Genomic DNA, 47,706 nt, shown 5'->3' with positions numbered 1-47,706 from the left:
CAATACATCTACCTTAATACAACCTACCTTTGTCAAAATTAGCTTCCAATTTTCCTAAAAAAATATATTAAACAAAATAAAAAGTCCTCAAACGAGGACTTTTTATTTATTATCTTCCAAAAACTGAAATAGTTCTTGTAAGTGAAGAGCATCTTCTCCGTAGCTAACAGATACATAACATACTCCATCAATTTCAGCATGCATATAAAGGTCAATACCTTCCCGATCATACTTTAAAGCTAAATAAAATTCCATTTCTTCTAACATCTTCTTTGATGTTCGAATCACGTAATGGCCGCTTTCATCACGTCCATATTCAAATGTTGGCTCAAAATCATACTTTTGTTTAAATGCTGCTTGTTGCTTATCATTGATTGGCATACAAGTCGCACGCTGTACAACATCGATCATCCCGTCAAACTTTTCTAAATTCATCACATTACCCCCTTATATATTTCTTATACAACACCTGTGTGCCACTATCCTCTTCTCCCTCTTCTATTAATTCATCATATAGCTCTTTTGCTAGAGCTAACCCAGGTACAGGTAACTTTAACTTTTCAGCTTCATCTAACGCAATTTTTATATCCTTCATAAAATGTTTCACATAAAATCCTGGTGCAAAGTCCTCTTTTAACATACGTGGAGCTAAATTACTTAATGACCAACTACCGGCTGCTCCAGTTGAAATACTTTGTAGTACTTTCTCTGGATCTAAACCTGCCTTCTTTGCATACGCTACCGCTTCACAAACACCTATCATATTCGATGCAATTGCAATTTGATTACACATCTTTGTATGCTGTCCACTTCCCGCTGGCCCTTGTAACTGAACGTTCTCTCCTAGTTTTTCAAACAAAGGGAGACATACTTCATATACTTCTTGCTCTCCACCAATCATAATAGCAAGTCTGCCTTCTTTTGCTCCAATATCCCCTCCTGATACCGGAGCATCTAGCGTATGTACACTCTTTTTCTTTCCAGCTTCATATATACGTTTTGCTAACGTCGGTGTAGAGGTTGTAAAATCAATTGCAATTGTCCCTTCATTTGCATGTTCCAGAATTCCCTCTGTTCCAAAATAGATTTCTTCTACATCATGCGGATATCCTACCATCGTCATAACAACATCTACATTCTCCACCAATTCTTTTGGTGAATCACACCAATGTGCCCCTTCTTTTAATAAGGAAGTTGCTTTTTCTTTCGTACGGTTATACACATATACTGTATAACCACCTTGTAATAAATGATGTACCATACTTTTCCCCATAACACCTGTACCGATAAAACCAATTGATGAAATTACTTGTTTCATCTACTCATCCCCTTTGTTCTAATAAATTGCTTACCATCTTCCGGAATTCCTTATTAAAATCATCATTTATGCCATTTTTCACATTTGAGAATAAAATAACAAATGTTCCCTTATCTTTATTAAAGTTATTAAATGTATTCCACCCAGCAACTACACCATGGTTATGAAAATAATCGGGATATATATAGAAACTAAATGCATATTTCTTTTCTGATGATGGTGTAAACATCACTTGTATACTTTTCTCTGAAAGAAGTTTTCCGTTTATAATTGCTTCATCTAACTTCTTCATATCCCCAACTGTAGTATACATCTCACCACAGCCATATAGCCAGTTCATTGCTAATTTGGGCGCTGGTACAAGTACATTGTCTTTCTTTTGATACCCTTGCGTGAAATGTTGCTCTCCTGGCACCATATTTCCCATACCTGATTCATGCATGTCCGCTCGTGCAAATATATTTTCCTTTACATATTCTCCCAAAGACTTTTTAGATATATTTTCTATAATATAAGCAAGCACCATATAATTATAGTCACTGTATTTCCAACCAGTTCCTGGCGGAAAAGCTACTTGTTGCTTTCCAATCCAAGTAACCAAATTCAAACGTGATGCAGCATTCACTTTTCCCTTTCCCTTCTCTGGTAAACCAGAAGTATGTGTTAGAAGATGGTATAATGTGATATTTTTATCTGCTGGAAATAAAGGTATATATTTATTCACATTGTCCTGAATATTTAACTTTCCATGCTCTTGCAACTGTAAAATCGATGTTGCCACAACAGTCTTAGTAATGGAACCGATGCGATATTTTGTTTGTGGTGTATTTTCAATTTTACTTTGAACATCTGCATATCCATACCCTTTATTCAGCACAACACGATCTTTATCTGTGACAAGAACCGTTCCATTAAAATCTTTATCTTTTAAATATTGATCTAACTTTTGTGCCACACTAGCATAATCAATTGGCGGTTCCTTTTTTTCTTCTAAATTATCCTGTAACTCAGACTCGACAGAAGAAGTTGCCTTCGAAGTTAATGCTTCTTGCTTCTTGGGTATATAAAAAAAGTAATACACACTTCCACATGCTATAAAGCAAATCAAGACCATAATAATCAATTTTTTTATCATTCAAAAACCTCCGCAGTTACTTCCTTATAAATGGCCCCCTCTTTCTATTATCGGGTAACAGAAAAAAATCGCAACACTTTGTTGCGAAAAAATCACATTTTTTCTTTTCTATATAAACGTACTTGGTTTTTTCCATTTTTTTTCGCTTCATATAAAGCAATATCTGCTCGCTGCATCAATTCTTCTTTTGTCATTCCTTGCTCATATAAGGCAACTCCAAAACTTGCGGTTAATTTTGAAATGCTAGAGAATTGCTTTGTTTCAATAAAAAAACGTAGCGATTCAGCAACTTGGAAAGCCTCTTTTTCCGTTGTATTTATTACTAATATAATAAATTTCTCTCCACCCCACCGCGCGAAAATATGTTGGGGTGCTATTTTAGATTTCATAAGTTCGGCTAACTGAATTAATGCTAAATCACCAAAATCATGTCCATATATGTCGTTCACTTTTTTAAAATCGTCTATATCAAAAAGAATAAGCGCCATTGTTTGATTTACTCGTTTCTCACTTTTCCATTTTTCTTCCAATAATTGTTGAAACTTCAAACGGTTGTATATTTCTGTTAAAGAATCAATTGCAGCAAGTTGTTCTTGCTCTTGATATAATTCATCTAATTCAGTAATATCTGTACACTTAACAATAAACCTAGACAAATCTTCTGGTACAGGTGCAGCACGTAATAAAAAAACAAACGCTTCGCCTTCATGACTATACATTTTTATTTTTCTTGCTTGCGCTAAAGAATCATCAAGCCAAGTTATATCGTGATTTGTTGCGTAATATCCATGTTCTTGAATGAAATGTTCCGCAAATACCATATGATTCTCATGATATGAAAATAAATTTTCATATCCAAAAAAACTCAAAAAGTTCGTATTACAGTCGACGATCTCATCATCTTCTACAATGAATAATAAATCATTTTGAAAATCAAACATCATTTGAAGAAGCTCTTGCTGAATAGTCACTTGTTGCAATAGTGATAATTGATAGAGACTTTTGTTTACCTCTTCCAGCACAACCTGTGGTGTAACAGGAGCTATAACAATATTTCGTACTCCTATTGTAAGCAACTCTACAAATTTTGAAGTCACCGGCTGATCCCAGATAACAATAAAAGAACTCATCGAATTATATATGTGTTTTATACACTCTACTTGTGCACCATTCGACACATAAATGATCACAATTTGTGGTCGCACTTTTTCAAATAACATTTCCCCTTCTTCAAAACTATTTGCTATAAACATACATTTTGGATGTATATTATCAATCGTATACTGGTGATTACATCCTTCTTCTATATAAAGTACATTTACATGGAGATCCTGTAATACATTTTGAAAAACCGTATTCTCTAATAAAAAATGTAGTATGTTCACCACTGGTCTTCACTCACTTCATATATCCTGTTCTACTGAATTCTTCACTTTCCTTTTCTATAAGAGGGCCGTTATCAAAAGAACTCGATTGGTGAGGGCTGAGCATCAGCAGGAACAAAGAACTCTCCCACTGACAGGAGCTTCACTTTACATATTTCTTCTTGATCTGTGAATCATCTTTTTATTGTATGACTACATGCATGACAGCGATTGTACGAATGTCCCCTTTTTCTTCTATTCTCAACAACTTGACAATTAAAATAAAGATATTATATTCTTTTACAGTGATAACTTACAAAATGTAAGTACAAAATTGTTACATATGGTATTTTTTATAAATCCGCATAAAACTTAGGAGGCATATTATGACACAGCAAGATTTCTTTACTGTTCTATATGAACGAACATCTAATCGTGCATTCAATTCTGAAAAAGAAATTTCAAAAGAGGAATTACAAGAAATTTTGAAAGCAGCTGGTCAAGCACCATCAGCTTGGAACTTACAACATTGGAAGTTTCTTGTTTTCCAAGGTAAAGATGTACAAAGCCGTTTACATCCAATCGCTTATAATCAACAACAAATTCTTGATGCTTCTGCAGTAGTCGCTATTTTAGGTGATCTAGAAGCAAATAAAAACATCGATTCTGTATATGGACCTATCGTAGAGCAAGGGTTTATGAGAGAAGAAGCTAAAGAGCGTTTAGCACAAAATATTGAATCTGCATATAAACGTGAACAATATCCACGAGATGCAGCCTTCTCTAATGCATCCTTAGCCACAATGCAACTTATGCTTGCAGCTAAGGCAACTGGCTGGGACACTTGTGCAATCGGTGGATTTAACCCACAAGCACTAATGGAAGAATTTAATGTTTCTTCTCGTTATGTACCTATCATGCTAATTACAATTGGTGAATCTACATTAAAAGGACATCCAGCACCACGTATGAATGTCRAACAAATAACGGAATGGGCAAAGTAAACAGCCCCACAATAACATAAAAAAACGAAGGGTATCTCCCTTCGTTTTTTTATGTTATTTCTTTGTAATATTCCAACATATATGAACAGTAGTATTTCTCTATCCCCTTTAAAATCACAGTATTTTGTCGAATTTTGTTATACAATGAAATATAAAGGGTGTATTTTTATTACAATTATGATACAATAGTAACAAATAGATAACAAGAGAGGGATTTTCATTGAATTCATATGGAAGCTTTATTGCATTTTTAAGCTATGCCGTAACTGTACTGCTTCTATACTTTATTGGAGATGCCACAAATATTACAGTGCTACAATTCCCAAAAGAAAAAGCACTCCAGCTAGAAGAAGGATTACATATCTCACAGTCTATCGTACCATTACTGTTGGCTCTTCCCGTATATGCAATCGTTTTATATAAAAGTAAAAAAGTGTAAAGGATACCTCGTTATAAATAAAGGTATCCTTTTCTATATATCCAGTTATGCGTGGATAGTAAGACTCACCTAAAGATTTTTATTGATTCAAATATGATCATAACCAGTGGGGGGTCTTACTGTCCTCAAATAGCGGGATAAATAAGGAAAAACTACCCGTGAATTTCAGATCCTTGAATAAAGAAAAAAACAATAATAAAAGTTTCGACCTCCCTCCCCCTGTCATTTATCCTTATCCAAATACCATTAAGTAACAAATACCCATCTAGTCATTTAAAATAAGAAAATATCCCAGTAAAAATTCCACGTTCTGTCCAGTCACTACATATACAACTTACATACATTATAAGTGTGAAGGGGGTGATGAGAATTATGTTTGGATCTTTTGGATGTCGTGACGACTTTAGAGATTGTCATCGTGACTGTCATCGTAATCGTGACTGTGATCGTGACAGAGAAAGAGAAAGAGAAAGAGAAAGAGAAAAAGAAAGAGAAAGAGAAAAACACGCAGTATGTAATGTCCTTAGACACGTTGCAATCGGAACAGAAATTTCTCTTTTAACTATTAGAGGCGACGTTACTTTCAGAAATGTTATTTTTGAAGGATTTTGTAACGGCGTTGCTCTTTTCTCCGCTTTAGCTACGGGAGATGATAAAGATAATAACAATAAAAATAACCAAAACGCAACCAGATTTACAGGTATTTTACGTGTTTGCCCAAATGATATCATATCAATCGCTATCTAATTCTAGTTCGTATCCTCAAAATCACAAAATCAAATCTAAATTTAGTATAGAAAAAAACCTGAGACCGATTTCAAATCGGCTCAGGTTTTCTTTTGTTATTAGATGCTTTTAACTAATTCAACAACTTCTTCAGCAGTTGACATCGTTAATGCTTTTTGCGCTAACTCTTCCATCTCTGCTTTTGACAACTTGCTTAGTTGTGTTCTTGCAGGAAGGATAGATGTTGCACTCATGCTGAATTCATCTAATCCTAATCCAAGTAGTAATGGGATTGCAAGTGAATCTCCTGCCATCTCACCACACATACCAGCCCATTTTCCTTCTTTATGAGCAGCATCGATAACCATTTTTACAAGACGTAAAATAGATGGGTTATACGGTTGGTATAAGTAGGATACACGTTCATTCATACGGTCTGCAGCCATTGTGTACTGGATTAAGTCGTTTGTTCCGATAGAGAAGAAATCAACTTCCTTTGCAAACTGATCTGCTAATACTGCAGAAGCAGGGATTTCTACCATCATACCTACTTCAATAGCGTCAGAAACAGTTACACCAGCTTGAACAAGTCTTTCTTTCTCTTCTAATAAAATTGCTTTTGCTTGACGGAATTCATCAAGAGTTGCAATCATTGGGAACATAATTTTCAAATTACCATATACGCTTGCACGAAGTAATGCACGAAGTTGTGTACGGAACACATCTTGTTCTTCAAGGCATAAGCGAATTGCACGGTAACCTAAGAATGGATTCATTTCTTTTGGTAAATGTAAGTATGGAAGCTCTTTATCTCCACCGATGTCAAGTGTACGAACAACAACTGGTTGATCTGCTTTTACACCTTCAAGAACTGCTTTATATGCTTCGAACTGCTCTTCTTCTGTTGGAAGATTGTCACGACCCATGTATAAGAATTCTGTACGGTATAAACCAACACCTTCTCCACCATTGTCGATGATACCTTGTACATCATTTGGTGTTCCGATGTTTGCAACAAGCTCAACATGTTGTCCATCACTTGTTACAGTTGCTTGATCTTTTAATTTCGCCCATTCAACTTTTTGTTCTTCGAATTTTGCTTTCTTTTCTTCGAAAGTACGAAGCGTTTCTTCAGATGGGTTTACAATTACTTCTCCATCTAGACCGTCGATAATTACGATATCGCCGTTTTGGATTTTCTCCATAACAACTTTCGTACCAACAACAGCTGGAATTTCCATAGAACGAGCCATAATCGCAGAGTGAGATGTACGTCCACCAATATCAGTCGTGAAACCTTTTGCATAGTTACGGTTTAATTGTGCTGTATCAGATGGTGTTAAATCTTCAGCAATAATAATTACTTCTTCAGAAATCGTACTTGGATTTGAGAAGTTAATTCCTAGTAAATGTGCAAGAACGCGTTTTGTTACGTCGCGAATATCCGCTGCACGCTCTTTCATATATTCATTATCCATGTTTTCAAACATAGTAATGAACATTGTTGCAACTTCGTCCATTGCAAATTCAGCATTTACTTTTTCATTATTTACTTTATCTTTTACTGGATTTACTAGTTCTGGATCATTCAATACTAGTAAATGTGCTTCAAAGATAGCAGCTTTATCAGCACCAAGCTCAGCAAAAGCATGGTCTTTAATTGCTTCTAGTTCAGATTTAGCTTTCTCAAGCGCAGCGTCTAAGCGTGCAATTTCTGCAGCTTCGTTCGTAATCGTTTTCTTTTCAATGTTAAATTCAGGATTTTCAAGTCTGAAAGCCTTCGCAATAGCAATCCCACTTGATGCAGCGATCCCTTGAATGTTAAGAGTCATTATTCTCCTAACCCTTCGTTTTTCATAGTTTCTTCGATAGCTGCTAGTGCTTGAGCTGCATCATCACCATTTGCAGTGATTTTAATTTCTGCGCCTTGTTGAATACCTAAAGACATAACACCCATGATTGATTTTAAGTTAACGTTTTTACCGTTATACTCTAAGTTAATATCAGCACCGAATTTGCTTGCAGTGTTTACAAGTAGAGTTGCTGGACGAGCATGAATTCCTGAGTCGCTAGTTACTTTAAAGATTTTTTCCATAATAATCTATCTCCTTTAAATGCAGTATTTTTTCAGTTGTATAGACGTGAGTACCACATCATCTATTGTATATAACAGGCGATGTTCGGTCAACCACATCGCCCACTATAATTATAAACATTTTGCGTCAATTTCTTACTGAATGTCAATAATATCGGCTTCGCCTTTCTTGACATTGCCTTCTTTTTTCAATTCAACTTGTTGTCCTTGCCCTAAATTCGTAAAAATAATTGGTGTAATAATAGATGGTGCATTTTCTTTTACAAATGCGATATCTACTTTCAATAATGGTTGTCCTTGTTTCACTTTATCACCTTGCGTGACAAGTGCTTCAAAACCTTCACCATTTAATTTTACAGTATCAATACCGAAGTGAATTAAAATTTCTTTTCCACCTTCAGATTGAATACCAATTGCATGTTTTGTTGGAAAGACATTGACAATCTCACCGTCAACTGGAGAAACGACTGTTCCTTCTGCTGGCTCAATTGCGAATCCATCCCCCATCATTTTCCCTGAAAATACTTGATCAGGAACTTCTGTAATCGGTAGAATTTTACCTTCAATCGGAGATACAATTGTTTCATTTGTATCCGCTTTTTGTACAGTTTCTTCTACTTTTACAGGTTTTTCTTTTTCAACATGAGGTGTACGACCTGACATAATATCATGAATTTGTGATTTTAATGTGTCAGATTTCGGTCCGAAAATAGCTTGAATGTTATTTCCTACTTCAAGCACTCCCGCTGCCCCAAGTTCTTTCAAACGATCTTTGTTTACATTTTTTTGTTCGTTAACTTGAACACGTAAACGTGTAATACAAGCATCTAAAGAAGCAATATTCTCTTTACCACCAAGCGCCACTAATACTTCACGTGGAAGTTCACCTGCTTCTGTTTTCCCTGCGCCATCAGTATCTGTTGTTACTTCACGACCAGGTGTTTTTAGATCCCATTTGCGGATTGCAAATCGGAATCCGAAGTAGTAAATTACTGCAAGTGCAAGACCAACAACAATTACCCACCACCATGCTGTACGGCCTGGTAAGACACCAAATAGCATAAAGTCAATTAAACCACCAGAGAATGTCATACCAATTTTAACACCTAAAATATGCATTGTCATAAACGATAAACCAGCAAATACAGCATGTATTCCGAACAATACTGGTGCTACGAATAAGAATGAAAATTCAAGTGGTTCTGTAATACCTGTTAGGAAAGATGTTAACGCAGCAGATCCTAAAATACCAGCTGCTAATTTTTTATTTTCTGGACGTGCTTCATGATACATTGCTAAGGCTGCTGCTGGAAGACCGAACATCATGAACGGATATTTACCTGTTGTAAACGTACCAGCTGTTAACTCAACACCATCTTTTAATTGTGCCATAAAGATCTTTTGGTCACCGTGGATAATGTCACCCGCTGCACTTGTATATTGACCAAACTCAAACCAGAATGGTGCATAGAAAATATGATGTAATCCAAATGGAATTAAAGAACGCTCAATTAAACCAAACACAAATGCCGCTAACGTTTTATTCGCATCGATCATTTGATGTGAGAATGCATTCAAACCACCTTGAATTGTCGGCCAAATAAAGCACATTACAATCCCTAAAAGTAAAGAGAATGTTGCTGTTGCGATCGGTACGAAACGCTTACCTGCAAAGAATCCTAAGTATGATGGTAATTCAATATTGAAATATTTATTATAGCAATATGCTGCTAATATCCCTACAAGAATACCCCCAAACACTCCCGTTTGAAGTGTCGGAATACCTAATACATTTGCATATGCTTGATCTGTAAAACCAGTTTTAACTGGAACTTTGTCACTTACAATTGTAACAAATTTTTCTACTCCTAAGAATACGCTCATCGTTTTGTTCATAATTAAGTATCCAACGAAGGCTGCTAACCCAGCTACTCCGTCTCCACCTGCTAATCCGATGGCAACCCCTACTGCGAATAATAATGCAAGGTTTGCGAAAATAATATCACCAGATTGTTCCATAATTTTTGCAACTAGAACAAACCAATCTGCCTTTAAGGCAGGAACTAGATTTGTTAACTGTGGATTTTGAAATGCATTACCAAATCCAAGTAAAATACCTGCAGCCGGTAAAATTGCTACTGGAAGCATAAGCGCTTTTCCGACTTTTTGAAGAACACCAAAGATMTTCTTAAACATGGAAACCCTTCCTCTCTTATATATATTGTGCTTTTCGACAAACGCCAAAAAGGCATGAGGAAAAAAAGATAGAACGATAGCTATACAAAGGGTAGTATGTCCCTTTCTCTAGCTTACATTCCTGACTTTTCTCCACTCATGCCTGATCGAATCAGTAACACGTGTCAAAAATAGGTTTACGTATAAGTTCACTACTTTAAAGCAAACGTTTTCGTTGTTTGCCTTAACTTGTTTGTCGAATTTTGTATAACTTTGCATGACTTATTATACAAAACAATTGTAAGCGATTCAATCATTTTTTTTAACGTTTTCATTTTAGACAAAAATATATGTCTTTTATACGTGTTCTACTTTTACTAATCTTTGCAAATGCATCGTTAAATAAATACTCTCCGCTTCATATACAGGGAGCTGTAATTCTTTCTGCATCACCTTCACAAGCTTCCAAGCTAGATTATAACAAACTGGATACTCTGCTTTTAATAACTCAGCAAACCCTTGTGCTTCTTCTACCTTCTCTCCCTTTTTCACTCGTTCAATTGCATATTGCAAATGAYGAATAAGACGTAAATAATGAATACTTTCTGGATCTAATGTAAGATGTAGATTTGTTTCAATTAATGAAACAAGCTTTGCAATAAGACGGGAGTTTTGATTAACAGCAGATACATCAGAATTTGTGAGTGAACTATAAATATGAAGTGCAATAAAGCCAACTTCCCCTTCTGGCAATGTAATTTGCAAACGGGAATTTATAAGTTGTACAACTCCTTCAGCAATTTTGTACTCTTCTGGATACAGCATTTTTGTTTCAACTAAAAAAGGATTATCTATTGTAAAGCCCTGTTTCAGTCTTTTAATTGCAAAAGAAATATGATCTGTTAAGGCAATATGAATATGCTCGTTTAATGGTGACTGCGCCTTTTCTTGAATATACATCATAATATCGTTCATCAGTTCAATTAACTTTTCGCTCACATGTGGCACTAAAAGCTTATATTGTTCACGGTCACGTTCATTTTTTAAAACAAACATTTTTTCAATTTGCTCCGCCTTTAATACATCTTTCGTTTTCTTTCCAAATCCAATTCCCTTGCCAATCACTACTACTTCCTCGTGTTCCTGATGACTCGCAATGATGACATTATTATTTAAAACTTTTTTAATTTCTAGATAACTATTCATATAACACCACCCTCGTACTTAAATAGCCTACTTTTATGTTACAGAACATCCTTCTTTTTCGTCAATGCAAAACATCTACCATTTTAGAAAAATTCATTTTTTAGACATGATTGCACGAGATGCGTATAATGTAAGAGCAAATGTACATAGAAAGGAGAATGCAACATGATTAAAATGTTTGTAAGCGATATTGACGGCACAATGATGCAACATGGCGGCATAATTGATGAACAAGATGTTACAGCTCTTCGCAATCTTGCACAGCAAAATGTGATTCTTTGTTTCGCCTCCGGTAGGCTTGATAATGAAATCGCTGGTTTAATGAAAGAGGTTGGTACCAACTTCCATCGCATTAGCGTAAATGGTGTATTCGTATATACCCATGAGAATAAACAATTATTGTCTGCAACATTTGATTCGAGCATTTTGCCAGATTTGTTAGCGATGACGAAAGAAGAACCGTATTTTCGTTATGTAAGTGATGAATATAATTATTACATTGAGGAAAAAACACCATTTATTCATGAACTTGAGAAACAAGTTACAATGACTTCTGTTGAAGAACCAAACTTATTACAAAAAATTGATGATACAATTTTCCCTAATAAAATTTCTGTTGGCGGCACAAAAGAAAATTTACAAGTACTTCAGAAAACAATCAATGAGAAATTTAGCGGCAAAGTCAGTACCTTTATCTCCGCTGAACAATGCTTAGATGTCATGCCACCAAATATTAGCAAAGGATCAGCAATCTCTATTTTATTACAAGAATTCCACATAGAACCTGAAGAAATTGCTTGTATCGGTGATTCTTACAATGATATTCCTATGTTCAATTTAACACCTCATAGCTTTGCCATGTCACAAGCTGACGATGCAGTGAAAGAACATGCACATTATGTCGTAGACTCTGTAAAAAACGCTGTAGAACACGTGGTAACTTACAACTCAAAACAAAACAAAAATACGACTCATTCCCTGTAAGGATGAGTCGTATTTTTTTCTCTACATACCCAATGAATTGAAAGTTTAATGTATTTCACAAAATAAAATACACTACTTGTTTCGTGAAATACTCGTAATGAACTTATAACGATCACCACGATAAATACATTTCACATATTCTAACGGTAATTCACCTTCTGCATATGACCATTGTCTCATGACAAGCACAGGTGCTTTTTTAGGTATATGCAGATGTTCCGCTTCATCATCCGTTGCAATTGAAGCTTCAATTGCTTGGGTAGCACGAACAAGTTTAAAGCCTAACTTTTTCTCTAAATGTTCGTATAAAGATTGTTGCAAAATTTCTTCGTTAATATCTTTTACAAGAGTTGGCGACAAATATGTCGTCTCAAAAGCAATCGGTTCGTCATCGGCTAAGCGAATACGCCTCACTTCATACACCGATTCCCCCTCTTGAATTCTAAGCCGGTCTGCTATTTTAGCAGTAGCTGAAACTAGGCGGAAGCTTAATAACTGACTGCTTGGTTTCATACCACGGGAAAGCATATCCTCTGTAAATCCCGTCATCCCTTGCAGTTTTTGCTCCACTTTTGGAAGCTGAACAAACGTTCCAATTCCACGCTTTCGATATAAATACCCTTGTTCCACTAAATTATTAATTGCCTGTCTGATCGTCATGCGACTTACTTCGAACTTATCACAAAGTTCATTCTCAGATGGAATTTTATCTCCCGGCGTCCATTCACCGTCCTCAATTAGCTGTTTCACCCACTCTTGAATCTGATAATAGATCGGAAATGGTGAATACTTGTCGATGTTCATCAGCAATCGCCTCACTGCATAAAGATAGAGCTTCTGGATCTGCGATTACGGTTACATTCGGATGACGTTGCAGCACTGTAGCAGGACACGCTTTGCTATACTCACCTTGCAATAATTCTCTGATTGCTTCTGCTTTTTTCGGTCCCATAGCAACAAGTAAAATTTGTTTCGCTTTTATGATGCTTCCAATCCCCATTGTAATTGCATGAGTTGGTACATCTTCTTCTTTTTCGAAGAAACGAAGGTTTGCTTGGCGTGTAGACTCTGTTAATTCAACAATGTTAGTTGGAGAATCAACAGATGTTCCTGGTTCGTTAAATCCGATGTGACCGTTTTCACCGATTCCAAGAATCTGTAGATCAACTGGGTTAGCTGCTAGAATGCCTTCATAACGCTTGCACTCTTCTTCTAAATCACTTGCCATCCCGTTTGGTACATAAGTTTCTTTAAAGGGAAGATGATTAAACAACTGTTCTTGCATAAAATAATGATAGCTGTTTTTATCTTCGTGTGATAAATTTACGTACTCATCTAAGTTTACAGTGGTTACACGGCTTGTATCAAGTTTATTTTTTCGCATTTCTGCATAAATACCAAGTGGAGAGCTTCCTGTAGCCATTCCTAGCGTTGGATTTTCCTTTGATTTTACAACTTCTTCAATTAATTTATAACCTGCTTCTGCTAATTCTTCTGGCGTTTTTACAACAAGAATATTCATCTATTTACTTCCCTTCCTTCATATGAATTCCTAATCGAACCGTATCATATACATGTAAATCTTCCGTCATGACAACAAAGTCCGCATCTTTTCCTACTGTTAATGCCCCTTTATTCGTTAATCCAAACTCTTCTGCTTGGTTAACTGATGTCATAAGTACAGCGTCCTCAATCGAGCATCCTGTAAATTCAATTACATTTCGGAATGCTTGGTCCATTTTCAATATACTACCCGCTAACGTTCCGTCTTCTAAACGAGCGCTGCCATCTTTCACATGTACAGGCTGTCCACCAAGCTCATACAATCCATCTTCTAAACCTTTTGCACGCATCGCATCAGTAATGACACTTACTTTTTTAGGCCCTTTTAATTTATATGCTAATTTCACCATATCTGGGTGAATGTGAATACCATCTGCAATCACTTCAACCATTACATTTGGGTTCAATAACACGTGACCGACAACACCTGGTTCACGGTGATGTAAACCGCGCATTTGATTGTATAAGTGTGTAGCATGTGTAATGTTTCTATTTTTCAATTGTGCATCAACTGCATCTGTATGGCCCATTGTACCAACAACACTCGTTTCAGCAAGATACTTTTCAAATTCTACTGCGCCTTCTTCTTCTGGTGCATACGTTACTAATTTAATTAGATTGCCACTTGCTTCTTGCCATTGTTTAAATTGTTCAATATTCGCCGGAACGATATGTTCAAGAGGTTGCGCTCCTGCACGTTTTTTTGAAACATATGGTCCTTCTAAATGAATATATTCAAAATGCGCTCCTTTTTCTTTCGCTTCTTTTGCAGCACTTAAAGCCGCTTCAATTGCTTCTGGAGCTTGCGTCATTGTTGTTGGGAAATAAGTTGTAACCCCTTCTTTTAACATTTCTTTACCAAGAGTTACTAACCCATCGCTATTCGCATCCATCGCATCAATATCGTATCCGCCATGAATATGAACATCGATCATACCTGGAATCACAATTTTTCCTTCTGCGTCAAAAACCGTTTCATTTTCTTGTGATACATATTGAGCCATCAAACCAATTTCTTCAATTTTTTCTGCGTAACGAATAAATCCACTTCCCATTACTTCGTGACCTGTATAAATTTTGGCATTGATGACAACTTGCGTTTTCATTTTCATCGATCCTTTCCCATGGAATACCTACTTGTTATTATTACCTATTTGCCTAACCTCATCTTAATATATACACGAGTAGTTGTCTATACATTCAAATGAAATTTCCTCTTCTCTTAGTAAAAAAGGAAATTTATCTTCTTTAATTATAATATATATTATTCTTTTTTTCCAAAAGGAGACAATGCATCTTTTATGAAAACGAATACTAATTCCTTGTTTCCATTTTCCTACTTAGCATTCCATTATACAGTTTTAACTACTTCTTTACTTTAACAATGGAAGCGGCGTATTTGACCATATTGCAATATGGCCTCCATCCGTTTCAATTTCTACCGTTCGTTTATCCGTTGTATATGTCATGACACCATATCTCTTTAACCTGTTTACTACACTTTGATGTGGATGCCCATATGGATTTTTTTTATCATAAGAAAGAATAGCAAATTGAGGGTTTGCCTCCTCTAAAAATTGTTCACTAGTTGACGTATATGAACCGTGGTGACCTACCTTTAAAACATCAGCATGTACATCATATTGCTTTATTATTTTCTTTTCAGTTTGTATATCCGCATCTCCCATTAGCAAAAAATCAGCTTTACCATATCGAACTTTTAAAACAATTGATGATTCATTATTTTCATCCTTTGACTTCCCATTATTTAATATTTGAATTGAAACTTGGGGATCCAACGGTATATGCTGTCCTTGTTTTACACGAACAAACGGAATTCCCCTCTTTTTAATATCGTTCCTATACGTATGATATGTAAAAGAACTATAGGTTTTGCCGCTATCTAATACAAGTGAAACTGGCATTTGTTCTATAATCGGTATAAGCCCTCCTATATGATCCATATCTGGATGRGTCCCTACCACAACATCTAAATGGTTAATCCCTTTTTCAATTAATTTCTGAATAATTACCTCTCCAGCCTCATAAGGCCCTCCATCGATTAACATTGTTTGACCATTAGGTAAAATAATAAGTGTGGCATCACCTTGTCCCACCTTAAAAAAACTAACTTTCATTCTTCCTAAATGTGGACGTTGCATGGAAAAAGAGGACACAGTATGAACAGACGTCATATATCTTTTGACAGATGTGCTGTTTAATGAAAAACATATTAAAACAGAAACTAACAATAGAATAATCCGTACAACTTTCATAATTCGTCTCCTTTTTTCATTTAGTATGGCACGAGTCGTATTTCATATACAAAAAAAGCTTAGCAATACGCTAAGCTACGATTTTGACAATTCCTGCAAGGAGCCAAAGAATAAGTCAGCTTCATTCATTTGTTCATTTTCTTCAGAAAGGGTTGGTAAATCGTCTAATGTTTGAAGTCCAAACGTATCTAAGAACTCTTTCGTAGTACCATATAAAATAGGACGCCCTGGTCCTTCTGCCCGGCCCGTTTCTTTTATAAGTAAGTGCGATACCAATGTTTGCAGTGCTCGATCTGTTTTCACACCACGAATTTCTTCCATTTCCGTTCTTGTAATTGGCTGGCGATAAGCAACAATCGCCAATGTTTCAAGAGCAGCCTGGGAAAGAGACGCTGCTGTTGGTGTATCCATTAATTTTTGATAATAAGGCGCATGTTCTTTTTTTGTGGCAAAGCGATACACTTTTGCAAATTGTACAATTTGCAACCCTCGCTGTACACCTTCACATTCCCTTTGCATTTCCTCGATAATCTGAATTACATCTTTCACTTCAATTTCAAGTACTTTTGCAATTTGTTCCGGATAGACTCCTTCATCACCCGCAACAAATAAAAGCCCCTCAACAATTGCCATCTGTTCTTTTCTATCCAACATACAATCTCCTTTCTCATATCTTTCCATACAAAAATATCCACAATAAAAACCGAATCACAGTATATTGCGACCGGTCCAACATTCCTTTTATCGTTCCAAACAAAATTATGTGAAACCATGATCAGCGGGGATTATTTCCACTGATCATTCGTTTTGACTAATCAAATACTTACTGCTAGTTTTCCTCACAATTTTGAAATGGGAGTTTTACTAAACTTTAGAGCGGGTCAAAAAGATTTCATCAAAATTGTGTTCTTGCTCAATAATAATTTGTTGGTTTTTCATAAGTTCGAGTATGGCTAAAAATGTTACAACCATTACTTCGCGCTCTTCATCAACGAATAAATCAGAAAAACTTTGGCGTCCTTCCGCTGTTTCTAATTGCTGTAAAATATCACTCATACGTTGTTCAATCGGTATTTCTTGACGAGCAATTCGCGTTGTTACTGGACGTTTTGGTTTTTTACGACGCATAAGTTTTTGAAATGCTGCTAACATATCATACAGTGTTATATCGAGAGGTAAACTTGTCTCCTCTTCTTGCTGAAATGATGTAAAATCGATTGGCGGACGTGTATAAAGTTGTGCTCTTTCTTGTTCTCTCTCTTTTAATTCAGCAGCAACTTGCTTATATTTTTTATATTCAATTAACCGCTCCATCAACTCTTGACGGGGATCATCTATAAAGTCTTCACCATTATCAGGTACATCTTCCTCTTGTTTCGGTAACAGCATTTTACTTTTAATTTGCAATAGCGTTGCGGCCATCACCAAATACTCACTTGCAACATCCAGTTGCAAGTCTTTCATCGTATGAATATAAGATAAATACTGCTCTGTAATTTCCGCTACAGGAATATTATATATATCAATTTCATAGCGATGAATTAAATGTAACAATAGATCTAAAGGCCCTTCAAAAGCCTCTACTTTAAAATTATATTGCACAAAGCATCCCACCACATTTTTTCTATAACAACATAAGTATAGAGCATACTTATGTTCTATCCAACCTTTTTCAGAAATTTAGTTAAAAATAGACACCTGCCCATGCAACAATGCCCACCTCTTCATATGATAAAAGTGTAGTAAGTTCAATGTAGGAGGTAAAAAAACTATGGGCCATGTTGATTGTGGTTTTAACGGCGGTTTCGCTTTACTTGTTGTGCTCTTTATCTTATTAATCATTGTAGGCGCGGCTTGCTTCTGCTAATGCAGAATATAATAAACGGCTAGAGATTCTCTAGTCGTTTATTATTTATCCCGCTATTCGTGTGCAGTAAGATCTCACCTTAAAATTCAGCAAAAGTAAAGAAGTGAGGTGGGGGGCGGGCTGATAATCAGTGTAGATAAAGAAAACTCCATTGATCACATCGTAGTTTCACTTTATGATAAACTGTACGTAAGACCGTTTAGACAGGAGCGAAAAGGATGTATCCTACAGCATACATACAATTTTTAATTCATTTTCATGGAGATTATGATTACTTTGAATGTCACGAAGTACTAGAAGAATATTGGAAATTGAAACCACGAGGAGAGCGAGAAAACTACTGGGTTGGTTTTATTCAAATAGCAGTTGCTTTATACCATCACAGACGCTCAAATTGGAATGGTTCAATGCGAATGATGAAAAGCGCCATTGCTATTTTAAAAAAGGAAGGTATACAAGTACACAGATTAGGTCTTGATCACCCAAAACTTTTAACTATATTACAAAAACAATTACAGTCCATTCAATCAAAAGAACCTTTTGCACCTATATTTTTTCCTTTTTCAGATTCCTCTTTAGAAAACACATGCTTGCAATTATGTACAGAAAAAATGATTCCTTGGAAAGATGCTCATTCACTACCTACTGAATACATTATCCATAAACACAAATTGCGTGACAGAAATGATGTAATTGCCGAACGAAACGAGCAACTAAAAAAAAGAAAGCAGAGATGACACAAATTCCATCTCTGCTTTCATGAATGTATATTTTGTTCAATTCCCTTACACTTTTCACAAAAACTAGCAGTTTGTTCGTTTCCACAAATTGTAATACCTTGAAACTTATTTTTTAATTCTTGTATCATCTTTGTACCAATCCCCATGTGACGATGAGATGGATTCACACTAAGATGTTGAATCTGTAATACATTTTCTTCGTTGATAACTCCAACTATCCCAACAAAATCATCATTTTGTTTCCACAAATATAGTTGCCAACTATCATTTTTATCATATTCTTTCATTGTCAATTGTAAAATTTTCACATCTTTTTCAGTCGGCATAAACGAAAGAAGCCCCATTGCAATCTTTTCATAACTTTTTTTAAAACGAATTAACATAAACCTTATCCCTTCTTACAAAAGTTACAAACCATGTATCCCCTCTACCACTATTGCTATATCATCTCCATTTTACAATATTTTCACTATAGTGAGAAGGGCTGCCAAAACAACTTGATAATCATACAAAGAGAATGTAGGAAAGTCAAATGTATAGTAGTCCTTTATTTTCATTAATAAAAGAAATTCTCTCATTGAGAATTTACTCTTATTAAGCTAATGAATAAACTCCATCTAACTTTTTAGCTTCTCGCATAACGCATTGAACTACAAAACTTATAAACCACGAATAACGAAATAAAACTTTACTGTATCCTATGTATTTTTACAAAAATAGTTCTATCGCTAACAATTTAGTTAGCTATAATAACTTTATCATTTACTCTCTTATCATTTACTGCATATTACCCACAAATTCCTGTTTATAGATTAAAACTTTTCTTAATTTAAATTTTTTCTCCGATTGTCACTACAAACATGGGACAAAGCAAAATTTTATACTTACATGTTTTCAATCTTCTCTTATTATCATATAAAGCTTTTGAATGATGATTATTTAACAGTAAGAAAATAAAAAGAGAGCACTTTGCTCTCTTCAATTTATTCTTCCCAAACTTTAACTTCTTTCATTACATCGCCTTGACGCATGTTTAATACTGTTTCAATACCGCTTGTCGCTTTACCAAATACAGTATGTACACCATCTAAATGTGGTTGTGGCTCATGAACGATGAAGAATTGGCTACCACCTGTATTACGGCCAGCATGTGCCATAGAAAGTGATCCAACTACATGTCTATGCGGATTCCCTTCAGTTTCACATGGGATAGAGTAACCAGGRCCRCCTGCWCCTGTKCCTGTTGGGTCTCCACCTTGGCTTACGAARCCAGGAATAACGCGGTGGAATGTMACACCATTATAGAATCCTTGATCTGCTAATTTTTTGAAATTTTCAACTGTTTTCGGTGCTTCTTCTGGGAAAAATTCTAATTCAATTTTTTCACCATTCTCCATTAATATGTATCCTAAAGTTTTCATACGTATATGTCTCCTTTCAACTATCTCAGCACTATATTACCATATTCATGCTCAGAAACAAAAAGAATCCGACAATCTGTATACTTCTTTTTTAAAATCAGCAAGAAGACGGATGACAAATTTTAAAAATATACTATAATTACTGTGTTACCCGCAAATTCCAGAAAGAGAAAGGGAGCGATTTTTCGTGAAAACGAAACTATTAGCTCTGCTACTAGCTGTTACAGTGTTTATGATCCCAACAGCTTCATTTGCAGACGTGATTGAGGGAGAATCAATCGTTACATTAGGAGAAAATTTATCTGAACAACAAAAACAAGATCTTTTAAAAGAAATGAAAGCGCCAAAAGATGCGCAAATTATTACTGTATCTAATGCGGAAGAACATAAATTTTTAGAGGGTATTGTTCCAAAAGCACAAATTGGTACGAGAGCTATTTCCTCTTCTATAATTACGTATACAAAACCAGGATCAGGTCTTATTGTGCGAGCGAAAAACATTAATTGGGTAACAGATGCAATGTATACAAACGCACTCATCACAGCAGGTGTTAAAGATGCAGAGATCCAAATCACGGCACCATTTAAAGTATCAGGAACAGCTGCTTTAACAGGATTAATGAAGGCTTACGAAACAACATCGAAAAAAGAAATTCCTGAAGAAGTAAAAAAAGTAGCCAATGAAGAAATGGTACAAACAGCGAAACTTGGTGACAAAATTGGTGACGAAAAAGCTGTTCAACTTGTTGCGAAAGTAAAAGAAGAAATTGCTAAGGAACAGCCAAAAACAACAGAAGATTTACGTGCGCTAATTAAAAAAATTGCTGATCAACTTGGTATTACACTAACAGATGAGCAATTAGATAGCTTAGTTTCATTATTTGATAAAATGAAAAATTTAAATATTGACTGGAACCAAGTTGGTAGCCAATTAAATAAAGCAAAAGAACATGTTTCAGCATTTTTAGGATCTGAAGAAGGACAAGGCTTCCTAGATAAAGTAAAAGATTTCTTCTCTAGTATCATTGATTTTATTAAATCATTATTTAAGTAATAAAAAGCTCGTCATTGACGAGCTTTTTATTATATAAATCCAAACTAAAAAACCGACATAAAATCTTTCTTTTCAGGTGGAAGAGAGCATCCGACCATGCATAGCAGCGGTCAGATCCTCTTCCTGCCCCATACCAAGTGAAAACAAAGAAAGAAAACGAGTGCAGGTCACCTTTTGTTTTTCATAGCAGCTTATATGTGAAAAATCAAAATGGATTTATCTATTATATAAGCAACGGTAATTTCATAATCGCTTCCTCTACAGAACGAACAACATGACATGCCTTTTCCTTCACATATGGATGTGCATGATGAAGAGTAAAAGAATGCGGTGTTACTTCAAACATAGAAATGTCATTAAAAGAATCACCAATACATGCTACTTCATGCGCTTCAATTTTCAAATGCTCCATCAAACGTTTTAAAGCACTTCCTTTACTAACCCCCATTGGCATAATATCTACATATCCTTTTCCAGAAATAAAAATTTCAGCGTGCTCATGAAAAGTGTCTCTTAGCTCTTGATCCAATGTCACAATCTTTTCTGCTTCTCCATACACAAACAACTTTGCAGGATGAATTGTTTTACCAAATTCCTCCTCTAATGTTTCTATTTCAGCAATATGCACACCCATATATTCTTCAAAAACATAATGATGTTCATTTTTCTTTTTCGTATATCTCTGCTCTTTTGCACACACAATATCAGCTAGCCTTTTTTCATGTATATATCGATATATTTCCTGGGCAACTCCATCATTGAATTTCGATTCATGGAATATTTGTCCGTTTGGTAATAGCATCGTAGCACCATTTAATCCTGTCGTGTAATATGGAAATGAGAATTGCCTAACTGCATCATGAATTCGATGCGTAAAACGACCAGAAGCAAAGCAAATATTTGTCCCTTTTTCTGCTAACCAACAAAGTGCTTTTTCATCTTCCTTATGAATATTGCTTACATTATAAAAAAGTGTATCATCTAAATCACTTACAAATAATTTAATCATGCCCTCTTCCCCTTTCATACACAATTTCTACTCTAAGTGTACGAAAAAAATGTTGTGATTTTGTTAAAATACGATAAATTTCTAATAAAAAATAAGCAGGAAAAGATTCCTGCTTATTTTTGTCTACGTATATTTTGCGGGTGTACAATACTTGGACGTACTTTTAGACTAGACATAGTTGGACGTAATAAAATTTTCGTTAACGCGCCCCAGTCAAATGGTAAAAACGGCCATAAGTATGGTGTTTGTAAACTTTTAATAGATGCTAAAAACAAAATTAACATTGTCATTCCAATTACAAATCCTATCTCATGAAACAAACCAGTCAAAATAATAACAAATAACTTTCCGAGTTTGTTTCCAAGCCCTAATTCATAACTTGGCGTTGCATATATTCCAATCATTGAGACTGCTGTATATAAAATAACTTCTGGAACAAATAAGCCAACGTCAATTGCAATTTGTCCAATTAAAATTGCTGAAATTAAACCGGCAGCTGATGATAAAGGAGTCGGTGTATGAATCGATGCCATTCGCAAAAATTCAAGTCCAACATCGGCCAGAATTATTTGTAATAAAATAGGAAGATGCGTCATTTTATTTGGCCCAATGAAAGCAAGTTTCTCTGGTAACAATGTTGGATCGAACACAAAAACGAGCCAAAACGGCAATAAAAACACAGAAAATATAATGCCTACAAAACGAACCCACCGTAAAAATGTACCAACTGCCGGGTTTTGTCTAAACTCTTCTGCGTGCTGCACATGATGAAAATACGTTGTTGGTGTAATCATTACACTTGGAGATGTATCAACAATAACTAATACATGCCCTTCTAATAAATGATTTGCCGCTACATCTGGTCTTTCTGTATAACGAATAAGCGGGAAAGGGTTATAACCCTGCTTCACTAAAAATTCTTCAATCGTTTTGTCAGCCATTGTAATTCCATCTACTTCAATACTTTCTAGTTCTTGCTTAATGATTTTTACCAAATCTGGATTCGCAACGTCCTGAACATAGGTAATACAAATATCCGTTTGTGACCGATCCCCAACCCGGATAATTTCGTTTCGAAGGCGCGGATCGCGAATACGCCTTCTTATTAGCCCTGTATTTACAATGATATTTTCTACAAAACCATCTCTTGCCCCGCGCACTACTTTTTCTGTATCTGGTTCTGTTGGTGTTCGTCCTGGATAACTACGAACATCGATTGCAAAGGCCTCTGTTTCCCCTTCTACAAAAATAATAACAAGTCCCGATAATACTTGTAGCATTACCTCATCCATCGTTTTCACTTTACTTACTTGTTGATGGATAAGGCGATTTTCTAAAAGCTTAACTGTATCTTCTTCAACATCTCTTATTTCATTTGTATCTACTGCTTCTTCCAAAATGTGAATGAGGTAATTTGTATCACACAATCCATTTACAAATAATACACCGATTTCTTTATCAAGAATTTGAAATTTACGAATCCCAACATCAAATGTAACACCTAGTCCGACTGTTTGTTTTAAATAATTTTCATTGTCACTCAAAAAAGAAGAGATTGGGATACTAACTTTCTTCTGTTTCGTCATAAAATCCGCTCCTTTCTAAAATTAATTGAATTGCTTTTTTTGTAATTGGTGCTCCTCGCTCCCACTCATCATTTCCACACATTTTTCCTATATCACCAATTCCAACAATTACAGGGACATTTAATGCATCTAAACAATAAATCGTATCTCCATTAATTCTGCCAATTTCACCATCAGGAAGTCCAAATTTATCAACACCGTATTCTGTTAATCTGCCTTCCCGATCTACGCTGACATCTACACGCGCCCACTCCCAATGATGTGTATTAGATGCAACAGCTAAAATGCCAAGAACATCAATTTGTTTATGCATTGCCACATATTTTAACGCTTTTTCACCTGAACCTTCTCCTATAAATCCACTATCATCAAACATGACAAATACAGGGTCATATGGCGTTTGCATAATTAGCTCCACAATCTTTTTCCCTGTCAATTTCGTCGGATTACTTTGCGATGCTGAAATACACCTTCCGCCAAACTCCTTTGTTAACAGCTCAATTGTCCGCTTTGCATATTCATCTCCATCTGTCACCAAAATAACCCTTCGTCTCATTTGATTTATCCTTTCGGTTTACATATAAGTGCTACAAAAAATGCAAATAATATCGATGCTGAAATACCTGAAGAAGTCAAACTAAACAYACCAATTCCAATTCCTAAGTAACCATGTTTTTCAGCCGCCTCTAGTGCTCCATGCAAAAGGGAATGTCCAAAGCTCGTTATCGGAACAGTTGCTCCAGCACCTGCAAATTTTATGAGCTTATCATATAGTCCAAAGCTATCTAAAACCGCTCCAATTACTACAAAAGTTGCCATCAAATGTGCAGGAGTTAATTTAGCAAAATCCAATAAAAGCTGTCCTACTACACAGATAGCTCCCCCAACGATGAACGCGTATACAAAATCCACAATTCACACCCCTTTTATCCTTTCAAATACAACGCCGTGTGCAATTGTCGGAATCGTTTCTTTTTGTTGTATCATAATCGGGCTTAACAATGCTCCTGTTGCAACTACAAAAATACGCTGTAAGTTTCCTTTTTTCATTTCTTGTAGTAAATGACCGTATGTTACAACTGCCGAACAGGCACAACCGCTTCCACCTGCAAAAACCTCTTCTTGATCCTTGTTATAAATCATTAATCCGCAGTCATTATATACATTCCCTAAGTCATACCCTTCCTCAAGTAAAAGTTGCTTCGTAATTGGTGCCCCAACACCTGATAAATCCCCTGTAACGATAAGATCATAATCAGCTGCACTTCTCCCTAAATCTTCAAAGTGCTGTTGAATCGTATGGGCAGCAGCAGGTGCCATTGCTGATCCCATATCAAAAGGATCTGTAATTCCTAAATCTTGCACTTTTCCAATGGTTGCAGCTGTTATTTTAATATTGCTCTGTTCTTTACTAATTAAAGCCGTCCCTGCCCCTGTAACAGTTGAAGTTGCTGAACCAGGTCTTTGCCCCCCGTATTCTGTCGGATAACGAAACTGCCGTTCTGCAGTTGCATTATGACTACTAACCGTAGCTATCACACGATTAGCAAAGCCCCCATCAATAAAGGCCGATCCAATCGCTAGTGTCTCCATTGATGTTGCACAAGCGCTGAACATTCCTAAAAAAGGAATCCCAAGCTCCCTCGCCACATAATTTGCTGTAACGGTTTGGTTTAATAAATCTCCCGCTAAAAAAAAATCAATTTGCGAAGGCTTTATATCCCCCTTTTGTATGACCTGCTGAATTGAATCATTCATCAATCTTCTTTCAGCAAGCTCCCAATTTTCTTCCTCACAATGCAAATCATCATATGAAATATCAAAACACTTTCCAAGAGGACCTTCCGCTTCTTTTGGACCGACAGCAGTACCTGTTGCATTCACAAATATATTATTTTGAAATACCCATGTTTGCTTCCCTGTCAATCTCATATCTAGTCTCCTTTAAGACAACCAAAGTTTAAACGTATATCGAATTAGACCAACAATGTATGCTCCAACAACTCCAAATACAATTACACTTCCAGCAAGCTTAAACATATTTGTAGCAACTCCGAGTACAATCCCCTCGCTACGGTGCTCCATTGCCGCACTTGCCATTGAATTTGCAAATCCAGTAACAGGAACTGCTGAACCAGCCCCTCCGAATTGACCGATTTTATCATATACACCAAATCCAGTTAATATGGCTGATAATAATACAAGTGTTGCTATCGTAGGATTTCCCGCATTTTGCTCATTAAAGTGAAAATAATACATATAAAATTTCATCAAGCATTCACCTACTGTACAAATCAGTCCACCTACAACAAAAGCTTTTACACAATTCATCACATAATTTGGCTTTGGATGATAATTTTTCACTTTATTTATGTAATCATCTTTTAATTTATTTTGGGCCATCTTGATACCTCCTATCTTGCAAAATAAATCCAATGAAATAAAGAGCCCATTACCTTTCCAAGTACAAGCGCAACGAGTAGAATGACAATTTTCCCATCTACGCCTACCCGTTTTGCTAATATAGGTAAAACATTCAATACCTCTGTCAAAGCCGCAGCAAGCATACCAATAAATGTTCCACAAAATAAGCCAAGTAAAACGAGCCAATACTGAGATGTTTGAAAGGTTATATCTCTTAAACTGCACCATGCTCCGGCCAAAGAACCACCAATTACGGCCCACTCAAAAAATTGAACCCGATGGCCACTCCTTGTTAACTGGGCTAAACGTGGGATTACACCAAGCACAGCTAAAAATGCCACATATCCCCCTCCAACTGCAATCCCACCAGCAAGCCCAATTACTATCACTACTCCATACTCAATCATCTGCGATTTGTTTTGCACTCTCTTTATTTTCATTGATCATGACATATTGATCGAGTGACTGTTGATACTGGAACATTTCCACTTCTAACGGACTTGGCTCTTCATTAATTCGTTTTTGAAACACATGATTAAAAAATAAGACCATCCCTAATCCCAGTCCTAAAGAATACGGAATTTGAAACAGGAGTGGTTTATAGTTGATTTCTCCCGTAATCATGTAATATAAGCGCCAGTGTACTTGCTGCATACTTACATCTTCATGAAAATAAATAATCGCAAGAGCCGCACCGACAAAAAGTAACATCCAAACCAATCCAAAGAAAATGGGGTGTACTTTCTTTTTTTCATAGACGATTTCAACAAGTGTTTGCCCAGGACCAAATAAATTAATTTGTATATGCTGCGTAGTTTGTTGAATCACTTGAATGATTTTCATCGCATCAATTACAACATGTGTTTTATCACGTTTTGTAATTTTATAGACAAGTTGCTTTTTTATTTTTTCTACTAAGCCAGAATCCCCAACTACTTGTGCAATATCTTCAATCTTCACCTCATATGAAGGGGATACTTGCAGACGATTTCGCATTTTGAGATAGATTGTTCGCTCCACTCCATTCACCTCTTTACTATTCCTCGTAGTTGTAGTATGGTTTCTGGAAAATTTTCTAATACAACTTTTTTTATAAAATGGAACTTTGCACGTTGGATTTTTAATCAACAATCACTCGGTTAATAAAGCGAATGTATTTCTTTAGAATCACTCTCTTCATATTTTGAACCTTCAGGTGAGGTTCATTAACTAATAAAGAAAAAACATCTGCACCATTTTGGCACAGATGTTTTTTCTTTATGCCTTTTTTTCTAAATAAATTCATAATGCTTAAAGCTAATCCTCCCCAAATAACTACAATTCCAATGATCATCATCATAATTGCTGATTCACTCATCATGAAACACCTCGATCTTTCCATTCTTTTTCAAGCTGGGCAGAATCTGAATGTATTTGTGTATTCCATTTTTTCAAACTAATAATCAATGCAACGACAAGAAACGCTGCTACCAGAACCCAACCATACGTCACGACAAATTGTGTCAGATAATTACCATAGTTTTTTGAATGTTTTGAATCGTACCATCAATAAGCATATACCCTAACATAAGCGGTGTAATATATTTTAATTCCACTAAATTATCAATAAATTCCGATAATAATTCTGGGTGATTGAAATTTTTTGATTTTGGAAAGGATAACAACAGTAACATAAGATGCAATTTTTTTTTCTTCTCAATTTTATTTGAACTATCACTGCTTTCTAGTTCAAAGCAAAAAAATCGAATAGATGGCTATTCATCTATTCGATCTTTCATCTGTTTTAATATTTTCTTTTCAAGCCTTGATACTTGGACTTGTGAAATTCCAATTCGCTCTGCTACTTCTGATTGAGTTTGATCTTTATAATAGCGCAAATATACAATTAAGCGTTCACGCTCATCAAGTTCTCTAATTGCCTCTTTTAAAGCGATTTTATCAAACCATTTCGTTTCTGTTTGATCTGCAATTTGATCTAGTATCGTAATAGGATCTCCATCATTTTCATAAACTGTTTCATGTATGGATGATGGAGTACGACTCGCTTCTTGCGCAAGAACAACTTCTTCTGGTGTCAACTCAAGCGCTTCTGCTACCTCATTAATCGTTGGAGCTCTTCCATATTCTTTAGAAAGCTCATCTTTCATCTTTCGAATCTTATTTCCAGTCTCTTTTAAAGAGCGACTTACTTTCACCGATCCATCATCACGCAAAAAACGCTGTATTTCTCCAATAATCATTGGAACTGCATAGGTTGAGAATTTCACGTCGAAAGACAAATCAAATTTGTCTACCGATTTCAAGAGTCCAATACAGCCAATTTGAAATAAATCATCTGGTTCATATCCTCGATTGAGGAAACGTTGCACAACTGACCATACAAGACGCATATTACTTTGGACTATCGTATCTCTTGCTTGTTGGTCTCCATCTTGACTTTTTTGAATTAACACTTTTAACTCGTGGTCCTTTAACTGAGGTTTCTTCTTCTCATTTCTGACCTCTATGTCCATAGACAATTCTCCTTAATTGCATAGAGCGTTACTATTTGATAAGTATTTTGTCAAATGGATTGTTGTCCCGAAAGATTCATTTGAAATAACTTCTACCTCATCCATAAAATTTTCCATGATAGTAAATCCCATTCCGGAACGCTCTAATTCAGGTTTAGTTGTAAAAAGAGGTTGCCTTGCCTCATCTAAGTTAAAAATGCCAACCCCTTCATCTCGAATCGTGAGTTTCACCATTGCTTCTTCCAAAATCACTGAAATGTAAACAACACCTTCTGCATTCCCTTCATATCCGTGAATAATTGCATTTGTGACCGCTTCAGACACAACTGTTTTAATCTCTGTCAATTCTTCCATTGTTGGATCCAACTGTGCAATAAAAGCAGCAACTGTGACGCGAGCAAACGATTCATTTTGACTTAACGCTGAAAATTGAAGGTTCATTTCATTTCTCATTTATGCCACCCCCAATGTCGCGAGCGCATGCGCTTCACTTTCTTCTAAGCGAATGATTTTAAACAGACCTGACATTTCAAATAAACGCTTTACAGGAGGTGAGATTGCACAAACGACCATCTCCCCTCCTAAACCTTTAACATGCTTGTATCTGCCTAATATAACACCAAGACCAGAACTGTCCATAAATGTTAATTTCTCTAAACTTAGTACAATATGATGAACGCGATGCGTTTCAATCATATCCGTTACTTTCGCTCGCAACTCTTCAGCAGTATGATGATCTAGTTCACCCGCTAGCCGAACACATAAGACATCACGCTTTACTTCTAAATGCATGGAAAGACTCACACGATTTCCTCCTTATGCTTAAACTTGACTCATTTACATAAGATTTTCGTGAACATAAAATAAGAATCCTTCCTACTGACAAAAGAAGTACTATTTCGCCATAATGTGAACCTTTCAGCAATTATTCTACCTTTTTCATGTATGTGGGTAAGAAAATTGTAATCTCTTTGCTTCTATTTCGATGTTGAAAACATCCCTAAACTTCTTTTAAATAGTTCCCACCAGCTCGCTGCAGCAACATCTTCTTTTGCCACAATCGTTTGCTTTAATAAAACATCCTTATCTTTTTTAATAACAAGTGTACCGAGTGCATCACCTTTTTTAATTGGTGCTTTTACTTTCTTTTCAGCGATAACTTCCTGTTTTACCTTGTCCATATTCTCGCCTTTTTTCATCAGAAGAGATACGTTATCCGATGAAACTAAATCTACCTTTTCTTTCTTCCCTTTTCCTACTTTTACGGTTTGAATTTTTTCACCGCGTTTATACAATTTTTTCGTTGTATATTGTCCAAATGCATAATCAAGGAGCTTTGTTACCTGGTTGTTACGTTCTTTTGATGTTGGCGCTCCCATGACAACAGAAATGACACGCATGCCATTTTTTTCAGCTGATGCTGTTAAACAATATTTTGCTTCTGTTGTAAAACCTGTTTTCACCCCGTCTACCCCCGGGTAAAAACGAACTAATTTATTCGTATTCACAAGCCAAAACTTTTTCTCTGTATTTTCACGTAAGTAATCTTCATACTTTCCTGTATATTTTCGAATGAGTGGATATTTCATCAACTCTTTCGCCATAATTGACATATCATATGCTGTTGAATAATGGTCTTTCGCTGGAAGACCCGTTGGATTTTGGAAATGTGTATTTTTCAATCCTAAATCCTTTGCTTTTTTATTCATCATGTTTACAAAGCCTTCTTCTGAACCAGCGATATGCTCAGCAACCGCAACAGATGCATCATTTCCCGATGCAATTGCAATCCCTTTTAGCATTTCATTCACTGTCATCTCTTCACCCGGCTCAAGAAAGATTTGTGAACCACCCATTGAAGCTGCATGTTCACTTGCTCTGACTTTATCCTCTAGTTTTAGTTTTCCCTTTTCAACTTGTTCCATGATAAGCAACATTGTCATAATCTTTGTCATACTAGCAGGCGGCAGTTTTTCATTTGGACTTTTCTCAAATAAGACTTTACCTGTATCTTGCTCAATAACAATTGCTGACGATGCTTCCTCCGCTAACTTCGGTGTCTTTTCTACTTCTGTTTTCTCAGACTGCGCTTTCTCAGATTGTGCAAAGCCAACTGAAACACCAGAAAATAGCAACATGAAACAAACAAGTATTCCAAAAACTCGCTTCATGACTAACCCTCCATTCTATATCAAACCTATTTTTTCCAAATAATATGTTTTTATACCATATTTTTCTAAAATTTTGTGTTGACAAACAAATCTATCATATATATTGTATTAAGTGTATTACATCTAGTAGTACACTTAAATTTCATCAGGAAGGAGACACTGCTCTTGCACATTCAACTCGATCCAAGAAGCAACACTCCGATATGGGAACAAATTGTTCAAAATATAAAAGAACTCGTACTAAAAAGCATGTTAGCACCAAACGATAAACTACCATCTGTACGTGAACTTGCTTCACTTCTTGTCATTAATCCGAATACAGTAAGCAAAGCGTACCAAGAATTAGAACGACAAGGTATTATCGAAACACTGCGAGGAAAAGGTACATTTGTCTCTCAATCGATTACACCGACATGGGACGAAAGGAAAATTGCTATGGTCGAAAAACAATTTCACCAACTATTACTAGAAGCTTCTTATCTTGGGATTACAAAAGAAAAAATTCACGATTGGATAGATTCATACTATAAAGAGCTAGGAGAAAATACAGATGCTACAAGTGACAAATCTGAAAAAAACAATTGATAACCAAGTCATTTTAGACAATATTTCTTTCACATTACAAAAGGGCAGTATTGTTGGATTACTCGGAAGAAACGGTGCGGGGAAAACCACTTTACTTCGAACACTTGTTGGAATTTTAGATCCGGATGACGGAACTGTTACATATGATGATGTGGATGTTCATAAACATCCAGAAATTAAGCAGAAGGTAGCTTATGTACCGGACTCTACGAACATCTTGAACGGGTATACGGTGAAAGAAATCATCAAATTTTATAAAGCAGTCTATACAGCATTTGATGCAGATTATTTCTATCAACTGTTAGAACGATTCAATTTACCAAACAAACGAATTCGTAGTTATTCAAAAGGGATGAAAGCATTGCTCTCTATCATTTTAGCTTTTTCAGCTAAAGTAGAATACATCATTTTAGATGAACCAACAAACGGACTAGATCCTATTGTAAAAAGACAAATCTTACAATTTCTCGTTGAAGAAGTGGCAGAAAAAGAAATTACAATTTTCATCTCTACCCATCATTTAGACGAAGTTGAAAAAATAGCTGATACAATCATCATTTTAAAAAGTCATACAATCGCTTCTGTCACAGCACTAGATGACACAAAGTCATGCTATGCAAAAATCCAAGTTGCTTATGAACGTTCTCTACCTCAAAAACTAGAAAACTTAAGCAATATTAAAATATTAAACCAAACTGGAAAAGTATATACGATTTTAATCGAAGGAAACGTAGCTGCTACACTCGAAAAATTCCATAAAGAACAGCCACTGCTCATTGAGGAATTAACAATGTCTCTTGAAGATGTATTTGTTACGACACTTGAGGGGGATGTTTATGTTTCATAAAGCATTATGGATGCGGAATTGGAAGCTTGGAAAATATGTAGTGTTCATATTCTTTATAAGCACTCTTTACTTTCTTCCCTATGAGTACCATCAAGCTGCCCAAGAACAACAACAACTCTTTTCCCATCCAGAACTTCTGGAAGACGGAAAATTTTATTATCACTATTCTTTTTATTCTTCTGATAGCTTTTGGTTAGCAATTGTTATCATTACTCTAGCATGTCTCTTAATTGGATGGGAACGGAGTAGCCAGTCTGGAAATATACTTATGGTAATGCCATTTAAACGACGTGATATTTTTCTATCAAAGTGGCTTTTYGGTACATTTTTTATTGTAGGATCCTTTCTCATAAATTGGGTTCTTATGTATTTCATTTATAAATCAACCATTCATTTTGAATATCAATCATTTGGTCCATTCCATCGATACTTTCTTTATGCCATTGTTTCTTATGTGGCAATCTATACCGCTTCTTTATGTATTGGGACATTTACCGGAAGTATCATTTCACAAAGCTTCTTTAGCATTACTTTTTGCGTAATCGGTATGGGATTCTTTTCACTTTTAATTTTCTTCTTCACAACTCATGTAGATGCGATAGATAAAAAGAATCATATGAAATACGAATCACTTTACACAATTGGTAAAAAAACAGACATTTCAGTTCCTATCATGCATTTTTCTATTAATTACAGTTATCATCCTAAATCCCAGCCAACTGATGATAACGAAAAAATTCCACAAGGGCCTGCTTATCATAGTTACTATTCCGCTAAAGCAATCCTTGTTCCACTCTTCTACACAATTTGTTGCTTATTTCTTGGTGTATTTCTTTATACAAGATCACCGAACGAAAATAATAAGAAAATCTTTCTTTTTCAAAAATATCGTTCACTCTGGATATGGAGTGCGACGTTGTATTTTGCATTAATTGGGGGACAAATGCTAAACCATTTTGATTTGTTATTTAGTTACTATGTTGGTTTCTTTTTAGTTGGAACTATCACCTATTTTATATTATCACGACTTACAAACTATAAAGTCTTTTAAAGGAGAGATCCTATGTTTCAAAAAGCACTATGGCTACGGACATATCAACAAAGCAAATATATAATTTGGTTATTTTGGCTAGTAAGTTTCTTCGTACTATCATATAAATATTATTTAGCAGCAGCAGAACAACTAAACTATTTTCATGAGAATAATAAATGGAAATATATATTTCATTATCATTATAATCTTTCACTAATCGATCCCCTTATTATTCAAGGGAGTGTAATTATCGCTTTAGCTTGCGCCCTCATCGGATGGGAACGCCAAAATCAATCGAGTGATTTTCTATGGTCTATGCCCTTTAAGCGAACACACCTCTTTTTAACGAAATGGCTTTTTGGTGTATGTAATATTATAGCGGTTGTCATAATGAACTGGGGCCTTTTTGCCATTATGAAAAAGACAACTTTTCACAATAAATATCAGTTATTTTCACCTTTCCATACTTATTTTCTATACATGCTTCTTATACTAATTGCTGTGTATACGCTCTCTTTATGTATTGGTACAATCGCTGGTAATGTTATTTCACAAGGGTTTCTTACTATTTCTGTACTAGGTTTACCCTTTATACTTCCGTCTCTTATTGTCGGATGTATTACCCTGCACACAGGTGAAGATCCTACTACAAAAAATGAAATTCCGGATTCCTATACAAACATACTAGGAATGGCAAGTATTCTTGGACCTGCACAAGGGTTTCATATTAATTTTGATTATGATCCACAGCGTGCTTATACCGATCGTGATGGAGTACGCCATAATGAACCTAACTTTACTCACATTCCTTCAGCCAAGACACTCATTGGTCCAATTACAAACATACTTATTTTATTACCTGTAAGTATGTACYTATACGCTAGATCTCCAAATGAACAAAATGGGAGATTTCTATTGTATCCAAAACTCAAAAAATTGTTTATGATATGTTCCGTTATCTTTATTGGAATGTTTTGGGGAGTACTATTGGGAGGATCTGGTTCTCTGTTTAGCTATTATATGGGGTTTTTCGGAGCAAGTATTTTTAGCTATTTTCTTTTATCGCGCTTATTAAAGTGGAAGTTTTCTTGGAATGTGAAATAACCTCCTCACCCGAGGAGGTTATTTCACATTCTCTCTTCTTTTCCCATACTCCTTCTCTTCTTTCATTCCAAATCCATCGCCATTCTCTATCATTTGATCTGTCGGAGCTATAATACTTTCAGCAACTTTCCAATCTCCTTGTTCCTGCACAAACACTTGAAGAAAATAATTCATTCCATTTAATTGATATGGATTTTCTTTTTTCACTTCATAACGAACAGCAATGTAATACACTTGAACATTTTTATTTTCAAATTTAGAGACGTATTGAGATAACCTCGGGATGTAATGCGAAGCCTTTTCAAGTGAAAGTTGTTTTACTTTTACGAGAGAAGAATTTGTGACATTGCGCAGTGTATCTTGCTCACGAATATTATTACTATGGTGAAAAAGAATAGCATTCTGCATAGAACGCACCCATAATTTTGAATATAAAACGGGCTGATCACTCGCAATATAGTGTAGTTCTTTTTGAACAACTTGGATTGGTGTTTTTGCATAAATTAATGTGCTAGAGCATATAAAACTTCCAATAATAATTACGAATGAAACGATGTATTTCATTATTTTCCCTCCGATACTTTTTACTTAAAGTATTGGAGTTTCAAAATATTTTTATTCAAAAGAAAAAGGATAGGAAAGCACTTTGCCCCCCTACCCTCATTTATTGTAATTATAGTACGCGACCAAATAGTTCTAATACCATCTCAATCTCTTGATCGCTCCACCCTTTAAATTTTTCTTTATAGTATTCTTTACGTACAGCTTCAAGTTCTTGTGTAACTTCTTTTCCATGTTCTGTAATCTCCAAATACACAATACGACGGTCTGAATCAGAACGTTTTCTTGTTACAAAACCTTTTCTAACTAAACGATCTGTTACTGCTGTAATATGACTGGATGTTACGTTCACTTCACTAGCTATTTGCGAAGCCATTTGTGGGCTTTTCAAAAATAATGCACGCAATACAGAAAATTCATTATATGGCATATGCTCTGAAAAACGTGTATTAATATCATTCTGTAATAAACGTATCATCTTTCGAAATGATGCAGATAAATCTAAAATCAGTGCTTCTCTTTTTTCGTTCACTAGCCTCGACCCTTTTTTATCATATTTACACATATTATAATCTATAAATACCTACGTTGTATATGCTTTCTTTCCTTTTGATTCTTAATTATGTAACTTTTTACATAAAATTTTCTCTCTCTTTTGTTCATATACATATAGAAAGGATGGTGAGCAAAAATGCAAGTTGGCATGAATCCCTATTCACCCGATATCCGCAATGGAAAACAAGCAACTATTACTGTACAAGGAGAAGGAGTTATAAAAGCGAAACCAAATGTCGTTGTACTAACAATTGGTATTAGAACAGATAATAAAGATGTGAAACAAGCGCAGGAGGAAAATGCAATCCAATCTAAACAATTACTTGCTGCACTTAAACAAATTGGTATCGCTGATAAGGATATAGAAACCATTTCCTATACAATTACTCCTCAATATGAATACGTAAACGAAAAAGCATTATTACAAGGGTACCGAGTCGAGCATTTGTATGAAATTACCGTTTTAAATGTACAAAAAGCTGGGGAAGTATATGATATAGCCGTTACAAATGGAGYAAATGTAGCAAGAGGATTACGCTTCCGCATTTCCCATCCAAACGCTTACTATCAACAAGCACTATTACAAGCAGTCCAGCGCGCTCAAGAAAAAGCTCGTACAATTGCGAGTTCGTATAATTTAAATATTAATCCCATCCCACTTTCACTCGTTGAAGAATCAGCACAAACACCGCGTGAATTTATGTCTCAAGCTACTTTACACACACAAGCTGCTCCTCCAATTCAATCTGGTGAACTAGAAATCATCTCTAATGTTCGTGCCATTTTCACATATTTATAGCACCAGTTACCTTTTAAGTAAACGTTCTCATTTTATTTATTGTAAAAAGATTATGTTCTGATATAATAAAGGACGGTGAGCTCTTTACAAAAGAGAGATCACGGGTGGGAGAGGGATATGAAAAAGAAGGTTTAACATGAAAGGAATACTTGAAAGAACATTTAAATTAGACCTACACCATACATCACCAAAGCAAGAAATATTAGCTGGAGCGACATCATTTTTCACAATTGTTTATATTATGATTGTCAATGCGTCCATTTTATCAGATGCCGGCATTCCACTTGAAGCAGGAATTTTGGCAACTGTTTTTAGTTCATTTGTCGGATGTCTAATGATGGCATTTTGGGCAAATGCACCTGCTATTCTTGTACCAGGTATGGGTGTAAATGCATTCTTCACGTATACAGCTGTGCATACGCTTGGATTAAGTTGGCAAGAAGCATTAGCAGCTGTCTTTATCGCCGGTATTATTTTTGCAATCGCCGCGTTTACACCGATTGCTCGTACGCTTTCATTATCAATTCCAAAGTCATTAAAAGAAGCGATTACTGTCGGCATCGGTTTATTCTTAGCTTTCATTGGTTTGCAAAAAGGCGGTCTTGTCGTTTCGCATCCGAACACTGCTGTTGCATTAGGAAAATTAAGTAGTCCTGTTGTTTTGGCAACACTGCTTACTCTTATTGTGGCACTTGTGTTATTTATTCGTAACGTACGTGGGAACTTTTTATGGACGATTGCAATTGGAACCGGTATTGCATGGCTATTTGGTCTTGTTGATACAAGCCAAATAGGGAATAGCTCATTTTCATTCGCTAACTACGGGGATGTGTTTGGTGCTATGTCATTTGGGAAACTTTCTTCCTTACCGTTTTGGATTGCAACATTTTCCTTAAGCATGGTGCTTATTTTTGAGAACATGGGACTTTTACACGGATTATTAGAAGATGACCGTAAATTTCCACGTGCTTATCAAGCAAATGCAATTTCAGCAATGACATGTGGTCTATTTGGCACAAGTCCTACCGTTTCAACAGTAGAAAGTGCCGCAGGTATTACAGCAGGCGGTAAAACAGGTCTGACGTCTATCGTTACAGGGATATTATTCTTCGCATCACTGTTTGCTCTTCCGTTTGTAAAATTAATTCCTGATAGTGCCATTGCACCAATCTTAATTATTATTGGCGGTCTAATGATTACAAACATTCAGGCAATCCCTCTAAACGACTTTTCAGAAGGATTTCCAGCGTTCTTAATTATCGTTATGATTCCGCTCACATATAGTATCGCTGATGGTATTGCGTTCGGATTTATTGCTTATCCTATTTTGAAGATTGCTCTTGGAAAGCATAAAGAAGTCGCACCGTCTATGTATATCATTACATGCCTATTCTTAGCCATGTTTGTGTTACACGCTATTGGCTAGAAAAAACGCCGGGGAATCCCCTCGGCGTTTTTTTACTTAAACCATCCTTTTTTATAGAACCAGGCCATCATTCCTCCACCAATTAACGCCATAATAACTAAACAAATAAAATAGCTATATTTCCCTGCTAACTCTGGCATATGCGCGAAGTTCATCCCATACACCCCTGCAATAAATGTTAATGGCATGAAGATGGTCGAGAAAACCGTTAATGTTTTCATAATATTGTTCATATGATGCGAATTCAATGAAAAATAGCTATCTCTAATATCAGCTGTTAATTCTCGGCTTGCTTCAATCATTTCAGAAAGCTTTAGTAAATGATCATATATATCCTTAAAGTAAATTTCATGATCACTTACACCGTAAAACCGAGTTGAATTTAAAATACGATACAAGAGGTCACGCATCGGTATAATTGTACGTCTAAGCTTAGATAAGTCCGTACGAATATCGAATACTTCTTCTAGTACACTCCCTGCTGTATCCCCTGTTAAATTATCATCAATCGCATTTAAATGATCTTCAATATAATAAACAGGTGCAAAGTAGTCATCCACAATTTGGTCAATGATTGTATGTRCTACATGGAGAGAACTCTTCTTGATACGTTTCCTCTCGCCAAGCGTTGTCCACACTCTTTCAATCGCATTATTATGTGAAAAATGGAAAGAGACAATATAACGATCACTAACAAATAAATCGATCTCATGTGGCTCTAATCCATCTTCTCCAAATGCATGGAGAACTAAAAAGTTATATCCATCATAGAAATCCACTTTTGGTCTCTGTACATATTCTACACAATCTTCAATCGCAAGGGGATGGAACTTAAAATGTTTTTGTAAAATGTATGTATATTCTTCTTTTGTTGGCTTATATAAATCAAGCCAATACCATGCGATATCTTCTCGTCCTGTTTCTTCTAACGAAACATCGTATAATACTTCATCTTCTTTCGTTACTGCACAAATTTTAATCATAATTTCACCCATTATTATTATAAACAAAAAACAGTAAAAAAAGCCAAGGAGAAGGCTCCTTAGCTTTTTAGCTTATTTCGTTACAATGCCATGCACGAGTTTCGGTGCATCAACATGGTCTTTCCCAATTTTCATGTTCTCATAAATTTTCGCTTTTACATCTTCTACATTTTCGCGGTTCGCGTAAATCGTAACAAGTGAGTCACCTTTTTTCACGCTATCGCCCACTTTTTTACGAAGCATAAGTCCAACAGCTAAATCAATCTCAGATTCTTTCGTTGCACGGCCTGCCCCTAAAAGCATTGCTGCTGTTCCAATTTCATCTGCAACAATTTCAGATACGTATCCATCTTCTTTTGCCTCTACTTCAATTTTAAATTGTGCTTGTGGCAGTTTAGAAGGATCATCAACAACAGAAGCATCCCCGCCTTGCGCTGCTAGGAACGTTTTAAACGCTTCTAACGCTTTTCCATTGTTCATTACTTCAATTAGTTTTTCACGCGCATCTTCTAAAGAAGAAGCTTTTCCAGCAAGGTATACCATTTGACTTCCAAGTGTTAAACATAACTCTTCTAAGTCTTTTGGTCCTTTACCTTGTAATGTATCAATTGCCTCTTGTACTTCTAATGCATTACCAATTGCCTCGCCAAGCGGTTGGCTCATATCAGAAATAACTGCCATCGTTTTACGACCAACATTATTACCAATACGTACCATTGCTTCTGCTAAACGTTTTGCATCTTCATCCGTTTTCATAAATGCACCTGCACCTGTTTTTACATCAAGTACAATTGCATCTGCACCAGCAGCAATTTTTTTACTCATAATAGAGCTCGCAATAAGAGGGATCGAGTTTACTGTCGCTGTTACATCACGAAGTGCATATAACTTTTTATCAGCAGGTGTTAAGTTTCCACTTTGTCCGATAACTGCAATTTTATTTTCATTTACAAGACGAATAAATTCATCATTTTCAATTTCCACATGGAATCCTGGTACTGCTTCTAATTTATCGATTGTACCGCCTGTATGCCCTAATCCTCGACCAGACATTTTAGCAACTGGTACATCTAAAGCAGCCACTAATGGACCTAATACAAGTGTAGTTGTATCACCAACACCACCCGTTGAATGCTTATCTACTTTTACTCCTTCAATCGCTGATAAGTCAATTGTATCGCCGCTATTTACCATTGCCATCGTTAAATCAGCACGCTCTTGATCATTCATATCTTGGAAGAAAATTGCCATTGCGAATGAGCTCATTTGATAATCTGGAATGTCACCATTTGTATAGCCTTCTACAATAAATTTCACTTCTTCTGTCGTTAATGCATGTCCATCACGTTTTTTTGCAATTAGGTCCACCATTCTCATTGTAAAATCACCCCTTCATTTGTTTTACAATTGCTTTTACTAATGCTAAGAAATTAGATTTCACACGTTCTGTCGTTTCAATTACCTCATCATGATGAAGCGGTTGATCTAAAATACCAGCTGCCATATTTGAAATACAAGAAATACCAAGTACCTTCATACCAGCATGACGTGCAACGATAACTTCTGGTACAGTTGACATTCCAACTGCATCTCCGCCAAGTGTACGAAGCATACGAATCTCAGCAGGTGTTTCGTATACAGGACCTGTCATTCCAACGTATACACCTTCTTGCACTTTAATATTTAAGTCTGCTGCAACTTGTTTCGCCATTTCGCGAAGCTCTTCCGTATACGATGTAGACATATCAGGGAAACGTACGCCCATTTCAGCATCATTTGGTCCGATTAATGGGTTCGTACCCATGAAGTTAAGATGGTCTGAAATTAACATAAGATCGCCTGGTTCAAATGATGTATTTACACCACCAGCTGCGTTTGTTACAACAACTGTTTCTACACCTAGTTCCTTCATAACACGAACTGGGAATGTTACTTTTTGCATGTCATATCCTTCGTAGAAATGGAAACGCCCTTGCATCGCAACTACAGTAACACCTTGAAGTGTACCAAATACAAGCTGACCTGCATGACCTTCTACAGTTGATACTGGAAATTCAGGAATTTCGCTGTATGGTACTGTTACTGCGTTTTCGATTTCATCTGCTAATACACCTAGTCCAGAACCAAGGATAAGCCCTACCTGTGGTGTTTCTTGGAATTTCTCTTTTAAGTATGAAGCTGATTTTGTAATAAGTTCACGATTCATTATATTGTCCCCCTTATTTTTTTAAGTCGTTTAAGAAACTTGTTCCGTATTCTGGCATTTCTACGCCGAAGTTTTCTGCTACAGTTGCACCAATATCAGCAAATGTTTGGCGAAGTACTAATTCTTTTCCGCCTTCTTTCATGCTTGGGCTATATACTAACAATGGTACATATTCACGTGTATGGTCAGTACCATGGTGAATTGGGTCATTACCATGATCTGCTGTAATGATTAATAAATCATCTTCTTTTAGTTTTTCAAATACTTCTGGAAGACGTGCATCATATTCTTGCAATGCTTCTCCGTATCCTTGAGGATCACGACGATGACCGAACATCGCATCAAAATCAACTAAATTCAGGAAGCTAAGACCTGTAAAGTCCATATTCAATGTATCTACAAGCTTATCCATTCCATCCATATTAGATTTTGTACGAAGAGATTCAGTTACGCCTTCTCCATCGTAAATATCAGAAATTTTACCAATGGCAATTACGTCATAATTGCTATCTTTTAATTCGTTCATGACTGTGCGGCCAAATGGTTTTAATGCATAGTCATGACGGTTTGGTGTACGTGTGAAGTTTCCTGGTTCTCCAACGAATGGACGAGCAATAACGCGACCCACCATATACTTTTCATCCAATGTTAACTCGCGTGCAATTTTACAAATGCTGTATAGTTCCTCAAGTGGTACAACTTCTTCATGAGCTGCGATTTGTAATACACTATCAGCAGAAGTGTACACAATTAAAGAGCCCGTTTCCATTTGCTCTTGACCAAGTTCATCAAGAATCGCAGTTCCAGAAGCAGGTTTATTACCGATAATTTTGCGTCCTGTTTTTTCTTCTAACTCATCAAGTAATTCTTTTGGAAATCCTTCTGGGAAGACTTGGAATGGCGTATCAATATACAGACCCATAATTTCCCAGTGACCTGTCATTGTATCTTTACCAGTAGATTTCTCTTGCATTTTTGTATAGTAACCAAGTGGTTTCTCTACTTTTGAAATCCCTTTCATTTCACGGATATTGCCAAGACCTAATTTCACCATATTTGGCATTTGTAGTCCATTCATATGTTCAGCAATATGACCGATTGTATCAGAACCTACATCACCAAATTTTTCAGCATCCGGTGCTTCCCCGATTCCTACTGAGTCCATTACGACTAGGAAAATACGTTTATATTTATTCATAACTGCAACCTCCTATATGTTGAGTTCTACTTCTTGTAGTATGTTCAAAACGTTGTAAAGTGAAACTGCTATCAGTGAGAATTCTCTGTATCACACTAACAAAAAGCACTTCTTATTGGTCATTCTCCAACCTACTTCGCGGCACTTTCACATGAAGTAACAAGCTTCCTATTTTTTCTAAGTCAGATGTCAGACATCTGATATTGATATCATAACATGTTTACGCTTTCTTTTTAATACATTTTCGTAGAAGTTCTTATTTTCTTCACACTTTCTATTGTAATCCATTCTGCAAATAAGTGCTAATGAAATTATGACTTATTTCGTAATCTCAAAATAAAAAAGCAGCTCTAAAGAGCAGCTCCTTATTTTACTTCTACTGTTTCTTCCTTATGTTCGTGAAGTTCACCTTTTCTCACATGAACTTTTACTTTATAAGCACCATTTTCTTTAAACGTATGTTTGCTTACATACTCTCCTTTATTCCCTTCTTTTGCGGGAATAAACTCATGCTTTTCAACGCCATCTTTCCAAATCTCAAGCTGTACTTCTGCTCCAGTTAATGCTTCTTCTTTTTGTTTCAAATGAACTTTCATTGTTGATTCAGCATTTGCTTTTACATCGCCAGCCATAAGGTGAATCATCGTATCACTCTTATGATCGCCATGACCTGCTTCATGACCACCATTTTCTTTCTTCGTATCCTCAACTTTTGCATTTCCTACAGCAATTTTCACTTCTGGCATAACATGCATTTCACGTGCATTTGTATGTGCAATAACATGATACACACCGTCAGATGGGAATGTTTTCTCTACTGCATAAACACCTTTCCCTTTATGCTTACCGTTTAACATTTCATGTTTTTCTTCGCCATCTTTCCAAATTTCAAACTTCACATCGTCAGCATCCGTTACTTTTTCTTTTCCTTGTGTAACAAGTGCCTGTACTTCTGTTTTTTCATTTGGCTTAATTTCTTTCGGGTTTGTTTGAACTGCTACTTTAACTTCTTCAAGTTTCTCTTTTTTCGGCGCTTCTTCTTTCTTTGTATTACAACCAGCTAATGCTAGCATCGCAATAAACAACGTAATTATCAGTTTTTTCATTATCATTTCCTCCTTCATACTCTACATAGTATAGAGGAAAAGACTAGTCGTATTCTAGCCTCCTGCTGAAAACAATATAAGAAATGTTTGTGAAGTTTTTGTGAAGTTCTTTTTTCTACTTATTTTCCATTTTCAAAATTCATTCTATAATTACTAGAATACGAATCGTCAAAACTACCTCCCTCTTACACTCCCGCCCTATATTACAATAAAAAAAGAGCATAATCATTATGCTCTCGGGTGAAACTGTTTATATACATCTTTTAATCTAGCTTTTGAAACATGCGTATAAATTTGTGTTGTTGAAATATCTGCATGTCCCAGCATTTCTTGTACAGCACGCAAATCCGCTCCATTTTCCAATAAGTGTGTCGCAAACGAATGACGCAAAGTATGCGGCGTAAGCTCTTTTTCTATATTCGCTTCTTTTGCTAGTCGTTTTAAAATTTTCCAAAAACCTTGGCGTGATAAGCGGTTGCCATGATGGTTCAAAAAGAGTGCATCTACTGTTTTTTTGCCCATCAATTCTTTTCTTCCCTTTTCAATATAGCGCTGAATTGCTTCCGTTGCTAAGCTTCCAAGCGGAATGATTCTTTCTTTATTCCCTTTTCCGACGCAGCGAACAAATCCCATTGTCAAATGAACATCCTCTAAATTTAGTGCAATTAATTCGGAAACACGTAGTCCTGTTGCATACAATAACTCTAACATAGCCTTATCGCGAATACCGAATGCACTTGTCTCTTTTGGCGTTTGAAGCAATGCCTCTACTTCACTCACTGACAATACTTTCGGTAATTTCCGCTCACCTTGAGGTGTTTCAATATGTACAGATGGATCATGTTCTACCACTCGTTCACGAAGTAAAAACTGATGAAACGAACGAATAGAGGCAATGTGGCGTGCCAACGTTTTTGATGATTTTCCGTTCTCTTTTAAATACTGCAAAAAATTCACAATGTGTATCCTTGTCACTTCGTGAAATGTTTTGATTTGCTCGACATGTTGTAAATACTTCACATAACTTTTCAAATCACGCTCATAGGATACAACTGTATTTTTAGCTAACCCTTTTTCAACAATCATATAATGAATAAAATCTTTTAATTGATCTTCCAATCTACACTACTCCCCATTTTCATAGAAAAAAATCATTCTATTTACGAAAGCATCTTTTGCTGGTTCCTCATTCCCTGATACTTTTTCTACTGTCTCTTCTTTTGGTTTTTCATAACGATGATAACTTTCATATTCTTCATTTATCCATAGTATAGCGAAATAAAACAAAATCGTACAACCTGTAAATAATAAAAATACTTTCATCCCATCAAAAGTTAATTTTAAAGCTCGGCGCATTGTAAACTCCTCCAAAATATATGTTATTACAACATATGCCAAGCTTTCTGCGATTTATACCTAAATTCAAATAAAAAAACCTCTTCCTAGCTAGATAGGAAAAGGTTATTTTTCATCCGTTTCATTTTCTTGACAATTTTTACAAATCCCATGGAAAGTTAAACGATGGTCTTTTACCTTAAAGCTCCAGTCTCGTTCTACTTTTTTCTCCACTTCACCAAGTAAATCCTCTTGAATTTCTTGTACAGCACCGCATTGTGTACAAATTAAATGATGATGGAAACGCTGTGCACCTTCTTGACGTAAGTCATAGCGTGAAACACCGTCTCCGAAGTTAATTTTATCAACAACTTTTAACTCAGATAATAACTCTAAAGTTCGATAGACGGTTGCTAGTCCGATCTCTGGCGACTTTTCTTTTACAAGGAGGTAAACATCTTCTGCGCTTAAATGATCTTCTTCATTTTCTAGCAGCACACGAACCGTTGCTTCACGTTGTGGTGTTAACTTATAGCTCGCTGCATGCAATTGCTTCTTAATTCGTTCAATTCTCTCTTCCATTCGGTACTACTCCCTCCTCGCCACTCTTACACCATTATATCAGAAGAAGGGCTTCTGTCAAAAGAAAAAACAATCAAAATAACTTGATAATTATTCTCAAGTAGTATTTATTTTTTATTAATAGACTCCACGACTTCTTTCATTAAAACTGGTGAAGCATATGCTTCAATACTAGAGGCAATTGCTAATACCACTCCAATGATTAGAAAAAAGCAAGTGTAACGTATTAACATCGGCAATAGCGGCTCGCTGATTTTCCGAATAAATTGATGCCTAATCATACGTAAAGAAAAACTTGCAGCAACTGTCGTCATTACAAGAAACGCTGGAATGATAATTAAATTTTGTGGCAACACGGATACAAATGCTAATAACAATCCATTCCAACCGTGCTGACTCACTAAAAAACCTACTGTAAACCCAACAACTACCCCTTTTAAAAATAATAAAATAAAGATTAGTGGTAATCCAATAATTGAAATACCTAACAACCAAATAAATCCAATATATTTTAATTGTGAAAAGTAACTTTCTCGAAACATTTCACTCGCAATTGCAAATTCCCCTTTGGAAACTTGTCCAAAAAATCGGTTCAAATAAAAAGATAAATCTTGCTTTTGATTCACCTGCAAACTATTTACAAGAATYGCYCCAAATAYTACTCCCATCARTAATAAAACGGAAACAAATATGTAAAGCGAAGAATTCTCTTGGATATGAGAAATTACACGATTTTGCCAAGTTTTTCGTAACATTTTTCTTCCCTCCGTTCACACTCTTACTAAAATGTATGAAAGAAAGAAAAAAGTATGACGAATTAACATTGAAATTCCGCTCTACTTTGCTAAACTTAAAAGTAGAGAATAGGAGGGATTTTGCTTGAAACCATTATTATTAGATTTTCCAACATTATTTCAAACTGAGCGCCTGCAAGTACGTAAACCATTTCCAGGTGATGGAACAGAGGTGTATGAAGCAATTCAAGCTTCTGTAGAAGACTTACAACCTTGGATGTCCATTACATCTGAAACAGAAGAAAGTGCTGAGGAAATAGTTCGAGAAGCTCACGGACAATTTTTACTTCGTGAAACATTAGCTTTTCACTTATATGATAAAGTATCTGGTACGTTTATTGGAGCTCTTACCCTTCATCCAGAAAACTGGGATATTCCAAAATTTTCACTTCGTTTCTGGTTACATAGCACTTATACAAAACAAGGTTATATGACAGAAGCAGTAAAAGGCGCTGTCCAGTTTGCTTTTGATAAACTTGGTGCGAGACGACTTGAAATTCGCTGTGATGCTACAAATGTAAATGCATGTGCCTTAGCAGAACGTCTTGAATTTATTTTAGAAGGTACACTAGAAAACGACTTTCTTGCTCCAGACGGTAGCTTACGTGACACACGCGTATACGCCAAAATTAATTAAAACACTCGCCTTGGGCGAGTGTTTATTTTTGTAATTGCAAGTATTGCACAGCGAACATAGTCTTTGCATCATGGATACGTTGATTTTTCATAAGTTCAACTGCTTCTTCTAATGAAACTTCCATTAATTCCACAAACTCATCTTCATCTAAAGCTGCTTTATTTTCCTTTTTCTTCAATCCAGTTGCTTTATATACATATAGAATTTCATCCGCAAAACCAGGTGATGTATAGAAAGATGTAACAAATTCCATTTTGTCACATACATACCCTGTCTCTTCTTCTAATTCACGAACCGCTGTTACCTCTGGCTTTTCTCCAGACTCTAATTTTCCAGCAGGAATTTCTACAATCTCTTTTTCTAATGCTTTACGGTACTGCTCAACAAGCACGATTTTCTTTTCATCTGTCACAGCAATTATAGCAACCGCACCAGGATGATTGACAATCTCACGTTTACTCACTTCTCCATTTGGCAATACTACATCATCAACACGAACTTTAATAACTTTCCCATCAAAAATCGGTTCGGTTGCAATCGTTCTCTCTGCAAGATTACTCACAATATTTCATCTCCMTATTCTATTTCCTAATTGTTCTTCATACATTTTACCACACTGAAAGGAGCGTGATAAAAATGAAAGTATATATTTTACCAAATCGTATCACGTTGGTCGGAAAGGCTTGGCAAATTCGGCATCAGCTAAAGCAATACGGAAAAGAATATAAAACTGTAGAAGAATGGATTACTGCAAACAAAAAGTAAACATTTGTCAACCTTCTTCTGCTTTCGTACAATACAAGTAAGGAGGTTGGCCTATGAAAAAACGTCAATTAGGAAACTCAGATTTATATGTTACTGAAATGGGGCTCGGTTGTATGTCCC

The 47,706-nt window shown here is 35.8% G+C and carries 56 protein-coding genes and 1 pseudogene; 15 read left to right on the top strand and 42 right to left on the bottom strand.

What is annotated here, in order from left to right; translation table 11 throughout:
• Positions 1 to 102: 102 nt before the first annotated feature.
• From AC1DIT_RS10515 to AC1DIT_RS10500, 4 genes are all read right to left on the bottom strand, one after another.
• Entirely contained in the window at positions 103 to 435 is a 333-nt protein-coding gene (locus AC1DIT_RS10515) for a DUF3909 family protein (RefSeq protein ID WP_016116135.1), read from the bottom strand.
• Between the two features lie 4 nt (positions 436 to 439).
• Complete coding sequence (locus AC1DIT_RS10510; RefSeq protein ID WP_003199866.1) at positions 440 to 1,318, bottom strand: NAD(P)-dependent oxidoreductase; 879 nt, start codon at positions 1,316 to 1,318, stop codon at positions 440 to 442.
• Positions 1,319 to 1,322: 4 nt separating this feature from the next.
• Positions 1,323 to 2,453 (bottom strand): serine hydrolase, encoded by a 1,131-nt coding sequence (locus tag AC1DIT_RS10505; RefSeq protein ID WP_016116137.1) that lies wholly within the window; start codon positions 2,451 to 2,453, stop codon positions 1,323 to 1,325.
• Positions 2,454 to 2,545: 92 nt separating this feature from the next.
• Entirely contained in the window at positions 2,546 to 3,838 is a 1,293-nt protein-coding gene (locus tag AC1DIT_RS10500; RefSeq protein WP_033671492.1) for a GGDEF domain-containing protein, read from the bottom strand.
• A 365-nt stretch (positions 3,839 to 4,203) separates the two neighbouring features.
• Between AC1DIT_RS10500 and AC1DIT_RS10495 the strand changes: the two genes are divergently transcribed.
• The 3 genes from AC1DIT_RS10495 to AC1DIT_RS10485 all read left to right on the top strand — a co-directional run bounded on the left by AC1DIT_RS10495 (position 4,204) and on the right by AC1DIT_RS10485 (position 6,007).
• A complete protein-coding gene (locus tag AC1DIT_RS10495) occupies positions 4,204 to 4,821 on the top strand; it encodes a nitroreductase family protein (RefSeq protein ID WP_476998179.1) in 618 nt (205 codons plus the stop codon).
• 220 nt (positions 4,822 to 5,041) lie between these two features.
• Positions 5,042 to 5,260, top strand: coding sequence for a hypothetical protein (locus AC1DIT_RS10490; RefSeq protein ID WP_016116140.1), 219 nt, complete (start codon positions 5,042 to 5,044; stop codon positions 5,258 to 5,260).
• 372 nt (positions 5,261 to 5,632) lie between these two features.
• Positions 5,633 to 6,007: a DUF3915 family protein gene (locus AC1DIT_RS10485; RefSeq protein WP_016116141.1), complete on the top strand. Its 375-nt coding sequence runs from the start codon at positions 5,633 to 5,635 to the stop codon at positions 6,005 to 6,007.
• A 98-nt stretch (positions 6,008 to 6,105) separates the two neighbouring features.
• Here the strand turns inward: AC1DIT_RS10485 and ptsP are convergent, their stop codons facing one another.
• The 4 genes from ptsP to glcT all read right to left on the bottom strand — a co-directional run bounded on the left by ptsP (position 6,106) and on the right by glcT (position 11,462).
• Positions 6,106 to 7,818: a phosphoenolpyruvate--protein phosphotransferase gene (gene ptsP, locus AC1DIT_RS10480; protein WP_016116142.1), complete on the bottom strand. Its 1,713-nt coding sequence runs from the start codon at positions 7,816 to 7,818 to the stop codon at positions 6,106 to 6,108.
• On the bottom strand, positions 7,818 to 8,081 hold the full coding sequence (gene ptsH, locus AC1DIT_RS10475; RefSeq protein WP_000411078.1) for a phosphocarrier protein HPr: 264 nt from the start codon (positions 8,079 to 8,081) through the stop codon (positions 7,818 to 7,820). Before ptsH ends, ptsP begins: the two co-directional genes overlap by 1 nt.
• Positions 8,082 to 8,216: 135 nt before the next feature.
• Entirely contained in the window at positions 8,217 to 10,277 is a 2,061-nt protein-coding gene (gene ptsG / locus AC1DIT_RS10470) for a glucose-specific PTS transporter subunit IIBC (protein ID WP_476998178.1), read from the bottom strand.
• Positions 10,278 to 10,613: 336 nt separating this feature from the next.
• Positions 10,614 to 11,462, bottom strand: a complete 849-nt coding sequence (gene glcT / locus AC1DIT_RS10465) for a glucose PTS transporter transcription antiterminator GlcT (protein ID WP_476998177.1) — start codon at positions 11,460 to 11,462, stop codon at positions 10,614 to 10,616.
• Between the two features lie 165 nt (positions 11,463 to 11,627).
• Here glcT and AC1DIT_RS10460 point away from each other — a divergent pair, with 165 nt between their 5' ends.
• A complete protein-coding gene (locus AC1DIT_RS10460) occupies positions 11,628 to 12,446 on the top strand; it encodes a Cof-type HAD-IIB family hydrolase (protein WP_016133235.1) in 819 nt (272 codons plus the stop codon).
• 72 nt (positions 12,447 to 12,518) lie between these two features.
• On the opposite strand, the gene phnF is transcribed toward AC1DIT_RS10460, so the two are convergent.
• From phnF to AC1DIT_RS10430, 6 genes are all read right to left on the bottom strand, one after another.
• Positions 12,519 to 13,250 (bottom strand): phosphonate metabolism transcriptional regulator PhnF, encoded by a 732-nt coding sequence (phnF, locus tag AC1DIT_RS10455; RefSeq protein ID WP_077293862.1) that lies wholly within the window; start codon positions 13,248 to 13,250, stop codon positions 12,519 to 12,521.
• Positions 13,180 to 13,968 carry a glucosamine-6-phosphate deaminase gene (nagB, locus tag AC1DIT_RS10450; protein WP_016116147.1) on the bottom strand — a complete coding sequence of 263 codons (789 nt, stop codon included), beginning with the start codon at positions 13,966 to 13,968 and terminating at the stop codon, positions 13,180 to 13,182. Before nagB ends, phnF begins: the two co-directional genes overlap by 71 nt.
• Positions 13,969 to 13,972: 4 nt before the next feature.
• Positions 13,973 to 15,115, bottom strand: coding sequence for an N-acetylglucosamine-6-phosphate deacetylase (nagA, locus tag AC1DIT_RS10445; protein WP_016116148.1), 1,143 nt, complete (start codon positions 15,113 to 15,115; stop codon positions 13,973 to 13,975).
• 267 nt (positions 15,116 to 15,382) lie between these two features.
• Complete coding sequence (locus AC1DIT_RS10440; protein ID WP_016116149.1) at positions 15,383 to 16,285, bottom strand: ComEC/Rec2 family competence protein; 903 nt, start codon at positions 16,283 to 16,285, stop codon at positions 15,383 to 15,385.
• 75 nt (positions 16,286 to 16,360) lie between these two features.
• On the bottom strand, positions 16,361 to 16,936 hold the full coding sequence (gene scpB, locus AC1DIT_RS10435) for an SMC-Scp complex subunit ScpB (protein WP_018766084.1): 576 nt from the start codon (positions 16,934 to 16,936) through the stop codon (positions 16,361 to 16,363).
• 213 nt (positions 16,937 to 17,149) lie between these two features.
• A complete protein-coding gene (locus AC1DIT_RS10430) occupies positions 17,150 to 17,887 on the bottom strand; it encodes a segregation/condensation protein A (RefSeq protein ID WP_016116151.1) in 738 nt (245 codons plus the stop codon).
• 169 nt (positions 17,888 to 18,056) lie between these two features.
• Here AC1DIT_RS10430 and AC1DIT_RS10425 point away from each other — a divergent pair, with 169 nt between their 5' ends.
• The gene (locus AC1DIT_RS10425; RefSeq protein WP_000510192.1) at positions 18,057 to 18,152 is read left to right on the top strand and encodes a YjcZ family sporulation protein; all 96 of its coding nucleotides are present in this window, start codon (positions 18,057 to 18,059) and stop codon (positions 18,150 to 18,152) included.
• Between the two features lie 218 nt (positions 18,153 to 18,370).
• Positions 18,371 to 18,889, top strand: coding sequence for a DUF309 domain-containing protein (locus AC1DIT_RS10420; protein WP_016116152.1), 519 nt, complete (start codon positions 18,371 to 18,373; stop codon positions 18,887 to 18,889).
• Between the two features lie 20 nt (positions 18,890 to 18,909).
• Here the strand turns inward: AC1DIT_RS10420 and AC1DIT_RS10415 are convergent, their stop codons facing one another.
• Positions 18,910 to 19,275: a GNAT family N-acetyltransferase gene (locus AC1DIT_RS10415; protein WP_016116153.1), complete on the bottom strand. Its 366-nt coding sequence runs from the start codon at positions 19,273 to 19,275 to the stop codon at positions 18,910 to 18,912.
• A 600-nt stretch (positions 19,276 to 19,875) separates the two neighbouring features.
• On the bottom strand, positions 19,876 to 20,313 hold the full coding sequence (locus AC1DIT_RS10410) for a peptidylprolyl isomerase (RefSeq protein ID WP_003208377.1): 438 nt from the start codon (positions 20,311 to 20,313) through the stop codon (positions 19,876 to 19,878).
• 187 nt (positions 20,314 to 20,500) lie between these two features.
• Here AC1DIT_RS10410 and AC1DIT_RS10405 point away from each other — a divergent pair, with 187 nt between their 5' ends.
• Positions 20,501 to 21,367, top strand: a complete 867-nt coding sequence (locus tag AC1DIT_RS10405) for a DUF1002 domain-containing protein (protein ID WP_006095863.1) — start codon at positions 20,501 to 20,503, stop codon at positions 21,365 to 21,367.
• 223 nt (positions 21,368 to 21,590) lie between these two features.
• Here AC1DIT_RS10405 and AC1DIT_RS10400 read toward each other — a convergent pair whose 3' ends face one another.
• The 14 genes and pseudogenes from AC1DIT_RS10400 to dacF form a co-directional block, all read right to left on the bottom strand.
• Positions 21,591 to 22,394 carry a Cof-type HAD-IIB family hydrolase gene (locus AC1DIT_RS10400; RefSeq protein ID WP_016116154.1) on the bottom strand — a complete coding sequence of 268 codons (804 nt, stop codon included), beginning with the start codon at positions 22,392 to 22,394 and terminating at the stop codon, positions 21,591 to 21,593.
• Between the two features lie 95 nt (positions 22,395 to 22,489).
• Positions 22,490 to 23,962, bottom strand: coding sequence for a spore germination protein (locus AC1DIT_RS10395; RefSeq protein WP_016116155.1), 1,473 nt, complete (start codon positions 23,960 to 23,962; stop codon positions 22,490 to 22,492).
• Positions 23,940 to 24,518, bottom strand: coding sequence for a stage V sporulation protein SpoVABEA (spoVAEA, locus tag AC1DIT_RS10390; protein ID WP_016116156.1), 579 nt, complete (start codon positions 24,516 to 24,518; stop codon positions 23,940 to 23,942). Before spoVAEA ends, AC1DIT_RS10395 begins: the two co-directional genes overlap by 23 nt.
• Positions 24,519 to 24,523: 5 nt before the next feature.
• The gene (spoVAE, locus tag AC1DIT_RS10385) at positions 24,524 to 24,874 is read right to left on the bottom strand and encodes a stage V sporulation protein AE (protein ID WP_476998176.1); all 351 of its coding nucleotides are present in this window, start codon (positions 24,872 to 24,874) and stop codon (positions 24,524 to 24,526) included.
• Positions 24,875 to 24,877: 3 nt separating this feature from the next.
• Positions 24,878 to 25,894, bottom strand: a complete 1,017-nt coding sequence (gene spoVAD / locus AC1DIT_RS10380; RefSeq protein ID WP_006095867.1) for a stage V sporulation protein AD — start codon at positions 25,892 to 25,894, stop codon at positions 24,878 to 24,880.
• Between the two features lie 12 nt (positions 25,895 to 25,906).
• On the bottom strand, positions 25,907 to 26,365 hold the full coding sequence (spoVAC, locus tag AC1DIT_RS10375) for a stage V sporulation protein AC (protein ID WP_016116157.1): 459 nt from the start codon (positions 26,363 to 26,365) through the stop codon (positions 25,907 to 25,909).
• An 11-nt stretch (positions 26,366 to 26,376) separates the two neighbouring features.
• Positions 26,377 to 26,793 carry a stage V sporulation protein AB gene (locus AC1DIT_RS10370; RefSeq protein WP_003200010.1) on the bottom strand — a complete coding sequence of 139 codons (417 nt, stop codon included), beginning with the start codon at positions 26,791 to 26,793 and terminating at the stop codon, positions 26,377 to 26,379.
• Positions 26,786 to 27,406, bottom strand: coding sequence for a stage V sporulation protein AA (locus tag AC1DIT_RS10365; protein ID WP_016116158.1), 621 nt, complete (start codon positions 27,404 to 27,406; stop codon positions 26,786 to 26,788). The genes AC1DIT_RS10370 and AC1DIT_RS10365 overlap by 8 nt, the downstream gene beginning before the upstream one ends.
• A gap of 100 nt (positions 27,407 to 27,506) precedes the next feature.
• On the bottom strand, positions 27,507 to 27,743 hold the full coding sequence (locus AC1DIT_RS10360; protein WP_139350017.1) for a methionine/alanine import family NSS transporter small subunit: 237 nt from the start codon (positions 27,741 to 27,743) through the stop codon (positions 27,507 to 27,509).
• Positions 27,743 to 27,981 (bottom strand): annotated as a pseudogene (locus tag AC1DIT_RS10355) (sodium-dependent transporter); the annotation flags it as partial. The pseudogene AC1DIT_RS10355 and the gene AC1DIT_RS10360, both read right to left, overlap by 1 nt.
• A gap of 159 nt (positions 27,982 to 28,140) precedes the next feature.
• Positions 28,141 to 28,899, bottom strand: coding sequence for an RNA polymerase sporulation sigma factor SigF (sigF, locus tag AC1DIT_RS10350; protein WP_016116161.1), 759 nt, complete (start codon positions 28,897 to 28,899; stop codon positions 28,141 to 28,143).
• A 12-nt stretch (positions 28,900 to 28,911) separates the two neighbouring features.
• Positions 28,912 to 29,352 carry an anti-sigma F factor gene (spoIIAB, locus tag AC1DIT_RS10345; RefSeq protein WP_003200026.1) on the bottom strand — a complete coding sequence of 147 codons (441 nt, stop codon included), beginning with the start codon at positions 29,350 to 29,352 and terminating at the stop codon, positions 28,912 to 28,914.
• Entirely contained in the window at positions 29,353 to 29,703 is a 351-nt protein-coding gene (gene spoIIAA, locus AC1DIT_RS10340; protein WP_016116162.1) for an anti-sigma F factor antagonist, read from the bottom strand.
• A gap of 173 nt (positions 29,704 to 29,876) precedes the next feature.
• Positions 29,877 to 31,070 (bottom strand): serine-type D-Ala-D-Ala carboxypeptidase DacF, encoded by a 1,194-nt coding sequence (dacF, locus tag AC1DIT_RS10335; RefSeq protein ID WP_016116163.1) that lies wholly within the window; start codon positions 31,068 to 31,070, stop codon positions 29,877 to 29,879.
• Positions 31,071 to 31,235: 165 nt separating this feature from the next.
• Here dacF and AC1DIT_RS10330 point away from each other — a divergent pair, with 165 nt between their 5' ends.
• From AC1DIT_RS10330 to AC1DIT_RS10315, 4 genes are read left to right on the top strand one after another with little or no spacing between them, the layout of a single operon-like run.
• On the top strand, positions 31,236 to 31,655 hold the full coding sequence (locus AC1DIT_RS10330; RefSeq protein ID WP_016116164.1) for a GntR family transcriptional regulator: 420 nt from the start codon (positions 31,236 to 31,238) through the stop codon (positions 31,653 to 31,655).
• Positions 31,621 to 32,502: an ABC transporter ATP-binding protein gene (locus tag AC1DIT_RS10325; protein WP_016116165.1), complete on the top strand. Its 882-nt coding sequence runs from the start codon at positions 31,621 to 31,623 to the stop codon at positions 32,500 to 32,502. The genes AC1DIT_RS10330 and AC1DIT_RS10325 overlap by 35 nt, the downstream gene beginning before the upstream one ends.
• Positions 32,492 to 33,553: an ABC transporter permease gene (locus AC1DIT_RS10320; RefSeq protein ID WP_016116166.1), complete on the top strand. Its 1,062-nt coding sequence runs from the start codon at positions 32,492 to 32,494 to the stop codon at positions 33,551 to 33,553. Before AC1DIT_RS10325 ends, AC1DIT_RS10320 begins: the two co-directional genes overlap by 11 nt.
• A gap of 12 nt (positions 33,554 to 33,565) precedes the next feature.
• Positions 33,566 to 34,639, top strand: a complete 1,074-nt coding sequence (locus tag AC1DIT_RS10315) for an ABC-2 transporter permease (protein ID WP_016116167.1) — start codon at positions 33,566 to 33,568, stop codon at positions 34,637 to 34,639.
• Between the two features lie 18 nt (positions 34,640 to 34,657).
• Here the strand turns inward: AC1DIT_RS10315 and AC1DIT_RS10310 are convergent, their stop codons facing one another.
• Complete coding sequence (locus tag AC1DIT_RS10310) at positions 34,658 to 35,203, bottom strand: hypothetical protein (RefSeq protein ID WP_016116168.1); 546 nt, start codon at positions 35,201 to 35,203, stop codon at positions 34,658 to 34,660.
• A 109-nt stretch (positions 35,204 to 35,312) separates the two neighbouring features.
• Entirely contained in the window at positions 35,313 to 35,732 is a 420-nt protein-coding gene (locus AC1DIT_RS10305) for a MarR family winged helix-turn-helix transcriptional regulator (protein WP_016116169.1), read from the bottom strand.
• Positions 35,733 to 35,891: 159 nt separating this feature from the next.
• Between AC1DIT_RS10305 and AC1DIT_RS10300 the strand changes: the two genes are divergently transcribed.
• Together AC1DIT_RS10300 and AC1DIT_RS10295 are read left to right on the top strand one after the other, a co-directional pair.
• Positions 35,892 to 36,554: an SIMPL domain-containing protein gene (locus tag AC1DIT_RS10300; protein WP_476998175.1), complete on the top strand. Its 663-nt coding sequence runs from the start codon at positions 35,892 to 35,894 to the stop codon at positions 36,552 to 36,554.
• Positions 36,555 to 36,690: 136 nt separating this feature from the next.
• The gene (locus tag AC1DIT_RS10295; protein ID WP_016116171.1) at positions 36,691 to 37,980 is read left to right on the top strand and encodes an NCS2 family permease; all 1,290 of its coding nucleotides are present in this window, start codon (positions 36,691 to 36,693) and stop codon (positions 37,978 to 37,980) included.
• 32 nt (positions 37,981 to 38,012) lie between these two features.
• On the opposite strand, the gene corA is transcribed toward AC1DIT_RS10295, so the two are convergent.
• From corA to spoIIM, 9 genes are all read right to left on the bottom strand, one after another.
• The gene (gene corA, locus AC1DIT_RS10290; protein WP_476998174.1) at positions 38,013 to 38,975 is read right to left on the bottom strand and encodes a magnesium/cobalt transporter CorA; all 963 of its coding nucleotides are present in this window, start codon (positions 38,973 to 38,975) and stop codon (positions 38,013 to 38,015) included.
• 60 nt (positions 38,976 to 39,035) lie between these two features.
• On the bottom strand, positions 39,036 to 40,340 hold the full coding sequence (locus AC1DIT_RS10285) for a pyrimidine-nucleoside phosphorylase (protein ID WP_016133237.1): 1,305 nt from the start codon (positions 40,338 to 40,340) through the stop codon (positions 39,036 to 39,038).
• 7 nt (positions 40,341 to 40,347) lie between these two features.
• On the bottom strand, positions 40,348 to 41,169 hold the full coding sequence (locus tag AC1DIT_RS10280) for a purine-nucleoside phosphorylase (RefSeq protein ID WP_016133238.1): 822 nt from the start codon (positions 41,167 to 41,169) through the stop codon (positions 40,348 to 40,350).
• 13 nt (positions 41,170 to 41,182) lie between these two features.
• Positions 41,183 to 42,367, bottom strand: a complete 1,185-nt coding sequence (gene deoB, locus AC1DIT_RS10275; protein ID WP_016116174.1) for a phosphopentomutase — start codon at positions 42,365 to 42,367, stop codon at positions 41,183 to 41,185.
• A gap of 365 nt (positions 42,368 to 42,732) precedes the next feature.
• Positions 42,733 to 43,473: a FixH family protein gene (locus AC1DIT_RS10270; RefSeq protein ID WP_016116175.1), complete on the bottom strand. Its 741-nt coding sequence runs from the start codon at positions 43,471 to 43,473 to the stop codon at positions 42,733 to 42,735.
• Positions 43,474 to 43,701: 228 nt separating this feature from the next.
• Complete coding sequence (xerD, locus tag AC1DIT_RS10265) at positions 43,702 to 44,592, bottom strand: site-specific tyrosine recombinase XerD (RefSeq protein WP_003208345.1); 891 nt, start codon at positions 44,590 to 44,592, stop codon at positions 43,702 to 43,704.
• A gap of 6 nt (positions 44,593 to 44,598) precedes the next feature.
• Positions 44,599 to 44,829 carry a YqzK family protein gene (locus tag AC1DIT_RS10260; protein ID WP_016116176.1) on the bottom strand — a complete coding sequence of 77 codons (231 nt, stop codon included), beginning with the start codon at positions 44,827 to 44,829 and terminating at the stop codon, positions 44,599 to 44,601.
• A 105-nt stretch (positions 44,830 to 44,934) separates the two neighbouring features.
• Positions 44,935 to 45,390, bottom strand: a complete 456-nt coding sequence (fur, locus tag AC1DIT_RS10255) for a ferric iron uptake transcriptional regulator (RefSeq protein ID WP_000392653.1) — start codon at positions 45,388 to 45,390, stop codon at positions 44,935 to 44,937.
• 107 nt (positions 45,391 to 45,497) lie between these two features.
• Complete coding sequence (gene spoIIM / locus AC1DIT_RS10250; protein ID WP_476998173.1) at positions 45,498 to 46,145, bottom strand: stage II sporulation protein M; 648 nt, start codon at positions 46,143 to 46,145, stop codon at positions 45,498 to 45,500.
• Between the two features lie 124 nt (positions 46,146 to 46,269).
• Between spoIIM and AC1DIT_RS10245 the strand changes: the two genes are divergently transcribed.
• The gene (locus AC1DIT_RS10245; protein WP_006095883.1) at positions 46,270 to 46,821 is read left to right on the top strand and encodes a GNAT family N-acetyltransferase; all 552 of its coding nucleotides are present in this window, start codon (positions 46,270 to 46,272) and stop codon (positions 46,819 to 46,821) included.
• Positions 46,822 to 46,843: 22 nt separating this feature from the next.
• Here AC1DIT_RS10245 and AC1DIT_RS10240 read toward each other — a convergent pair whose 3' ends face one another.
• On the bottom strand, positions 46,844 to 47,383 hold the full coding sequence (locus AC1DIT_RS10240) for an NUDIX hydrolase (protein ID WP_016116178.1): 540 nt from the start codon (positions 47,381 to 47,383) through the stop codon (positions 46,844 to 46,846).
• Between the two features lie 74 nt (positions 47,384 to 47,457).
• Here AC1DIT_RS10240 and mciZ point away from each other — a divergent pair, with 74 nt between their 5' ends.
• Positions 47,458 to 47,586, top strand: coding sequence for a Z-ring formation inhibitor MciZ (gene mciZ, locus AC1DIT_RS10235; protein WP_016116179.1), 129 nt, complete (start codon positions 47,458 to 47,460; stop codon positions 47,584 to 47,586).
• The last annotated feature ends 120 nt before the right edge of the window (positions 47,587 to 47,706 follow it).

The sequence above is a fragment of the Bacillus sp. 05T22 genome (genome assembly GCF_056396765.1).
Note: the sequence above shows the minus strand (reverse complement) of the source record. Positions and strands in the feature narration are given on the sequence as shown.

Coding starts and splice junctions, on each gene's coding strand:
- AC1DIT_RS10515 (WP_016116135.1), bottom strand. CDS start 435: ATGAATTTAGAAAAGTTTGACGGGATGATCGATGTTGTACAGCGTGCG.
- AC1DIT_RS10510 (WP_003199866.1), bottom strand. CDS start 1,318: ATGAAACAAGTAATTTCATCAATTGGTTTTATCGGTACAGGTGTTATG.
- AC1DIT_RS10505 (WP_016116137.1), bottom strand. CDS start 2,453: ATGATAAAAAAATTGATTATTATGGTCTTGATTTGCTTTATAGCATGT.
- AC1DIT_RS10485 (WP_016116141.1), top strand. CDS start 5,633: ATGTTTGGATCTTTTGGATGTCGTGACGACTTTAGAGATTGTCATCGT.
- ptsP (WP_016116142.1), bottom strand. CDS start 7,818: ATGACTCTTAACATTCAAGGGATCGCTGCATCAAGTGGGATTGCTATT.
- ptsH (WP_000411078.1), bottom strand. CDS start 8,081: ATGGAAAAAATCTTTAAAGTAACTAGCGACTCAGGAATTCATGCTCGT.
- AC1DIT_RS10460 (WP_016133235.1), top strand. CDS start 11,628: ATGATTAAAATGTTTGTAAGCGATATTGACGGCACAATGATGCAACAT.
- phnF (WP_077293862.1), bottom strand. CDS start 13,250: ATGAACATCGACAAGTATTCACCATTTCCGATCTATTATCAGATTCAA.
- nagB (WP_016116147.1), bottom strand. CDS start 13,968: ATGAATATTCTTGTTGTAAAAACGCCAGAAGAATTAGCAGAAGCAGGT.
- nagA (WP_016116148.1), bottom strand. CDS start 15,115: ATGAAAACGCAAGTTGTCATCAATGCCAAAATTTATACAGGTCACGAA.
- AC1DIT_RS10425 (WP_000510192.1), top strand. CDS start 18,057: ATGGGCCATGTTGATTGTGGTTTTAACGGCGGTTTCGCTTTACTTGTT.
- AC1DIT_RS10420 (WP_016116152.1), top strand. CDS start 18,371: ATGTATCCTACAGCATACATACAATTTTTAATTCATTTTCATGGAGAT.
- AC1DIT_RS10415 (WP_016116153.1), bottom strand. CDS start 19,275: ATGTTAATTCGTTTTAAAAAAAGTTATGAAAAGATTGCAATGGGGCTT.
- AC1DIT_RS10400 (WP_016116154.1), bottom strand. CDS start 22,394: ATGAAAGGGGAAGAGGGCATGATTAAATTATTTGTAAGTGATTTAGAT.
- AC1DIT_RS10395 (WP_016116155.1), bottom strand. CDS start 23,962: ATGACGAAACAGAAGAAAGTTAGTATCCCAATCTCTTCTTTTTTGAGT.
- spoVAEA (WP_016116156.1), bottom strand. CDS start 24,518: ATGAGACGAAGGGTTATTTTGGTGACAGATGGAGATGAATATGCAAAG.
- spoVAD (WP_006095867.1), bottom strand. CDS start 25,894: ATGAGATTGACAGGGAAGCAAACATGGGTATTTCAAAATAATATATTT.
- spoVAC (WP_016116157.1), bottom strand. CDS start 26,365: ATGGCCCAAAATAAATTAAAAGATGATTACATAAATAAAGTGAAAAAT.
- AC1DIT_RS10370 (WP_003200010.1), bottom strand. CDS start 26,793: ATGATTGAGTATGGAGTAGTGATAGTAATTGGGCTTGCTGGTGGGATT.
- AC1DIT_RS10360 (WP_139350017.1), bottom strand. CDS start 27,743: ATGAGTGAATCAGCAATTATGATGATGATCATTGGAATTGTAGTTATT.
- sigF (WP_016116161.1), bottom strand. CDS start 28,899: ATGGACATAGAGGTCAGAAATGAGAAGAAGAAACCTCAGTTAAAGGAC.
- spoIIAB (WP_003200026.1), bottom strand. CDS start 29,352: ATGAGAAATGAAATGAACCTTCAATTTTCAGCGTTAAGTCAAAATGAA.
- dacF (WP_016116163.1), bottom strand. CDS start 31,070: ATGAAGCGAGTTTTTGGAATACTTGTTTGTTTCATGTTGCTATTTTCT.
- AC1DIT_RS10325 (WP_016116165.1), top strand. CDS start 31,621: ATGCTACAAGTGACAAATCTGAAAAAAACAATTGATAACCAAGTCATT.
- AC1DIT_RS10310 (WP_016116168.1), bottom strand. CDS start 35,203: ATGAAATACATCGTTTCATTCGTAATTATTATTGGAAGTTTTATATGC.
- AC1DIT_RS10295 (WP_016116171.1), top strand. CDS start 36,691: ATGAAAGGAATACTTGAAAGAACATTTAAATTAGACCTACACCATACA.
- AC1DIT_RS10285 (WP_016133237.1), bottom strand. CDS start 40,340: ATGAGAATGGTGGACCTAATTGCAAAAAAACGTGATGGACATGCATTA.
- AC1DIT_RS10280 (WP_016133238.1), bottom strand. CDS start 41,169: ATGAATCGTGAACTTATTACAAAATCAGCTTCATACTTAAAAGAGAAA.
- deoB (WP_016116174.1), bottom strand. CDS start 42,367: ATGAATAAATATAAACGTATTTTCCTAGTCGTAATGGACTCAGTAGGA.
- AC1DIT_RS10270 (WP_016116175.1), bottom strand. CDS start 43,473: ATGAAAAAACTGATAATTACGTTGTTTATTGCGATGCTAGCATTAGCT.
- AC1DIT_RS10260 (WP_016116176.1), bottom strand. CDS start 44,829: ATGCGCCGAGCTTTAAAATTAACTTTTGATGGGATGAAAGTATTTTTA.
- fur (WP_000392653.1), bottom strand. CDS start 45,390: ATGGAAGAGAGAATTGAACGAATTAAGAAGCAATTGCATGCAGCGAGC.
- mciZ (WP_016116179.1), top strand. CDS start 47,458: ATGAAAGTATATATTTTACCAAATCGTATCACGTTGGTCGGAAAGGCT.